Genomic DNA, 54,766 nt, shown 5'->3' with positions numbered 1-54,766 from the left:
GCCTTCGACGGCGATGACCACGTCCGAGGGCTCGACCCATTCGCCGGCCGCGTTCTTGTAGGCCTCGTGGGTGACCATGCCCTGGGTGAACAGGCCGGCGAACGGCTCCTCCACCGAGACCAGCCCCTCGTCCTTCAGGGCACGGGTGATGAAGCGGGCGTACAGCAGGTGCAGCACCGCGTGCTCGACGCCGCCGATATATTGGTCGACGGGCATCCAGTGATCGGCGGCGGCCTTGCTGATGGGCTCGGCGGCGGTCGGATCGGTGAAGCGGGCGAAGTACCACGAGCTGTCGACGAAGGTGTCCAGCGTGTCGGTCTCGCGCTCGGCCTTGCCGCCGCAGCTGGGGCAGGTGGTGTGGCGCCAGGTCGGATGGCGCAGCAGCGGGTTGCCCGGCTTGTCGAAGGCCACGTCGTCGGGCAGCACCACCGGCAGCTGGTCTTCCGGCACGCCGACCGGTCCGCAGGCGGAGCAGTGGATGACCGGGATCGGGCAGCCCCAATAGCGCTGGCGCGAAACGCCCCAGTCGCGCAGGCGATAGACGGTGGCGCCCTGGCCCTGGTCCATGGCCTCGATGCGGTTGACCGCCTCGGTCTTGGCGGCCTCGACGTCCAGGCCGTCCAGGAATTTGGAATTGAAGATCGCGCCGGGCCCGACGTAGGCCTCCTTGCCGACCTGGAAGCTCGCGGCGTCCTCGCCCGGCGGCAGCACCACGGGCAGCACCGGCAGGTCGTACTTGCGGGCGAAGTCCAGGTCGCGCTGATCATGGGCCGGGCAGGCGAAGATCGCGCCCGTGCCGTAGTCCATCAGGATGAAGTTGGCGATCCAGACCGGCAGGGTCTGGGTCGGGTCCAGCGGATGGACCACGCGCAGGCCGGTGTCGCGGCCCAGCTTTTCGGCGCCCTCGATGTCGGCTTCCGACGTGCCGCCCTTGCGGCATTCGGCGACGAAAGCGGCCACGGCTGGGTCGGCCGCCGCCAGCTGCTCGGCCAGCGGGTGTTCGGGGGCGATCCCGACGAAGCTGGCGCCGAACAGGGTGTCGGGGCGGGTGGTGTAGACCTCCAGGCCGTCAGCGTGGCCGGCGGGAGCCTTGCCGGCGAACTTGAAGGTGAACCGCAGGCCCTTGGACCGGCCGATCCAGTTCTCCTGCATGATCCGGACCTTTTCGGGCCAGCGGTCCAGGGTCTTCAGGCCGTCGATCAGCGCGTCGGCGTAGTCGGTGATGCGCAGGAACCACTGGGTCAGCTTGCGCTTCTCCACGGTCGCGCCCGAGCGCCAGCCCTTGCCGTCGATCACCTGCTCGTTGGCCAGGACGGTCATGTCGACCGGGTCCCAGTTGACCGAGGCCTCCTTGCGATAGACCAGGCCGCGCTTCAGCAGGCGCAGGAACCAGGCTTGCTGCTTGCCGTAATATTCCGGGTCGCAGGTGGCGAACTCGCGCGACCAGTCGACCGACAGGCCCAGGGCCTTCAGCTGCTCGCGCATGGCGGCGATATTGTCGTAGGTCCAGCCCTTGGGGTGGACGCCGCGTTCCATGGCGGCGTTCTCGGCCGGCATGCCGAAGGCGTCCCAACCCATCGGGTGCAGCACGTTGAAGCCCTGGGCGCGCTTGTAGCGGGCCACGACGTCGCCCATGGCGTAGTTGCGCACATGGCCCATGTGGATGCGCCCCGACGGGTAGGGGAACATCTCGAGCACGTAGTACTTCGGACGCGCGTCAGGCGTGACCGGCGTCAGGAAGGTGTTGGCGTTCGCCCAGGCGGCGCGCCACTTCGGCTCGGTGTCTTTGGGATTGTAGCGGGCCATGAAACCAGACTGTTCGTGCGGAGGACGACGCTTTTGGGCGCGCTCCGCGGAAGTCTTAAGCGGTTTCGCGGCCTCGGCGCGCTTCTAAAAGTGCGAACGGGAGCCTTTTGTCGCCAGGACAAAGGGCTCCCGCGAAGAACTGCGGCGAAAGCCTAGTTCTTGATGTTGGAAAGTCGAAGCTGACGGGCGCGGGTCAGGATGGCGTTTTCGACGTCGGTCGCCGTCTGTTCGGTGGCGGCGCTGTCGACCCAGCCGCCGCCGGCGTCCTTGACCTGCTTGAAGATCGTCACGTTCAGGCCGTCGGCGCGCAGACGGGTGTCCAGGATGTAGACCGTCGCCTTGAAGCGCTCGTCCGGCTTTTCCGGATTGGTGTACCAGTCGGTGACGATCACGCCGCCGTAGGGATCGGCCGAGGCCAGGGGCATGAAGGCCAGGGTGTCCAGGCTGGCGCGCCACAGGAAGCCGTTGACGCCGATCGCCCCGGCTTGCGGCGCGGCCTTGCCGCCGCCACGGCCCTTGAAGGGATTGAACCCCGGTTCATCGCTTTGGGTCGTGAACTGGCCGCCGCCCTTGTTGCCGCCACAGGCTGAAACCCCGGTCAGAACGGTCAACGCCAGAACGCCAGCGGCGACGCCGCGCAACACCGACCCACGCTCAAACGCCATAGTACCTCGCTCCAATGTATCACCCGGCGCTTTCGCGCGACCTGGCGCGCCCCCGCAGCCGGAAGCCGGTCTATAGCATGGTCGCGCTGGGTCAAAACAGGAATCGCGTGGCAGGACCGCCACAGGCGCCGCTTGAATCGACTCCCGCGACCCTGAGTCCAATCCAACTACGGTTGACCGCGTTGTACTAGGGTCTTTAATCGATGTTCAGGGAGCCCGCTCCTATATAGGGTTTGACTCTATCGAGGCCGGGTTGGGATTGGGTTCGAGTAATATGTTCGCCGCACGGTATTTCATGGCAGGGGCCGCCGCGCTGATCCTGATGGGATCGGCTTCGGCAACCTATGCCCAGAGCAAGCCGCGCACGGCCGCGCCCGACTTCGCCGTGAAGAGCGATTTCGGCAATCCGACCCCGATCGCCCCGTTCAACCCGACGCAAGGCCCGAAGAAGTCCCTGAAGTGGGACGACAAGAAGGGCAAGTGGGGCCTCAAGCTCGATCTCGAACAGCCCGTGGGCCGCGAGATGGAGGCCAAGGACGTGCAGGCCGGGGCCTATTACAGCGTCACCCCGTCGATCCGCGTCGGCGGCGCCGTGGCCCTGGGCGACCAGAACCCCGCTTTGGCGGCCCGCAGGAACGAGATCCAGGAGCCCGCGCCGCGGGTGAAGCTGGAAACCGCGTTCAAGTTCTAGACTTTCAGGCGCTCAGCGCCTCCACCGCCGCGATCCCGACAATTCCCGTGTCCAGCAGCAGCGTCGCCGTGTCCGCGCGCACGCCGCCCAGGGCATAGACCGGCGCTTCCACCGCCTCGACGATCTGTTTCAGGCCGTCCACGCCCAGCGGCGCGCCCGCCGAAGGGCTGCGGCTGGGGAAGACCGGCGACACCACCAGGGCGTCCGCGCCCGTCGCGGCGCCGGCCAGGGCCGCGGCCAGGTCATGGGCGGCCAAGGTGATCAGCCAGTCCGGATGCGCGACGCGCAGGTCCGGCGCCTGGGCGGCCAGCCGCTCGGGCAGATGAAGGCCGTCGGCCTCGATCTCCAACGCCAGCGCCGCGTCCGCGCCGACCAGGAGCGTCAGGCCGCGCCGCCGGGTGATCTGGCGCAGCCGCCGGCCTCGCGCCGCCGCGTCCGGCGCGCCGAACGCCCGGAACACCACGGCCGCGCCGATCGGCAGGCGCTCGGCGGCCCGTTCGGGATCCGGCGTCCGTTCCGGATCGGTGAAGAACAGCAGGTTTGGCAGCGGCTTTCCGCGCACCGGCCATGGGCGAAGGCGCGCGACCGTTCTAGACAGGGCTTCCATCTCGTCGGTTGCGCGTGTTGAGCCCATGTCAGACGTCTACTCCTCGGTCCTGTCCCGCATCCGCGCCGCCGCCCTGGCCGCCGGCCGTCCAGCCGACGCGGTCACCCTGGTGGCGGTGTCCAAGCTGCAGCCATGGGACCATATCGCGCCCATTTTCGACGCGGGCCAGCGGGTGTTCGGGGAAAATCGCGTCCAGGAGGCCATCGGCCGCTGGAGCGAGCGCCGGGCCGAGATCGAACTGCGCCTGATCGGACCCCTGCAGAGCAACAAGACCCGCGACGCGGTGGCCTTCTTCGACGTGATCGAAAGCCTCGACCGCGAGAAGCTGGCGCGGGTGCTGGCCGACGAGATCCAGGCCCAGGGCAAGGCGCCCCGGCTGTACATCCAGGTCAACACCGGCGAGGAGCCGCAGAAGGCCGGCGTCAGCCCCGGCGAGGCCGACGGCTTCGTCGCCCTGTGCCGGGGCCTGGACTTGCCCGTGGAGGGCCTGATGTGCATTCCGCCGGCCGATCTCGACCCCGCCCCGCATTTCCGCCTGCTGGGCCAGATCGCGGCCCGCAACGGGCTGGAGAAGCTGTCGATGGGCATGAGCGACGATTTCGAGACCGCCATCGCCTGCGGGGCGACCTCCGTGCGCGTGGGGTCGGCGCTGTTCGGTTCGCGGACCTAGGCCGACGCGATCTCGACCGCGTCGCCGGGCCTGGCGGCCGCCAGCAGGGCCTCGATATCCTCCCGCGCCAGGGCCACGCAGCCCTCGGTGCCGGGATAGCCGTCGCGCGCCAGGTGCAGGAAGATCGCCGAGCCCAGGCCCGGGGCCGGGGGATCGTCGTTGTGCCCCAGCACCACCACCAGGTCGTAGACGCGGTCGTCGCGCCACAAGCGCTCGGCGCTGGCCGGGTAGGGCAGTCTGACAGGCTTGTTGTAGGCCGGGTCGCCCGGGGCGTCGCACCAGCCGTCGTCCGCCGCGATCGGCCTGGCCTCCAGGGCGGTCTGCGGGCCGTCCGGATAGACGTCGGGGCGGTAGAGCACGTGGCGGATCGGCCAGACGCCCGTCGGACTGCGGTTGTCGCCCTCGCGCTTGTCGGCCGCGGCGATCACCCCGGCCTTGCCCAGCGCGGCCCGCGCGGTCTTTCCATCCCAGGCGATCTGGCCGTCCCAAGGGCTTGAACCGTCGGGACGGGCGCGAAAGATCGTCAAGACCGGGTCTCCAAGAGCGTTGCGCGGCAAGAGGTTGAGAACCGCCTTGGCGCCGGGGGCCGCAGCGGTGCATGTTCCCGCCCATGGCGCAACGCAAAACCCTTCTCCTGGTCGACGACGACGATGATCTGCGCGGAGCTCTGGCCGAGCAGCTCGCCCTCCACGAGGAGTTCGCGGTCGCCGAGGCTCCCACCGCCGGCGAAGGCGTGCGGATGGCCAAGGAGCTCAAGCCGGACCTGGTCCTGCTGGACGTCGACTTGCCCGACATGGACGGCCGCGAGGCCTGCCGCCTGATGCGCAAGAACGGCGTCACCGCGCCCGTCATCATGCTGACGGCGGCCGCCAGCGACAGCGACACCATCCTGGGCCTGGAATCGGGCGCCAACGACTATGTCACCAAGCCCTTCCGCTTCGGCGTCTTGCTGGCCCGCATCCGCGCTCAGCTGCGCAGCTACGAGGCCTCGGAAGACGCCCTGTTCCGCATCGGTCCCTACGAGTTCCGGCCCTCGGCCAAGCTGCTGATCGACGAGAAGCAGAAGAAGGTCCGGCTGACCGAGAAGGAAACCAACATCCTCAAGTACCTCTACCGCGCCGGCTCCAAGCCGGTGTCGCGCGAGGAGCTGCTGACCGAGGTCTGGGGCTACAACGCCGGGGTCACCACCCACACCCTGGAAACCCACGTCTATCGCCTGCGCCAGAAGATCGAACCGGATCCGGCCATGGCGCGGATCCTGATCACCGAGATGGGCGGCTATCGGCTGCAGCCGTAGAAGCCGGAGCCGTAAAAGGTTGTCATCCCGGACAAGCGCGCAGCGCGCCGATCCGGGACGACGCGTGAACGCATGCGCTTCCGGCGGTCCCGGGTCTTCGCTTCGCTACGCCCGGGATGACAGCGGATTTTGGACAAAGAAAAAGGCCCCAATCGCCGAAGCGGTTGGGGCCTTTGTCATTCAGCGATCAGCCTGCGATCAGGCGTTGCCGACCACCACGCCCTCGGCCTGGGCCTTGCGGGCGGCGTAGACGCCGGCGAAGTCGATCGGGTCGATCAGGAAGGGCGGGAAGCCGCCTTCGGAGGTGATGTCCGAGATCAGGCGGCGGGCGTAGGGGAACAGGAAGCGCGGGCACTCGATCAGCAGCACCGGCTCCAGCTGGTCTTCCGGCACGCCGGCGATGTGGAACAGGCCGCCGTACATCACCTCGACGTGGAACACCGGCTGTTCGTCGCGGGTGGCGCGAGCCGACAGCTTCAGGTCCACCTCGAACAGGCCGTCGGGACGGCCTCGGGCGTTCATCTCCACGCCCATGTCGATGGCGGGCGGAGCGCCGCCGGCGCGCAGGGAATCGGGGGCGTGCGGGCTCTCGAACGAGAAGTCGCGCACGAACTGGGCGATGATGCGGATGCCGCTTTCGGTGGCCGCGGAGTCGTCCTGAGCGGCGGGCGGAGCGGCGGTCGTGTCGGTCATGTGCGATAAATCCGTATTCGGCGTCGAAATTGGCCGCTAGGAGAGAGCCGGGCTGCTAACACGAGGGCGGCTGGCGCGCAACGTCAGGCGCCTGACGCGCGAGCCCGTTATCGCCTATATAAGCGTAAGGCGGCGCGTTGGCCGAACGAGCGGAAAATATCGTGTTTGAATGGATTATCCTCGCGGCCCTGGCCGCGGTCATTCTCTACCAGCTGTACGCCACCCTGGGTCGCCGGGTCGGGCGTCAGCCGGAGGACGCCCCCGCGGTGGTTCCCGCCAACGCCTCGACGCGTGATTTGAAGGCCCCCGAGACGCCGCCCGAAGCGCTGTCGGGGCTGGCCGCCCTGCGCGCCCGCCAGGCGGACTTCGACATCGGCCAATTCCTGAGCGGCGCGCGGCAGGCTTACGAGATGATCGTCAAGGCCTTCGCCGCCGGCGACCGCGAAACGCTCCGGCCGCTGCTGTCTTCGGACGTCATGGCCAATTTCGAAGCCGCCATCGCGGCCCGCGAGGCCCAGAACCGCGTCGAGAAGGCCGAATTCCTGGTCACGCCGCGCACCGACCTGGATTCGATCACGGTCGAGGGCGATGTCGCCAAGGCGGTGGTCCGCATCCTGGCCGAGATCCGCACCCGTTCGACCGGCGCCGAGGGCGAGGCGGTCGACGACCGTCGCACCGCCGATCTGTGGACCTTCCAGCGCGACCTGAAGAGCAAGAACCCCAATTGGACCCTGGTCCGCGTCGACGTCGCGGAGGCCTGATGCTTCGCCACGGGCTTGTCGCCGCCTTCGCCCTGCTGGCGCTGGCGGCCTGTACGACCGCGCCGCCGCCGCCGGTCGGCGCCGGCCCGATCCCGCCGCCGGTCGGGCCTCCCGTCACGCCGACGGGCCCGGGCGCGGTGTCGTTCAGCGACCTGGCCGGCTGGTCGCAGGAAGACCACCTCGGCGCCCTGGACGCTTTCCGGCAGGGCTGCGGCGTGGCCAAGGATCCGGCCCTGGCCGAGGTGTGCCGCAAGGCCCGCGCCGAGCGCCCGGGCAATGACGACGACGCCCGCCGCTTCATCGAAGCGAATTTTCGTCCCGAGCCCGTCCCGGGCCAGGGCCTGCTGACCGCCTATTTCGCGCCGGAATACGAGGCGCGGATGTCGCGCTCGGCCGAGTTCAGCGCCCCGATGCGCGGCAAGCCCGACGATCTCGTCACCCTGGACCTGGCTCAGTTCGACCCCGGCCTGGTCGGCAAGAAGGTCACCGGCGAGATCGAGGGCGGCCAGGTGCAGCCTTATCCGGACCGCGCGGCCATCGAGGCCACGCCGGAGACCCGCCCCCTGGCCTGGATGCGCCCGGAGGACCTGTTCTTCCTGCAGATCCAGGGCTCGGGCATTCTGGTGATGCCGGACGGTCGCCGGGTGCGCGCGGCGTTCGCGGCCCACAACGGCCGTCCGTTCGTCGGCATCGCCACGCCGATGCGCGAGAAGGGTTTGCTGCCCGACAACAACACCTCGGGCGACGCGATCCGCGGCTGGCTGGCCGACCATCGCGGTCCCGAAGCCGACGCGATCATGCAGCTCAACCCGCGCTACGTGTTCTTCCAGACCCTGCCCGACGACGGCAGGCAGGCGGTGGGCGCGGCGGGGATCCCGCTGCCGGCCGGCCGGGCCATCGCCGTGGACGCCAGCAAGCACGCCCTGGGCGAGCTCTATTGGCTGGACGCCGGCGCGCCGAAGCTGGCCGGGGCCTTCCCGACCTATCGCCGCCTGGCGGTGGCCCTGGACGTCGGCGGGGCGATCAAAGGCGACGTGCGGGCCGATCTCTACACCGGCACGGGCCCGGCGGCGGGGGCGGAGGCCGGGCGCGTGCGCCACGACCTGCGCCTCTATCGCCTCGTTCCCCGAGGCTGAGGCCGTGAAGCGCCCCCCGCGCCAGGAAGAACTGCGCCTGTGGGGCATGGTCACCGCCACGGTGAAGGCCAAGTCGAGCCAGAAGGCGGCCGGCTGGACGCCCAAGGCCGAAAAGTCGCTGATCCAGCCGACGACGCTGCAGCCGATGGCGCCGCTGCTGGTCGATCCCAAGACGATCAAGCCGGCGGGCGCCAGCCGCCAGCCGGGGCCGCTGGAGGGCATCGAGCCCAACCGCAAGCGCAAGATCGCCCGCGAGCACACCCCGCTGGACGCGCGGCTGGACCTGCACGGCCTGGACCAGGACCGCGCCCGTCCGGTGCTGGAGGCGTTCCTGCGCCGCGCCTGGGAGGACGGCCACCGCGCCGCCCTGGTGGTCACCGGCAAGGGCAAGCTGGGGGTCGGGGTTCTGAAGGCCCGCACGCCCGAATGGCTGGCCGGCCCGGCCCTGCGCGACATCGTGGCGGGGGTGTCGCCGGCGGATAAGCGCCACGGCGGGGACGGGGCGTTGTACGTGGCGCTGAAGCGTCGGCCGCCGAAGGTCTGACGGTTTAGGTCCTCCCCCTTTGGGGGAGGTGTCGGCGAAGCCGACGGAGGGGGGAGTGGTCCCACCTCAGCAATATCCCCCCACCGATCGCTGCGCGATCGCCTCCCCCACAGGGGGAGGGCCTAGGAGGGGCGCGAAGCCTTCTCAGCGATCCCCGAGGTCCCCTCACGCGCCGTGAGCTTCTCAGCCACCGCATCCAGCGACACGCCCGAAGCCGCCAGCAGCACCAGCCAGTGGTACAACAGGTCGGCGCTCTCGGCCGCCAGGGCGTCCGACCCCTGAGCCACGGCGGCGATCACCGTCTCGACGGCTTCCTCGCCCAGCTTCTTGGCGGCCAGGGTCGGATCGTTCAGCAGCTTGGCGGTGTAGGACGCGGTCGGATCGCCGCCCTTGCGGGTCTCGATCGTCGCGGCCAGGCGCTCCAGGACCTCGAACAGCTTGCTCACGCGGCCCCCTTCAGGTCGTCCAGGCGCACGGGGATGCCGGCGTCGGCCATGGCCCGCTTGGCCTCGCCGATGCTGATCTCGCCGAAGTGGAAGATCGAGGCGGCCAGCACGGCGGCGGCGTGGCCGTCGCGGGCGGCCTCGACCAGGTGATCGGTCGTGCCGGCCCCGCCCGAGGCGATCACCGGCACGGTGACCGCGCCGGTCACGGCCTTGAGCAGCGGGATGTCGTAGCCGATCTTGGCTCCGTCGCGGTCCATCGAGGTCAGCAGGATCTCGCCCGCGCCGCGCTCGACCACCTTGGCGGCCCAGTCGACCACGTCGATGCCGGTGTCCTTGCGGCCGCCATAGGTCCAGACGTTCCAGCCGGAGCCGTCCTCGCGCGCCTTGGCGTCGATGGCCACCACCACGCACTGGGCGCCGAACGCGTCGGCCCCGGCGGCCACCAGGTCGGGGTTCTCGACGGCGGCGGTGTTGACCGAGACCTTGTCGGCGCCGGCCAGCAGCAGGCGACGCATGTCGGCCACCTGGCGCACGCCGCCGCCGACCGAGACCGGCATGAAGCAGACCTCGGCGGTGCGGGAGATCACGTCCAGGATCAGGCCGCGGCCCTCGCTGGAGGCGGTGATGTCCAGGAACATCAGCTCGTCGGCGCCCGCCGCGTCATAGGCGCGGGCCTGCTCCACCGGGTCGCCGGCGTCGCGCAGGGCCACGAAATTGACCCCCTTGACCACCCGGCCGTCCTTGACGTCCAGGCAAGGAATGATCCGGGTCTTCAGCATCAGGCGGCCGCTATGGTCAGGGCTTCGGCCGGCCGGATCGTGCCGGCGTAGAGCGAGCGGCCCAGGATGGCGCCGGCGATCTCGACGCCCGCGCGGGCCTTCAACCGCTCGATGTCGGCCACCGAGGCCACGCCGCCCGAGGCGATCACCGGGATCGACACGGCGTCGGCCAGTTCGCCCACGCCCTCGACATTGACCCCGGTCAGGGCGCCGTCGCGGCTGATGTCGGTGACGATCAGGGCGGCCACGCCCGCGTCCTCGAAGCGTTTGCCCAGGGTGATGGCGTCGATGTCCGACAGGCCGGTCCAGCCGTCGACCGCCACCTTGCCGTCGCGCACGTCGACGGCCACGGCGATCTGCTCTGGCCACAGGCGGGCGGCCTTGCGGACCAGTTCGGGGTCATGGACGGCGACGGTGCCGAGGATCACGCGGCTGACGCCCGCCTCGATCCAGGCTTCGACGCCCTCCAGGGTGCGGATGCCGCCGCCCAGCTGCACCGGGATCGAGATGGCCTCCAGGATCGACTGCACGGCGGCGGTGTTGACCGACTTGCCCTGGATGGCGCCGTTCAGGTCGACCACGTGCAGCCACGAGAAGCCGTCGCGCACGAAGCGTTCGGCCTGGTCGGCGGGGCTGGTGTTGAAGACCGTGGCCTTTTCCATGTCGCCGTGCAGCAGGCGCACGCACTGGCCGTCCTTCAGGTCGATGGCGGGATAGAGGATCATGGGCGCCATTCCAGGAAGTTGGCGAGCAGGGCGAGCCCCGCGGCTTGGGATTTTTCGGGGTGGAACTGTACGCCCGCGACGTTGCCCTTGGCCACAGCGGCCGTGAACGGGCCGCCGTGGTCGGTGACGGCCAGCACGTCGGCCGGGTCGGTCGGCGTCAGGGCGAAGGAGTTGGCGTAGTACATGTGGGCGCCGCTTTCGACGCCCTTGAACAGGGCGTGGTCGCGCGTGAAGGTGATCGCGTTCCAGCCCATGTGCGGAATGGTCAGGGTCGGATCGTTCGGCTCCAGCTTCCTGACCTGGCCGCCGATCCAGTCGAGGCCCGGGGTGACGCCGAACTCCAGGCCTTCGGTCGCCAGCAGCTGGTGGCCGACGCAGATGCCCAGGAACGGCGCGCCCTTGCCGTGCACGGCCTCGTTCATGGCCTCGTAGACGCCCGAGGCGTCCAGGCCGGCGCGGCACGAGGCGAAGGCCCCCACGCCGGGCAGCACCACGCGGTCGGCGGCGGCCACGATCGCGGGGTCGGCGGTGACAACGATGTCAGCGTCGATCGCGTGGCGGCGGGCCGCCTCGCGCAGGGCCTTTTCGGCCGAGCGCAGGTTGCCCGACCCGTAATCGATCAGGGCGACGGTCTGCATGAAATCAGATTCCCTACAGCACGCCCTTGGTGGAGGGGGCATGGCCGCCGGTCTTGGGGTCGATCTCGACCGCCTGACGCAGCGCCCGGGCCAGGGCCTTGAACCCGCTCTCGGCGACGTGGTGGGTGTTGTCGCCGTAGAGGGTCTCCAGGTGCACGCACGCTCCGCAGTTCATGGCGAACGCGTGGTGGAACTCCTTGAAGAGCTCGGTGTCCATCTCGCCGACCTTGGGCCGCTTGAAATCGACCTTCCAGACCAGATAGGGGCGGTTGGACAGGTCGATGGCGCAGCGCGTCAGCGTCTCGTCCATCGGGATATAGGCGTGGCCGAAGCGCCGAACGCCCTTGAAGCCGTCCAGCGCCTTGTTGATCGCCAGGCCCAGCACGATGCCGGTGTCCTCGACCGTGTGGTGCATGTCGATGTGCAGGTCGCCCTTGGTCTCGACCTTCAGGTCGAAGCCGCCATGGCGCGCGAAGCTCTCCAGCATGTGGTCGTAGAACCCGATGCCGGTGGAGATCGTCGAGGCGCCGGTCCCGTCGAGATCGATCCAGACCCGGATCTGGGTCTCCTTCGTCTCGCGGACCACTTCAGCGGTGCGGGCCATCTGCGTCCTTACAGTCCGTTCTGACCTTAGAGGCCATTCTTTTGGGCCAGCTCCCGCAGGTTGACCTGCGGACGCGGACCATAGTGGTCAATCACCTCGGCGGCGGCCAGGGAGCCCAGCTTGCCGCAGATCGGCAGCGGACGACCCTGGGACAGACCGTAGAGGAAACCAGCGGCGTATTGGTCGCCCGCGCCGGTCGTGTCCACGACTTTTTCCACCGGATAGGCCGAGATTTCGTGAAGCTGCCCGTTCGAGGCCACGATCGAGCCCTTTTCGCTGCGGGTGACGGCGGCGATCTCGACCCGGCCGGCCAAGGCCTTCACGGCGGCGTCGAAATCGTCGGTTTCGAACAGCGAGCAGACTTCGCTCGCGTTGGCGAAGACGATGTCGCATTGGGTTTCGATGAAGCCCAGCAGGGCGCCGCGGTGGCGGTCGACCATGAAGCTGTCGCTCAGGGTCATCGAGATCTTGCGGCCCGCGCCGTGGCTCAGGGCGGCGGCCTTGGCGAAGGCGCGGCGGGCTTCGGGCGGATCGAACAGATAGCCCTCGAGATAGGAGAACTGCGCGGCCTCGATGATCGCCGGGTCGACGTCGGCCGGGTTCAGTTCGACGCAGGCGCCCAGATAGGTCGACATGGTCCGCTGGGCGTCGGCGGTGACGTTGATCAGGCTCTGCGCCGTGGCCGGACCCTCGGCGAGGGACGGGGTGGTGAAATCGCAGCCGATGGCCTTCATGTCGTGGCGGAACACGTTGCCCAGCTGGTCGTCGGCGACCTTGCCGATGAAGGCGACCTTGCCGCCGAAGCTGGCGACGCCGGCGGCGGTGTTGGCGGCCGAGCCGCCCGAGGCCTCGATGCCCGCGGCCATCACCTCGTACAGACTGGCGGCCCGCTCGGGGTCGATCAGCGCCATGGAGCCCTTCACCAGGCCCTCACGCTCCAGGAAGGCGTCGTCGCACTGGGCGATGACGTCGACGATGGCGTTGCCGATGGCGGCGACGTCGTAGAGGGCGGTCATGAAAGGCCTTTTGCGAAGGAGCGACGCGCGCGGAGTACCGGATCGGGGCCCGCAAGGCAACGCGAGCCTTGCCCCGGGGATCGCGGCGTTCTACCGGCAGAGGCATGACCGACGTCCTTATTCTCACCCCCGCCCCCGACGAACCCCGCTTCGCCAACAGCTGGTTCCCCCTGTTCGAGCGCCTGGCGGCGCCGTTGCGGGCCCGAGGGCTGACCGTCGAGGCCGGCAGCTGGGTCGACGCCGACACGGCCGGCGCCCGGGTGGTGCTGCCGCTGCTCAGCTGGGGCTATCATCTGCGGGCCGACGAATGGTTCGCGCGGCTCGACGCCCTGGAGGCGGCCGGCGCGCGCCTGGCCAATCCGGTCCCGGTGCTGCGCTGGAACACGACCAAGACCTATCTGGCCGACCTGGCCGCCAAGGGCGCGCCGGTCGTGCCGACCCACGCGGTCGATCGGCTGACCCTGGCGGCGCTGGACCATGCGCGAGACGTGTTCGGCGTCGATGTGCTGGTGACCAAGCCGCAGATCTCCGGCGGCTCGCAGGACACGGTGAAACTGCGCCACGCCGACGGCCTGGCCGGCTGCACCGCCGGTCCGGCCCTGATCCAGCCCTTCCTGCCCGCCGTGGGCGAGGAGGGCGAGCTGTCGCTGTTCTATTTCGACGGCGTCTTCAGCCACGCGGTGGCCAAGGTGGCCGTGGCCGGCGACTTCCGGGTCCAGCCGCAGTTCGGCGGCCAGGTCAGCGGCGTCGCGCCCGAGCCCGAGGCCCTGCACGCGGCCGAAATGGTGCTGAAGGCGGCCGGCGCGCCCCTGACCTACGCCCGGGTCGACCTGATCCGGGGCCTGGACGGCGCGCCGCAGCTGATGGAGCTGGAGGTCATCGAGCCGGATCTGTTCCTGGAGCACGTGCACGACGACGGCGCGGCGTTCGCTGACGCCGTCATGAGAGCGCTGTAGCTCTTCCACTTGCCCCCACCTGACCGCTTCGCGGTCTGTCCGCCCCATAGGGGGCGGAGGAGGCGGACGCCGCATCCTCTTCCCCCTCTGGGGGAAGACGGTCGCGAACTCTTCCCCCTCTGGGGGAAGACGGTCGCGAAGCGACCCGTAGGGGGCAGGTGTTCGCCGCCTAGGCGCCCAAGAACAGCTCCCGAGACGGACACAGATCCGCGATCCGGCAAATCTCGCACTTCGGCTTCCGCGCCACGCACACATAGCGGCCGTGCAGGATCAGCCAGTGGTGCGCCCGGGTCTTGTAGCGGTCGGGCGTCACGCGCATCAGGTCGTCCTCGACCGCGTCCGGCGTCTTGCCCGCCGACAGCTTCAGGCGGTGCGCCACGCGGAACACATGGGTGTCGACGGCGATGGCCGGTTCGATGTCCAGCTCGTTCAGCACCACGCTGGCGGTCTTGCGGCCCACGCCCGGCAGGCTTTCCAGCGCCTGGCGGTTCAGCGGCACTTCGCCGCCGTGGCGGTCGACCAGGAGCCTGGCGGCGGCGATGACGTTCTTGGCCTTGGTCCGGTAGAGGCCGATCGAGGCGATGTAGGGCGTCAGCCCCTCTTCCCCCAGCTCCAGCATCTTCGCGGCGCTGTCGGCGACCTGGAACAGCGGCCCGGTGGCCTTGTTGACCTGGACGTCGGTGGCCTGGGCCGACAGGGCCACGGCGGTCACCAGGGTGTAGGGGTTGGAATAGCGCAGCTCGGTCCTGGGATGGTCCTCCAGACTCTCGAACCGCGAGAACAGCACCTCGACCCGCTCGCGCTCGGCCGGCGAGACGCGCTTGGCGGCAGGGCGCTTCTTGGTGAGGGGCTTGCGAGCGGAGGAGGCCATGGACGGCGACCATGCCGTGATGCGCGCTTCTCGCCAAGGCGGGCGTGAGCGCCTAAATCAGCCTCATGGCCGCGCCGCTGTACATGGACGCCGTGATCAAGCCGAACCGCTCGATGACCCGGCGCGGCCTCTACGTCGTGCTGGGCGTGATGGTCGCCTTCAACCTGATGGTCGCGGTGTTCCTGCTGGTGGTCGGCGCGCCGCCGGTGCTGCCGTTCCTGGGGCTGGACGTCCTGGCCGTCGCCCTGGCGCTGCGCGCCAGCTTCCGGGCCGCCGAACGGGCCGAGCGGATCCAGGTCACCGCCGAGGCCGTGACGGTCAGCCGAGAGGACGAGAAGGGCGCGCGGGTGATCTGGACCTCGCCGACCGCCTTCACCCGAGTGGGGGTCGACCAGCCGGGCGAGCACGACGCCCGGGTGCGGCTGATGATGTCGCGCAAGCGCCTGACCCTGGGCCGGGCGCTGAGCCCGCCCGAACGGGTCGACTTCGCTCGGGCGCTGGAGCGGGCGATCCTTCGAGCCCGGTCCGAACGGCATGTCTGAGGGGCCGCCCTCGTCCCTCGACAGGCTCGGGATGAGGACGAATGATGCGGCGGTTCAATAGAACCTCATCCTGAGCCTGTCGAAGGACGAGGTTCGCGCGCCGGAACAAGCCGCAAGAACCGGGCGGACGAACATCGGTCGCCGCACTATCTTCCGTCCATGGCCCTCGACATCTCGCCCTCGCAAGCCTTCGCCCAACTGACCGAGCGATCGGCCGACTACGACCGCATGGCCAAGGCCCTGGCCTGGCTGGCCGACCGCTGGCAGGAGCGCCCGCCGCTGGACGAGGCCGCCAGGGCGGTCGGCCTGTCGCCGTTCCACTTCCAGCGGGTGTTCAGCCGCTGGGCCGGGGTCAGCCCCAAGACGTTCGTCGCCGCCATCGCCCACGCCGAGGCCCGCCGGTCACTGGAGGAGGGGGCCAGCGTGCTCGACGCGGCCTATGACGCCGGCCTGTCGGGCCCTTCGCGCCTGCATGACCTGTTCATCGCCCAGGAGGCGGTGACGCCCGGCGACGTGCGTCGGCGCGGCGAGGGGATCCAGCTGACCTGGGGCTGGGCGCCCACGCCCTATGGCAAGGGCCTGTTCGTCATGGCTCCGCGCGGGCTGGCGGGCCTGGCCTTCTCGGACGGCGACGACGAGGCGACCTTCGACGACATGCACCGAAGGTTTCCGGCCGCCGACTGGCGCCGCGACGACGAGGCGGCGGCCAAGACCGCGATCCACGCCTTCGCCGGCGGCGACCAGCCCCTGCCGGTGGTGCTGATCGGCTCGCCGTTCAACGTCCAGGTCTGGAAAGCCCTGCTGCGCATCCCGCCGGGCCGGACCAGAACCTATGGCGAGATCGCCGCCTTGGCGGGCAGTCCCAGGGCCTACCAGGCGACCGGCGGAGCGATCGGGGCCAATCCGATCTCGCTGCTGATCCCTTGCCACCGGGCCATCGCCAAGGACGGCCGGCTGACCGGCTATCACTGGGGCCTGGGCCGCAAGGCGGCGATGCTGGGCATGGAGGCGGTGGAGGCCGGCGCGCGGCTTTCGGCCTGACGCGCCAGGGCCTAGTCTGCGGAGCGACGGCCTTGGCGGCCGCCGCTTCGGGAGCCGCCCATGACCGCCTCGATCAAGGCTTCGGTGAAGGCCTATGAGGCCTGGCTGGCCGCCGCGCTCGGCGGCGACCTGGTCGAGGCCGACCTGGCCGAGAAGCACGACAAGATGCGCGAGGGCCCGTTCCCCTTCCTGCGGGCGACCTACTGGCGCTGGGCGGAGACCATTTTCGAAACCTGTCCGGATCTGGCGTCGGCCCCCGCCGTGCTGGCGATCGGCGACACCCACGTCGAGAACTTCGGCTGCTGGCGCGACGCCGAGGGACGCCTGGTCTGGGGCGCCAACGATTTCGACGACGCGGCGGCCATGCCCTATCCGCTGGACCTGGTGCGGCTGGCGGCCAGCGCCTTGTTGGCGCGGGAAGACCGGGACCCCGGCTCGGGGGAGATCTGCGCGGCGATCCTGGCCGGCTACGCCGCCGGCCTGGTCGATCCCCGGCCCTTCATCCTGGAGCGCGACCACAAGTGGCTTCGCAAGGCGGTGATGCTGCCCGAGACCGAGCGCGCCGCCTACTGGGCCAAGTTCGCCGCGCCCGCGCCGCGTCCGATCCCGCTACGCTATCGCGAGGCCCTGCGGGGCGCCTTGCCGGATCCGGCCGGGCCCTTCGAGACCTTCCCGCGCACGGCCGGGGTCGGCAGCCTGGGGCGGCCGCGTTTCGTCGCGCGGGCCGACTGGCGGGGCGGGCCGGTGCTGCGCGAGGTCAAGGCGGTGGTCGTCTCGGCCTGGGTGCTGCGGCACGGCGGCGATCCGGCGATCCGCGCGGGCGTGGTGGCCGGGGGCCGATTCCGGGCCGTCGATCCGCGACACCACGTCGCCGACGGCCTGGTGGTCCGCCGCCTGTCGCCCAACAGCCGCAAGATCGAAGCCAAGGGCTCGGCCGATGAACTGCTGTCGCCCGACATGCTGACCGCCATGAGCCGCGAGATCGCCGCCTGCCACGCCGGGGACCCAGGACGCGCGCCGGCGTTGCTGGCGCATTTGCGGGGCCTGCCGCCGGACTGGCTGCGCGTTCACGCCAAGGCCGCCGCGCGCCAAGTCGAGGCGGATCAGGCGGCCTTCACTTGAACCTTCTCCCTCTGGGAGAAGGTTTTTTCCAGTTTCACAGGATGAACCGGCTCAGATCCGCGTTGGCCGCCAGAGCGCCGATGCGTTCCTGCACATAGGCCGCGTCCACGGTCACCGTTTCGCCCGAGCGATCGGCCGCCGAGAAGCTGATTTCCTCGACCACCTTTTCCAGGATGGTCTGCAGGCGGCGGGCGCCGATGTTCTCGACCGAGGCGTTGACCGCCACGGCCGCGTCGGCGACGGCGTCGATGGCCTCGTCGCTGAACAGCAGGGTCACGCCCTCGGTCAGCATCAGGGCCTGGTGCTGGCGGATCAGGTTGGCTTCCGGCTCGGTCAGGATGCGGCGCAGGTCGTCGCGGGTCAGGCCCTTCAGCTCCACCCGGATCGGCAGGCGGCCCTGCAGCTCGGGCAGCAGGTCCGACGGCTTGGCCACGTGGAAGGCGCCCGAGGCGATGAACAGGATGTGGTCGGTCTTCACCGGACCGTACTTGGTCGAAACGGTCGTGCCCTCGATCAGCGGCAGCAGATCGCGCTGCACGCCTTCGCGGCTGACGTCGCCGCCGCCGCGCTGGCCGGAGGAGGCGACCTTGTCGATCTCGTCCAGGAAGACGATGCCGTGGTTCTCGGCCAGCTCCAGGGCCTCCTGGGTCAGGGCCTCCTGGTCCAGGAGCTTGTCGCTCTCCTCGGCGATCAGCGGGGCCCAGGCGCCGACGACGGTGGTCTTGTGGGTCTTGGTGCGCCCGCCGCCGAACGACTTCATCATTTCCGACAGGTTCAGCACCGAGGCGCCGGGCTGGCCGGGGATCTCGAACATGCCGCCGCCGGTGTCGGCCAGCTGCAGCTCGACCTCCTTGTCGTCCAGCTCGCCGGCCCGCAGCTTCTTGCGGAAGCTGTCGCGGGCCGCGCTGGCGGCGGGACCTGTCAGGGCGTCCAGGATGCGGTCCTCGGCGGCCGCCTCGGCCTTGGCGCGCACGCCGGCGCGGCGCTTGTCGCGGACCATGGCCAGGGCGCTCTCCACCAGGTCGCGGACGATCTGGTCCACGTCGCGGCCGACATAGCCGACCTCGGTGAACTTGGTGGCCTCCACCTTGAGAAAGGGCGCCTGGGCCAGGCGGGCCAGGCGGCGGGCGATCTCGGTCTTGCCCACGCCCGTGGGGCCGATCAGCAGGATGTTCTTGGGCGTGACCTCGTCGCGCAGGTCGGCCGGCACCCGGCGGCGGCGCCAGCGGTTGCGCAGGGCCACGGCGACGGCCTTCTTCGCGTCGGTGTGGCCGACGATGTAGCGGTCGAGTTCGGAGACGATTTCGCGGGGGGAGAATTCGGTCATTTGTCCGTGTTCAAGGTCTCGAAGATCAGGCGCCACCCTTCGGCGCGCCTTTGCCAGACATGCATATAGTGCGTGTTGACCGGGGTGTCAGACGGGCCGGACCAGGCGGCCGTTCCGTGGGTCCAGACGAAGTCGCCCGCCGCGGAGGCGCCGCCCCCGTCCATCCTGATCGTCATGCGAGGCGGGCGCCGGGCGATCCGGCCGTCGCGGTCCGAGGGTTTGAGGTCTTCGGTTCCGTTCGGACCCGTCAGCCAGGCGTCCGACGCCAGGACGGCGCGGTAGGCCTTGGGCGCGTCGTCGATCGCCGCCTTGGCCAGGCCGTTCTCGGCGGATCGGACCACCGCCAGGGCGTCGGCGGGCGATCTGGAGCCCCTTGTGGCCGTCGGGCCTTGGATCGCCGGAGTCGAGGCGTCGGGCGCGCGCGCCGCGTCGGCCTCGGCGCCGCCGTCGTAGATCCACTTCCACCGGCCGTCCGGACCCTTGCGCCAGATCGTGGCGTAGTAGCCGCCGCGCTGGCCGTTCACCGCCGAGGGGCCGACCGAAAGGCCGAGGTCCCCGGAACGGGCGATCACCACCTTCTGCGGCCACCATTCCAGCTTCGGCGTCTTGCTGGACGGGCGTTTTTCGTAGAGCGCCTTGGCGCTGACCGGTCCTGGCCGGAAGACGATGGCGTCGTCGGCCATGTGGGCCAGGAACGAGTCCCGGATGCCCAGGGCCAGGCCGTCGGCGGCGAAGGCGCGTTCGGCCTTCTCGATCTCGGCGGGCGAAGGTCCGGAGGACGAGGGCTGGGCCGCCGAGGTCGGCGTGGCGACCAGCAGGGCGCAGGCGATCAGGACGGTCTTGAGCATGTGGAGGCCTCCCGCGCCGAGCTAAGCGCCCCGCGAGGCCATTGGCTCGTGAATTCCGCGTAACGGCGGGAAATCAGACGGTTTCCACCGTCAGATTGCCGTTGGTGTAGACGCAGATCTCGGCGGCGATGACCATCGCCTTGCGGGCGATCTCCTCGGCGCTCAGGTCTTGGTCGATCAGGGCCTTGGCCGCCGCCAGCGCGTAGTTGCCGCCCGAGCCGATGGCCGCCACCGAGCCGCCGCCCTGGCTCTCGCCCGGCTCCAGCACGTCGCCCACGCCGGTGACCGTGTAGATCGCGGTCGCGTCCGCCACCAGCAGCATGGCCTCCAGCCGGCGCAGGTAGCGGTCGGTGCGCCAGTCCTTGGCCAGGTCGACGCAGGCCCGGGCCAGCTGGTCGGGATACTGCTCCAGCTTGGCTTCCAGCCGCTCGATCAGGGTGAAGGCGTCGGCCGTGGCCCCGGCGAAGCCGGCCACCACCTTGCCGCCGGCCAGTCGGCGCACCTTGCGGGCGTTGCCCTTGACGACGGTTGGGCCCATGGAGACCTGTCCGTCGCCGGCGATCACGGTCGATCCGTTCTTGCGCACCGCCAGAATGGTCGTGCCGTGCCAGTCCGGGAAGGAATTGGAGCTTTGCATGGCTTCGCATGTGGCGAGGCCAAGCCCGAGGGTCAAGCGCGATGAGCTTTTCCGACGCCGAGGTCGAACGTTACGCCCGCCATCTGGTGCTGCGCGAGATCGGCGGACCGGGCCAGCAGAAACTGAAGGCCGCGCGGGTGCTGGTGGTCGGGGCCGGGGGGCTGGGCGCCCCCGCCGCCCTCTATCTGGCCGCCGCCGGGGTGGGGACGCTGGGCCTGGTCGACGCCGACGCGGTTTCGCTGTCGAACCTGCAGCGCCAGGTGCTGTTCGCCACCGCCGACGCCGGCCGGCCCAAGGTCGAGGCGGCCGCCGAGCACCTGACCGCCCTGAACCCGCACCTCACGATCGAAACCATCCCGGTATGGCTGGGCGAGGCCAACGCCCGGGCGCTGATTTCCCGGTATGACCTGGTGCTGGACGGCACCGACGATTTCGCGACCCGCTTCGCGGTCAGCGACGCGTGCCTGGCCGAGGGCAAGACCCTGGTCAGCGGCGCCCTGGGCCGCTGGACCGGCCAGGTCGGGGTGTTCCTGGGCCGGCCCTGCTACCGCTGCCTTGTCCCCGAGATCCCGCCCGACGCCGAGACCTGCGCGATGGTCGGCGTGGTCGGAGCCCTGGCGGGGGTGATCGGTTCGATGATGGCCCTGGAGGCGGTCAAGGTGATCACCGGCGCCGGCCAGAGCCTGGCCGGCCGCCTGCTGATCTACGACGCCCTGGCGGCCGAGACGCGCACGGTCCGGATCGGGGCGGACCCGGCGTGTCCGAGCTGCGGCGGCTAGGCGAACGCCGTGCGGATGTGGTCCAGCACCCGGCGACTCATCGCCAGGTTGTTATCGTGCTCCCAGAACGGATGGCCTTCGGCGGGCGTCTCGACATAGTCGACCTTCTTGTGCGCGTTCTGCAGCGCGTCCCGCATGGTTCGCGACTGTTCGGCGGGAACGACGCCGTCCAGTTCGCCGTGCATCAGCAAGACCGGCGCCTTGATCTCGTCGGCGCGGGTGGCGGGCGACCCGGCCAGGAGCGCCGCCCGATCCTTGGACGCATCGCCGATGGTCTTGGTCCAGTAGATGAAGGTGAGAGAATCCCAGCCGTGGGCCTTGCGCTCGTAGGACAGCATCAGCGGCAGGTGGCTGACGCCGGCGATGGAAACCACGGCGCGATAGCGATCCGGCGTCTTCACCGCGCCCATGAGGGCGGCGTAGCCTCCATAACTGATGCCGCAGATCGCCAAGCGGCCTTCGTCGACGTCGCCGCCCTCGACCACCCTTTTCAGAGCGTCCTCGACATCGTTCTGCATCAGGTCGTTCCAATGCCGGTTGCCGGCCTCCGTGAACGCTCGGCCATAACCGCCCGAGCCCCGGAAGTTGACCTGCAGGACCATCCAGCCTTCCGCCGCCATCGCCTGGACCAGGGGGTCGTAGTCGAAGGTGTCGCGCAACTCGGGCCCGCCATGTGGCATGACGACCAAGGGGCGCTTTCCGGCCCCGTTCGTCGGGCGCGTTAGATAGGCGGTCAGGGGCAGGCCGTCCCGCGCCGTCAGGTTGATAATTTCCATGGGCGCCAGCTGCATCTGGCTCAGCTTGGCGTAGATCGCCCCGAGCGGCTGGAGTTTGGTGGCGGCGCGGTCGTAGAACCAGTACGAGCCGGCATGGCGCGGCCCGGAGACCCGCACCACGAAGCGCTGGTGATCCTCGCTGATGTCGATGATCGCCACGTTGCATTCGTTTTTGAAATACGAGCAGACGCCGCGGTAGTGCTTGCCCAACTCCGGATCCTTGAAGTCGTAGCTGAGCCTGTCTTGCCACCAAGTCGTCGCCAGTAGTCGCTGCTTGCGGTCGACAAGGCAGGAAGTCATGTCTCGATCAGGCCTGGAGGCGACATGATCGCCGACCTTTAGTGTGCGCACGTCGAAGGTGCGGATCGACTGCTTGTCTTCGCCGTCGAGGGTGGTGGCGACCAGCATCACGCCCGGATTCGGAGTCGGGCCGACGAAATCGATGCCGTCGAGCTTGGATGTTTCGTCGCGCCGGAACTTCTGGAAGAATTTCCACTCGGTTTCGCCTGGCCCGCGCGCGTAGATCGACACGGTCTCACCGGATGAATCCAGCCGCAGCACAGGAACGCCGGCTTGGGTGATCCAGCTGTCGGTGTTGACGCCGCCGGTTTCCAGCAGCGTCGAGACGCCGGTCCGGACATCGACCTTGTAGAGGCCCAATCGGTCCTCCTTGACGCTCCACGCTTCCATCAGGATGCAGTCCGCCTGGTCGGTGACGTAATCGACGACCGAGCCGAGGTTGCGGTTGCGCCGCAGGTTTGCGTCCTCGTTGCCGAACAGCAGGACCTGGTTCCCGCCGTCGCGATCCATCGCTAGGACCCGGCGGGTGTAGCGCTTGAGGATCGCGCCCTTCCAGACGATGCCGGTGTCGACCCCGCGCCGATCCTTATCCAGCAGGATCCAGACCAGCAGCCGATCCTTGTTGGCCCAGTCGACGCGCTCGACCTCGCAGTCCCCGATGGGCACGACCTTGGGCTGCGTCGAAAGGTCGGCGGCGTCGAAGAGCAGCACCAGGCCCATGCGTTGCTCGCCGTCGCGGCGTGCGGCCAGCACAGCGACCCTCTCGCCGTCGGGGGACAGCGCCGCGTCCCGGATGCCGGGGCGCGCCATAAGGTCTTCGAGGGTGGGTATCGCGGCCGCCTCGACCGCGCCGAAGCTGGCGACGGGCAAGGCGGCGACCGACGCGCCCAGCAGGACGGCGCGTCTGGACGGCGACAGTTCAGAGAGATTCATGCAACGCCCCCGGGCACTCAAGTCCCGGCGAACATCACGGGTTTCAGGCCAAGGTCAAGCTTGCCGGCCCGCCCCTACAGCATCGACGGGATCACCCGGTCCGGGGGCCTGTGGCCGTCCATGAAGGTCTTCACGTTGACGATGACCTTCTCGCCCATGTCGATGCGGCCCTCGACCGTGGCCGAGCCCATGTGGGGCAGGAGCACGACATTGGGCAGCTTCAGGAGCTTGGGGTTGATGGCCGGCTCGTGCTCGTAGACGTCCAGGCCGGCGCCGGCGATCTCGCCGCGGGCCAGCATGTTGGCCAGGGCCCCTTCGTCGATCACCTCGCCGCGGGCGGTGTTGACGATGATGCTCTGGGGCCGCAGCAGCTTGAGCCGGCGGGCCGACAGCAGGTGGTAGGTGGCCGGGGTGTGCGGGCAGTTGACCGAGATGATGTCCATCCGGGCCAGCATCTGGTCCAGGCTCTCCCAGTAGGTGACGCCCAGTTCCTCGGCGATGCGCGGGCTGACCGGCTTGCGGTTGTGATAGTGCACCTGCATGCCGAACGCCTTGGCGCGGCGAGCCACGGCCTGGCCGATGCGGCCCATGCCGATGATGCCCAGGCGCTTGCCCCACAGGCGGCGGCCCAGCATCCAGGTCGGCGACCAGCCGTGGAAGCCGCCGGCCTTGACCACCTCGGCGCCTTCGACGACCCGGCGCGAGGCGGCCATGATCAGCGTCATGGTCAGGTCGGCGGTGTCCTCGGTCAGCACGCCGGGGGTGTTGGTGACGATGATGCCCCGGGCGTTGGCCGTGGCGACGTCGATATTGTCCACGCCCGCCCCGAAATTGGCGATCAGCTTGAGCCGGTCGCCGGATCGCGACAGAAGGCGGCTGTCGATGCGGTCGGTGATGGTGGGGACCAGCACGTCGGCCGAATTCATCGCCTCGACCAGTTCATCGGCCGTCAAGGGTTTGTCGGTGACGTTCAGCTGGGTGTCGAACAGCTCGCACATCCGCGTCTCCACCGGATCGGGCAGTTTGCGGGTGACGATGACTTTGAGCTTGCGAGCTGACATGAGCGGTTCGAAAAGCCTTCCCTGACGGGTGTTTGAAATCTGTAGCAAAGGGGCCCCATGCGGCCAAGCAACATGCCGACGAATTGCAAACATCATTCGCTCGGCGCCCCGATCTTCGCACGGAAGGGAGCCGTCGCCGCCTTCGGATGGGTCGTTCTCGCGGCGGGCGCCGCCTGGGCCCAGGGCCCCAAGGTCACGCCGTCGGGCATGGAGGTGCCGCGCTATGTGTCGCTGAAGTACGGCGAGGTGAACGCGCGCGTCGGGCCGGACGAGGCCCACCGGCTGCTGTGGATCTACAAGGTCAAGGGCCTGCCGGTGCAGGTGGTGGCCGAAACCCGCGAATGGCGCAGGATCTGCGACCCCGAGGGGAATCTGGCCTGGGTGCACAAGCGCACGATCGACGGCCGCCGCACCGCCATGCGGGTTCAGGCCACGCCGCTGCCGCTGCGGGCCCAGCCCAAGGCCGGGGCCCGCGTCACCGCCTATCTGGCCGGCCGCGCCACGGCTAATCTCGATCGTTGCGAAAGGGGCTGGTGCAAGTTGAAGGCCGGCGGCGAATCAGGCTGGGCGCCGCAAGGCGAGGTCTGGGGCGCGGCGCCTCAGGTCCAGTGCAAGGACTAGGGCCAGGAACAGGGCGTTTTCGCCCCGTTGCAGCGGTTGGCGTTCACGGGCGTTACCGAAAGTAACATTGAGGCGCGGCCCACCGCCGTGCTAGGGCGAGGCCATGCAACAAAGTTCCTACACCTACGACGAGCTCCTGGCCTGCGGCCGAGGCGAACTGTTCGGCCCCGGCAACGCCCAGCTGCCGGCGCCGCCGATGCTGATGTTCGATCGCATCGTCCGCATCGAGTCCGAAGGCGGCAAGTACGGCAAGGGCTATGTCGAGGCCGAGTTCGACATCAATCCGGACCTTTGGTTCTTCGCCTGCCACTTCATCGGCGACCCCGTCATGCCCGGCTGCCTGGGCCTGGACGCCCTGTGGCAGCTGGTCGGTTTCTTCTTGGGCTGGTCGGGCGGTCCCGGCCGCGGCCGCGCCCTGGGCGTGGGCGAAGTGAAATTCACCGGTCAGGTCACCCCTGACATCAAGAAGGTCGTCTACAAGATCGACCTGAAGCGCGTCATCATGCGCAAGCTGGTGATGGGCATTGGCGACGGCGTTCTGGAGGCCGACGGCAAGGTCATCTACGAAACCAAGGACCTGAAGGTCGGCCTGTTCACCGCCGAGCAGATGGCGTCTTGATCCCGCCGCAGGGTCGACCGCTCTAAGAGTCGACCCCTTCTGGATCAGGGGAAGAAAAAGAGGATTGTTCATGCGTCGCGTCGTCGTCACCGGACTGGGAATCGTCTCGTCCATCGGCAACAACGCCAATGAGGTGCTCACCTCACTGCGTGAAGCCAAGTCCGGCGTGGTCTCCGCGCCGGAATATGCGGAACTGGGTTTCCGCTGCCAGGTTCACGCCACGGTCAAGCTCGACTCGTGGGAAGCCCTGGTCGATCGTCGCGCGGCGCGCTTTCTCGCGCCCGGCACGGCCTACGCCCACATCGCCATGGAACAGGCGATCGCGGATTCCGGCTTGGAAGAGTCCGAGATCTCCAACGAGCGCACCGGCCTGATCGTCGGTTCGGGCGGCCCGTCCACGCGGGTGATCATCGAGGCGGCGGCCATCACTCGGGAAAAGGGCCCCAAGCGGATCGGTCCGTTCGCGGTGCCCAAGGCCATGAGCTCGGGCCCGTCGGCCGTGCTGTCGACCTGGTTCAAGATCCGCGGGATCAACTACTCGATCAGCTCGGCCTGCGCGACCAGCGCCCACTGCATCGGCGCGGCGGCCGAACAGATCCAGATGGGCAAGCAGGACATCGTCTTCGCCGGCGGCTGCGAAGAGCTGGACTGGAGCCTGTCCAACCTGTTCGACGCCATGGGCGCGATGAGCAGCAACTTCAACGATCGCCCGGCCGTGGCCAGCCGCGCCTACGACAAGGACCGCGACGGCTTCGTGATCGCCGGCGGCGCCGGCGTCGTGGTGCTCGAGGAATACGAGCACGCCAAGGCGCGCGGGGCCAAGATCTACGGCGAACTGGTCGGCTACGCGGCCAATTCGGACGGCTACGACATGGTCGCCCCGTCCGGCGAGGGCGCGGCGCGCTGCATGAAGATCGCCATGGCCGAGGCCGGCGGCCGGACCATCGACTATCTGAACCCGCACGGCACCTCCACGCCGGTCGGCGACAGCAAGGAGATGGGCGCTGTCCGCGACGTGTTCGGCGACAAGGCCCCGCTGATCTCCTCGACCAAGTCGCTGACCGGCCACAGCCTGGGCGCGGCCGGGGCGCAGGAGGCGATCTATTCGATCCTGATGCTCGACAACGGCTTCGCCGCCAAGAGCGCCAACATCGAAAACCTCGATCCCGAATTCGCCGACCTGCCGATCCTGCTGGAGCGCTCGGACAAGCCGCTGACCACGGTGATGTCCAACAGCTTCGGTTTCGGCGGCACCAACGGCACGCTGATCTTCACCAAGGCGGACTAGCTGGCGGGGCGGGCGGCTCGCGACATGGCCGCGCGCCAGCGCTGTCGCCGGGCTTCGTGGACGCCCCCCGCGCCCTGGGCGACCTTCCGCCCGCCGGCTTCGACGTCGATCCTGTCTGAAGGGTTCCGCCGGAGTCTTCCTCCTGCTAGCTAGCGCTCAAGGATTCCAGGAGAGCCAAGCCATGGCCGACGAATACGCATTCCCCAAGGGCGAGCTGATGCGAGGCAAGAAAGGCCTCGTCATGGGCGTGGCCAATCACAACTCCATCGCCTGGGGCATCGCCTCGCAGCTCGCCGCCCAGGGCGCCGAGATGATCTTCACCTACCAGGGCGAGGCTCTCGAGCGCCGCGTGCGGCCGCTGGCCGAGAGCATCGGCGTCACCACCCTGGTCCCGGCCGACGTCACCGACGACGCCTCGATGGACGCGGCCTTCGCCGCCATCGAAGCCAAGTTCGGCACGATCGACTTCGTCGTCCACTCGGTGGCCTTCGCCAACAAGGACGAGCTGAAGGGCTCGTTCGTCGACAACACCACCCGTGACGGCTTCCTGCTGGCCATGAACATCTCGGCCTTCAGCTTCGTCGACGTCGCCAAGCGCGCGGCCAAGCTGATGCCGAACGGCGGCTCGCTGATCACCATGACCTATTTGGGGTCGGAGCGGACCATCCCGAACTACAACACCATGGGCGTGGCCAAGGCCGCCCTGGAGGCGGCGACCCGCTACATCGCCCGGGACCTGGGCCCCAAGGGCATCCGCTGCAACGCCATCTCGGCCGGCGCCATGCGCACCCTGGCCCTGGCCGGCATCGCCGGCGGCCGCGGCATGATCGCCCAGGGCCGGGCGTTCAGCGCCATGAAGGAGGACACCTCGATGGAAGGCGTCGCCGGCGCGGCCCTGTGGCTGGTCTCGGACCTGGGTCGCTCGACCACCGGCGAGGTGGTCCACGTCGACGCGGGCTTCCACATGATGGGCATGCCCGACGAGGTCGAAGCCTAGGACCCTGGCTGAAAGCGACAGATGAAGGGCCTCGCCGCGTGGCGGGGCCCTTTTTCTATGGGGCGTAGGCCCGCATGAAGCGTTCGGCGGCCTCGCGCGCCAGGTTGTCGAACTCGGCCGGCGTCTTGTCGGCCGGCAGGCGGAGCAGGGCCCGCAACTGGCCGTGGCCCATGACCATGCCCGAGAAGAACTCGGCCGCCTGATCGAAGTTCTCGACCTTCAGGCGGCCGATCTTCGTCTCCATCTCCAGGAAGGCGGCCAGTTGGCGGCGCGCCTGTCGCGGGCCGGCCTCGAACACCTCCTGGGCCACGTCGGGCATCTCGCCCGCGCCCTGGATGATCACCCGCATCACCGAATGGCCCTTGGCGGTGGTCACGGTCTCCAGCATCGAGCGGGCATAGGCCTCCAGGGCCTCGCGCGGATTGTCGATCGCGCCCGGATCGCGCAGCGGGGCGGTGATCGCCGCCACGCGCCGCGCCATCAGCGCCCGGACCAGCTCGGCCTTGGAGCCGTAGTGATTGTAGACCGTCTGCTTGGAGACGCCCGCGCGCTTGGCGATGGCCTCCATCGGCGCGCCCAGGCCGCGCTGGCCGATCACCTCGACGGCGGCGTCGAGGATGGCCTCGGTCTTGGCGATGTCGATCTGGCCCGCGACTCTAGGCATGTCAGTGCGCGTCCGAAGGGGGAGGAGGGGCGTTCCTGGCCGGCTTGGCCAGCAGCGAGATGACGGCGGCGATGAAGCAGCCGTAAGCCAGCAGGGTGAAGCTGTCGCCGAAGGCCAGCACCGTGGCCTGCTGCTGCAGCATGCCGCCGATGGCCTTGCGGGCGGCGCCCCCGGGGTCGGAAACGCCCAGCTGGGCCATCCGGGTCGCCAGGCCCTGCATCATGCCGGCGATCCGGGCGTCGCCCTGGCTGAGCTCGTCCGACAGGCCCATATAGTACAGCGCCGTCTGGTTGGTGATCGTGGTGGCCAGCAGGGCCAGGCCGATCGCCCCGCCGGTGTTGCGCGCCAGGTTCACCAGGCCCGAGGCGTTCTTGACCATGTGCGGCGGCAGGGTGCTCATCGTCACCTGCTGGGTGGCGATCATGGCGATCATCACGCCCACGCCCCGGCAGGCCTGGACCCCGGCGAACTCCCAGAAGCCCCAGTCCTTGGTCACGCCGTGGGCCATGTACATGCCGAAGCCCGCCAGCATGAAGCCGATGAACATCGGCACGCGCGGGTCCATCTGGCGCACCAGCCGGCCGGCGATCGGTCCGGTGGCGAACATCGACAGGCCCGAGACCACCATGGTGGTGCCGACCTCGGAGGCCGAATAGTGCCGCACCCGGCCCAGGAACTGCGGCAGCAGGAAGGTGCCGCCGAACAGGCTGGCCCCCGACACGGCGGTCATGGCCACGCCGATGCTGAAGTTGCGGTTGGCGAAGGCCCGCAGCTCGACGATCGGGTTGCGATAGCTCAGCGACCGCCAGACGAAGACCACGCCGGTGACCGCGGCGACGACGGCCAGGGCCAGGATGCCGCTGTCCTCGAACCAGCCGTCCTTGGAGCCTTCTTCCAGCACGAACTGCATGCTCATCAGGAAGACGGCCATGACCGCCAGGCCGAACCAGTCGAAGCCCTTGGCCAGGCTGGGATCGCCCTTGTCGAACTGGCCCCAGCGGGCGACGCCGAACAGCACGACGAGGCCGGTCGGCACGTTGATGAAGAACAGCCAGCGCCAGCTGAGCCACTCGGTCAGGTGGCCGCCCAGGGTGGGGCCGACCGTCGGCGCCAGGGTGACGATCAGGCCCATGATCACGCTGGCCGTCACGCGCCGTTCGGGCGGGAAGGCGGTGAAAGCCACGGCGAACACCGTCGGGATCATCGCCCCGCCGATGAAGCCCTGCAGGGCCCGGGTGATGATCATCATGTCGATCGACGAGCTGAGGCCCGTCAGCACGCTCATGACGATGAAGCCGGTGCACGACATCAGATAGACGCGCTGCGTCCCCCACAGCCGCGACAGATATCCCGACAGCGGGATCATCACGACCTCGGGGATCAGGTAGGCGGTCTGGATCCAGCTGACCTGGTCGGCGCTGGCGCCCACCCCGGCCTGGATCTGCGGCAGCGAGGCCGCGACGATCTGGATGTCGAGAATGGCCATGAACTGGCCGATGACCATGGCCCCGAAACCGAGGAACAGCTTGCCCCAGTCGACCTCCGGCGCCGCCGCCGGCTTGCCGGCGGACTGAGGCGGGGCGGAGGGCGCTGAGTTGGCGGGGAGGGCGGCGTCGGTCATGACGGGGATCCGGACCGGGGCGCCTTAGCGCGCCTGGCCTCCCGCCTGACTTTTCTGGGCGTACTGGCCGGCGTCGGGCAGGCCGGCCTGGGCGAAGCTCGGGCCCGAGCGGTCGCGCACGTCGACCTTGACGTCGACCGACAGGCCGGGACGCAGGGCCGAGCCCAGCGCCGATTTCTCGACGACGATCTTCACCGGCAGCCGCTGGGTGATCTTGGTGAAGTTGCCCACGGCGTTCTCGACCGGGATCAGGGCGAACTCCTGGCCGGTGGCCGGGGCGAAGCTGTCCAGCTTGCCGTGAATCACCGACTTGCCGAAGGCGTCGGCCTTGATCTCGACCGGCTGGCCCACCCGCAGGCGGCTGACCTGGGTCTCCTTGAAATTGGCGACGATGTAGCCCTGGCCGACCGGCACGATCGACATCAGGGCCACGCCCGGCTGGACCAGCTGGCCAGGACGCACGGCGCGGGCCCCGACCACGCCGGCGGCGGGCGCGCGGATCACGGTGCGGTCCAGGTCGATGCGGGCCTGTTCGACCGCGGCGCGGGCGGCGGCGGCCTGGGCCACGGTCTGGGCGCGGGCCGAGCCCAGGGACTGAGCGGTGCGGCGTTCGGCTTCCAGGGCGGCCTGGGCGCTTTGGACGGCGGCGGCCGACTGGGCGGCGCCGGCCTGGGTGGTCTGGACCTTCTGGGCCGAGACCCAGCCCTGCTTGGCCAGGGCGTCGTAGCGGATCAGGTCGGCCTTGGCGCGGCCCTGGTCGGCCTGGGCGCTGGCGACGCCGGCGGCCCGCTGGGCGATCATCGCCTGTTCGAGGGCGGCCTTGTCGTCGACGCCCTTGATGGCGGCTTCCAGGGCCTGGGCGTTGGCGATGGCCTGGTCCAGCTTGGCCTGCAGCGGCGCGGGATCGATGCGGGCGACGACCTGGCCGGCCTCGACCCGCTGGTTGTCGGCCACCAGCACCTCGGCGACATAGCCGGAGACCTGCGGGCTGACCTGCACGGTGTCGGCCTGGACGAAGGCGTTGTCGGTGGTTTCGTAGCGCTGCTTGTCGACGAACCACAGGCCGCCGCCGACGACCAGCGCCGTGGCGGCCACGCCGCCGACGATCAGGGGAACAAGCTTCTTCGACGCGGCGGCCATGGACTTAGAATCCTGAAACAATCCAGTGACCCGGGCGATATATCGGACCGTCGTCCCGGACAAGGGGATAAATGGACGCAACCGTCCAAAAATCAACCGGGACCGCGGCAAAAGATCGGCGCCGTCCGCCCCGCGCGCCCGGACATTGCTTGAGCGTGTTGTTCCCGGGGTTTCTCGTGGAGGGCGAATCACCCCTTAATCTTTTCGCGCCGGCGCAACCGGGGGAGCCGCGCGCGCGTATTTCCAGGTGCGGGCTGTTCGCTCCGCGCCGTCGCCCAGGAAGCGCCCATGAACGCCCCGATGAACGCCCGTAGCGGCCCGCTCTCGATGTTCCGCCCCGTCCTGTGGCTGGCGGCCGCCGCCTTCGCGGCCGGCTTCGGCGGCTATCTGATGATGTCGCCGGCCCTGCACGCGGGATGACGCGCGGCGGCTGGTCGCCGCCGCCCCTCACGCCTCGGGCCGGATCTCAGCGTCCGCCGGTCGAGCCGAAACCGCCCGCGCCGCGCGCCGTCTCGTCCAGGCTGGTCGTCAGGCCCCAAGAGGCCTGGACCACCGGCGCGATCACCAGCTGGGCGATGCGGTCGCCCCGGCGGATCGTGAAATCCTCCTCGCCCAGATTGATCAGGATCACCTTCACCTCGCCGCGATAGTCGCTGTCGATGGTGCCGGGGGTGTTCAGGCAGGTGACGCCGGCCTTGGCGGCCAGGCCCGAGCGCGGCCGCACCTGGGCCTCGAAGCCCAGCGGCACGGCGAAGGCCAGGCCGGTGGGGACCATGAAGCGCGAGCCCGGCTTCAGCACCAGGGGCGCGTCCTCGGCCACCGCCGCCCGCAGGTCCATGCCGGCCGCGCCGTTGGTTTCGTAGGCGGGCAGGGGCAGGCCCTCGGCATGGGCCAGTTGGACGACGGGGATGTGCGGGGTGGTCATGAAAGGCTCTCGGCTATGCGTTGGGCGAGGTCGTGGGCCACGGAGTCCTTGGCGGCCCGCGTCCAGCGTTCGGTCTTGTCCTTGGAGATCAGCAGGACGGCGTTCTCGTCGCCGCCCATCACGCCGGGCTCGGTGACGTCGTTGGCGATGATCCAGTCGCAGCCCTTGCGCGCCAGCTTGGCGCGGGCATGGGCCTCGACGTCGTTGGTTTCGGCCGCGAAGCCGATCACCAGTTTCGGCCGCTTCGGCCCGGAGGCCGACAGCGTGGCCAGGATGTCCGGGTTCTCGACGAAGGTCAGGGCCGGCGGGCCGCCCTTGTCCTTCTTCAGCTTGACGCCGAACACCTCGTCGATGCGCCAGTCGGCGACGGCGGCCACGAACACGCCGACGTCGGCGGGCAGGGCGGCCTGGCAGGCGGCCAGCATGTCGCGGGCGGTCTCGACGTCGACGCGGTCGACGCCCGGCGGGGTCGGCAGGGACACGGGACCGCTGACCAGGGTCACCCGCGCGCCCAGCCTGGCCAGGGCGCCGGCGATCGCGTAGCCCTGCCGGCCGCTGGAGCGGTTGGTGATGCCGCGCACCGGGTCGATCGGCTCGAAGGTCGGGCCGGCGGTGACCAGGGCGTGCTTCCCGGCCAGCGGGCCCCCTTTTTGGGAACGGGCGGCGGGACCTTCCAAAGCGGCCATGATCGCCTCGAAGATCACCGGCGGCTCGGCCAGGCGGCCCGGGCCGAACTCGCCGCAGGCCATGGCGCCCTCGTCGGGGCCGACGAACAGCACGCCGTCGGCCTTCAGGGTCGCCAGGTTGCGCTGGGTCGCCGGGTGCAGCCACATCCGCACGTTCATGGCCGGGGCCATCAACACCGGCTTGTCGGTGGCCAGCAAGGTGGTGGACGCCAGGTCGCCGGCCAGGCCGTTGGCCGCCTTGGCGATCAGGTCGGCGGTCGCCGGGGCCACCACCACCAGGTCGGCCGAGCGCGACAGTTCGATATGGCCCATCTCGGCCTCGTCGGTCAGCGAGAACAGGTCGCTATAGACCTTGTCTTCCGAGAGGGCGGCAAGCGAGAGGGCGGTGACGAACTCGGCGCCCGACTTGGTCAGGATCGGCCGCACGCCGACACCGGCCTTGCGCAGCAGCCGCGTCAGCTCCAGCGCCTTGTAGGCGGCGATGCCGCCGCCGACGATCAGAAGAACTCGGCCAAGGGGAGTGGAGTCGGTCATGTGTCGGCCTCCGGCGCGTCTCGCCCCCGAGGGGGCGTCATCAGGCGCATAGAGCGACGCGACGTCCAGCGTAAGCCCCCTCGCGCAAAAACCTTAACAGGGACTCGACATGCGTTCCGTCTTCGTTCTTAATCGTCAAAGTAGAGGAAAAGCTCGGAGATCGATCATGACGGTACGGCGTGCGTCCTGGCTTTCCGCCCTGGCGGTTGTCGGCCTGACCCTGAGCGTCGCGGCCTGCGACGGCGGGGCCTCCGCGGTGAAGGCGCCCAAGGCGGGCGATGTCGCCTCGGCGGTCCAGCCGGCTTCGGACCGCGAGGCCCAATCCTTCAATGGGGGGGGCTTATGACAGCGCGCCGGCGTCCCGGCCCGATCCGCGCGACGCGCCGGTCCGCAAGGTGGCGGGCAAGCCGATGTGGGCGGCCAACCGCACGCGGACGGCCGAGGAGAACGCCCAGCGGGGTTTCGAGCGCTATGGCGCGGATTTCGCCGCCGCCGACGTCGACGACTATGTCCGCAAGACCCACGCCTTCGTCGGTCATCCGCCGGCTGGAGCGGAGACCCTGACGCGCGCCAACGGCGACACCCTGATCTACGACCCCAGGGACAACGTCTTCGCGGTGGTCACCAAGGCGGGCGCGCCGCGCACGATGTTCAAGCCCGACGACGGCGCGGCCTATTGGGCGACCCAGAAGGCGGGCCAGGGCCGACGGACCACCGCGTCTCGAGATCGGACGCCCGGCGCCGGCGACAGCTAGATCATCGTTCGAGCGCGCCTTGGGGGAGGCGCCGAAGGCAAGACGAACGGCCCCACCGCGTCTTTCCTTCGTTTCCCGGTTGGCCTGGCGGGCGACCGGGACCCTGGGGCGGCGACCACGCCGCCCCAGGGCGAGCTTGGTAAAGGTCTGAGCACCTCACCGAAACCCTCTCCCATGGGGAGAGGGAGGGGCCCGCGCGAAGCGTGGGAGGGTGAGGGGGTAAAATGTCCGACGGCGCGCCGGCAGGGCGCTCGCGAGCGTGCGGCGTAAGCCTAGGGCAAGAGTGTGAACCCCGCCCCTAGACCAGCCACGCCCCCGCGGCGAAGGCCAAGGCCGCCACCGCCGCGCCGGCCAGGAACCACAGCAGCGGCTGGGCGGGCCGCCGCTCGACGACGGCGACCGGGACGGGCGGCGCCTCGGCCAGTCGGGCCAGGGCGCGGATCGCCCGCACGGCCTCGTCGGTGAACTCGCGGACCTTGGCGGCCGGCGACAGTTCGCGGGCGATCCAGCGGCGCACCACCGGATCGGCGGCGGCCCACAGGTCGTGGGTCGGGTCGATGCGGCGGGCCACGCCCTCGACCGTGACCATGGTTTTCTGCAGCAGCACCAGTTCCGGCCGCAGGGCCATGTCGAACAGGGCGGTGATCTCGAACAGCTGGGCCAGCAGCCGGCCCATCGAGACGTCGCTGGCGTCGCGGCCGAACACCGGCTCGCCCACCGCCCGCAGGGCCTGGGCGAAGGCGTCGCGGTCCTGGTGGGCGGGCACGTAGCCGGCGTCGAAATGGACCGCCGCCACGCGCGGATAGTCGCGATTGAGGAAGCCGTACAGGATCTCGGCCAGGTACTTGCGCTCGGCCGGACCCAGGCGGCCCAGGATGCCGTAGTCGACCGCGACGATCGAGGCCCCCCCTCCCTGAATTGGGGCGCCGACGAACAGATTGCCCTCGTGCAGGTCGGCGTGGAACAGGCCGTGGTCCAGGGCCTGGGCCAGGAAGCCGCGGGTCACCGCCTCGGCCAGGGCCTTGCGGTCCAGGCCCGGCTGTTCGAGGGCGGCCGGGTCCGACAGGGCCAGGCCCGACGCCCAAGTCAGGGTCAGGAACCGCTTGCCGACCCCGTCCCACACCACGTCGGGCGCGCGCATATAGGGGTCGAGCTTCATGGCCTCGCCCAGTTCGGCGCAGCCGGCGGCCTCGAACCGCAGGTCCAGCTCCAGGTCCAACGCCCGGATCACCACCTCGACGAACTGGCGCGGCCGCAGGCGGCGGGCGGCGGGAACAAGCCGCTCGGCCAGGTCGGCGGCCAGGCGCAGGGCGGCGCTGTCGCGCGTCACCTGCCGCTCGATGCCCGGCCGCAGGACCTTCACGGCCACGCGGGTCCCGTCCAGCAAGGTCGCCGAATGGGCCTGGGCCAAGGACGCCGCGGCGATCGAGGCCTCGAAGCTGGCGTAGAGCGTGTCCAGCGGCCGGCCCAGGCCGCGCGCGACCTCGGCCTTGGCGACCTCCAGCGGGAAGGCCGGCAGGCGATCCTTCAGGTGCGACAGGTCCTCGGCGAACTGGGTCCCGAAGATGTCGGCCCGGGTCGACAGGAACTGGCCCATCTTGATGGCCGCCGGACCCTCGCGCTCCAGCACCCGCGCCAGGCGCTCGCCCGGCCGGCCCTGGCGCGCGGCCCCGCCGGCGAACAGCCGCAAGGCGCGCCCCGCCCACAGCGCCGAAGGCGGCAGGACGGGCTCGACCTCGCGTGGGATCAGCGCGTCGGCCCGGACCAGGGCCCAGCCGGCGGCGATCAGGCGCGGGAACGCGGCGATCCGGCTCATGCGGCGAGGATCTCGATCGACGGACGGCGGGCGGCTGGGAAAAAGCTCATGTCCCGGCCTGAAAGCCCGCTCCGCGCGCTCCGGTCAAGGCCGCTTTCACCGGCGACCGGCCGCGCGCCGCGAAAAGCGGTGCGCGAAAGCCTTCCCGGGAGGAAGGGAGTCCGTCCTTCGGCCCGTTGCGAGCCCTGGCCGCGTGGTGTTATTTCGGAGACGGCGCGCGGGTGCGATCGGGGGCGGAAGATGCGAGATGCACGGTCGCCGGGCGCGCCAGCGCCCGAGAGGGGAGCGTTGCTGGTCCGTGTGCTTCTCGGCTCGCTGTTCATCGCCCATCTCTATTGGAAGGTCGTGATCTTTCCGGGCGGGGTGGAGGCTTGGTGGGGAAACCTGCTCAGGGCCGGATATCCGGCCTTTGTGCCCGCCTACGTCCTTTCGGCGGAGCTCGCGGGCGCCCTGCTTCTGATCCCGGGCGTGCTGACCCGATACGTCGCGCTCTACGCCATGCCGATGATGTTAGGAGCGGCCCACTTCTGGATGGCGCGCAAGGGCTTCTTTTTCACCAAGGCCGGAGCTGAACTGCCGCTGGTTTGGTTGGCGCTCCTTGGCGTTCAGGTCGTCGCGGGGGATGGGCCCCTGGCCGCGGTCCGCTCGCCGGATCCGCGGCGGGCCCTCGCCTTGCTACGGCGTCGCGGCGAATCCGCCGCCTAGGCTCGATCCCAGCTACGAAACCGCCCATCGCGCTGCACTACGGCGCCGGCGTCGTGAAATTCGGCGGCGTCGGGATCAGGGCGCTCTGAAGCGCGCCCGCCCGAACCCCTACAGCGCCCAGCCCTGGTGCATCGCCGCGACGCCGCCGGTGAAGTTGGTGATCGTCACCCGCTTGAAGCCGGCGTTCTCCATCATCCCCGCGAAGGTCTTCTGGTCGGGGAAGCGGCGGATGCTCTCGACCAGGTACTGATAGGCGTCGCGATCCTTGGCCAGCCACTCGCCGAACTGCGGGATCAGCTTGAAGGAGTAGGCGTCATAGGCCTTGGCCAGGGCCTCGGTCACCGGCTTGGAGAACTCCAGGCAGATGAACCGGCCGCCGGGCTTCAGCACCCGCCGCGCCTCGCGCAGGGCCGCGTCGATGTCGGTGACGTTGCGGATGCCGAACGAGATCACATAGGCGTCGGCATAGGCGTCGGGCAGCGGCAAGCGTTGAGCGTCGCCGACCGTCCAGGTGATCTCGGGCGCGCCGCCCTTCTCGATCCCCGCGCCGATCATCTCGGCGTTGTAGTCGATGATGTTGATCAGGGCGTCGGGACCGCCGCGCCGCTCCTGGGCCGCCCGGGTCATCTTGGCGAAGCGGCGGGCCATGTCGCCGGTGCCGCCGGCGCAGTCGATGATGATCTCGCCCGGCTGCGGGTTCAGGCGCGCGGCGACCGCGTCCTTCCAGAGCCGGTGCACCCCGCCGCTCATCACGTCGTTCATCAGGTCGTAGTTCTTGGCGACCCGGTCGAACACGCCGCGCACCAGGCCGGCCTTGGCCGAGGCGTCGACGTCCTTGAATCCGAAGGTGGCGGAGGCCTTGGTCATGTCATTGCTCGAATTTGGCGCTCGAAATCGTCCGGGGCCAGCCCGCGGTGGTTGGGCTCTTATAACCGCCCGCGCTTGTCCGTCACCGGTTTTGCGCAGGCCGCCCTAGGAACCGCGCGCGCGATGACCGATATCTGGCCCCTCACGCCCTAGTCGAGGTTCCCCTTGCCCGAACTGCCCGAAGTCGAGACCGTGCGCCGCGGCCTGGAGCCGGTGCTGAGCGGCGCGCGCCTGGCCCGCGTGCGCGCCAACCGTCCCGACCTGCGCTTTCCCCTGCCCGACGGCTTCGTCCAGCGGCTGACCGGGGCCAGGATTCTGGCGCTGGACCGCCGGGCCAAATACCTGCTGGCCCCGCTGGATCGTGGCGACACCCTGGTGATGCATCTGGGCATGACCGGGCGTTTCGAGATCGCCGCCCCGGAAGGTTCGATCCGCCCCGGCGACTTCGCCCGCGAGGTCACGCCCGACGACAAGCACGCCCATGTGATCTTCGAGACCGAGGCGGGCGCGGTGGTCACCTATCATGACCCCCGCCGCTTCGGCTTCATGGACCTGATCGCCACCGACCGCGTCGACCGCCACCCCTGGTTCGCGACCATGGGCCCCGAGCCCTTGGGCGAGGGCTTCGACGCCAAGACCCTGGTCGCCGCCTTCAACGGCCGCAAGCAGGGCCCCAAGACCTTGCTGCTGGACCAGAAGACCGTCGCCGGCCTGGGCAATATCTATGTGTGCGAGGCCCTGCACCGGGCCCATATCTCGCCGTTCAAACCGGCGGGGATGATCGCCGGCAAGCGGCTGGGGCCGCTGACCACGGCGATCAAGGACGTGCTGGCCGAGGCCGTCGAGGTGGGCGGCTCGTCCCTGAAGGACTTCGCGGCGGCCGACGGGGCCCTGGGCTATTTCCAGCACCGCTTCCGGGTCTACGACCGCGAGGGCCAGCCCTGCCCCACGCCCGGCTGCAAGGGCGTGATCGCCCGCGAGGTCCAGGCGGGACGGTCGACGTTCTTCTGCCCGGTGTGCCAGGTGTAGGGCGCCGTCGACGCCCCGCGGCCTGTCTCTAACACTGGTCATCCTCGGAACAAGTCCGAGGATGACGGACGGAGAAGCGGTTGAAAGACCGCCCGCGGCGGCGAGGCCGCGCCTTGAAACCTTGGCTGCCAGCGTGCTCTGGGGTTTGACCGAGTCAAGGACCGCCTCTGGCGGCCGCGTCGCGGCGGCGCGACGCGCCGTCCTTGACTCGGTCAGACCCCAGAGCTCCGATCCACCAAGGCTTTAAGGCGTGGCCGCATCCGGGGCGGATGGGGGCTTGCGCCTAGCGGACGTTTCAGATGTCCGAGATGGGTGGATGTCGGACCTTGAGAACCCTCTCTCTTTGAGAGAGGGAGGGGCCCGCCGCGAAGCGGTGGGAGGGTGAGAGGTTTCATCGCTGACCGGAAAACCCCAACCCGTTCAACTGCGCCCTCAAGATTTCGGAGAAAGCCCACCAGGGCCGCCGCTGGGGATCGAGCAGCTGCCCGAAGACCAACTGAACAACTGCGCTTCATTCGGTGAGAATGTAACCTCTCACCCTCCCATGGCTTCGCCATGGGCCCCTCCCTCTCTCTAAGAGAGAGGGTTTTGGTGGGCGCGACCCAATGTCCGCAACGGGTCGAAAGCCGACCTCCGCCAACCCGACGATCATCCACTGCGAGACCCAGGGACTCCCCAACGCCGCCGCGCCCTCTATAAAGGCGGCGCTCAACAGGAGACCCGTCGATGGCCGCGTACCAGACCCTGATCGTCGAGACCCCGGAGGCCGCGCCCGGCGTGGCCCTGATCCGCCTGAACCGGCCCGAGGCCCTGAACGCGCTGAACACCGCCCTGCTGGCCGAGCTGGCCCAGGCCCTGGCGGCGGCCCAGGCCGACGACGCGGTCGGCTGCATCGTCATCACCGGCTCGGCCAAGGCCTTCGCGGCCGGGGCCGACATCAAGGAGATGTCGGACAAGTCCTACGCCCAGATGTTCAAGGACGACTTCTTCGCCGCCGGGGCCCGGGCCATCGAGGGCACCCGCAAGCCGATCATCGCCGCGGTGGCCGGCTACGCCCTGGGCGGCGGCTGCGAGCTGGCGATGATGTGCGACTTCATCCTGGCCGCCGACACGGCCAAGTTCGGCCAGCCCGAGATCAATCTCGGCGTCGCCCCCGGCATCGGCGGCACCCAGCGCCTGACGCGCCTGGTCGGCAAGTCCAAGGCCATGGACATGATCCTGACCGGCCGGATGATGGACGCCCAGGAGGCCGAGCGGTCCGGGCTGGTGTCGCGGATCTTCCCGGCCGACAGCCTGGTCGACCAGGCCCTGGCCGTGGCCGCCAAGATCGCCGCCCAGTCGCCGCTGGCCACGGCGATGAACAAGGAGCTGGTCAACGCCGCCTATGAGACCACGCTGAGCACGGGCGTGCAGCTGGAACGGCGCCTGTTCCACTCGCTGTTCGCCTTCGACGACCAGAAGGAAGGCATGGCCGCCTTCGTCGAGAAGCGCAAACCGGCGTTCAAGGGGTCGTGAACGTCCGTTTGACAAGGACGTGAGATGGCAGGCGAGATTCTGGCCCGTCTGTGGATTGACCCCGGGCGGCCGTTCCCGTATATCCGCGCGCTCTTGATTTCTCCTGCTTCGCGGCCGCCCGCGCGGCTGTCCGTTTGAAGGTCCGAACTAATGGCCAATAATCCCGGCGCCAAGAAAGCGATCCGCAAGATCGCTCGCCGCACCGAAGTGAACACCGCTCGCCGCTCGCGCGTGCGCACCTTCCTGCGCAAGTTTGAAGACGCCCTGGCCGCCGGCGACGCCGCCGTCGCCAAGGCCGCTTTCATCGAAGCGCAATCGGAACTGATGCGCGCCGTCTCCAAGGGCGTCGTCCACCCCAACACCGGCTCGCGCAAGGTTTCGCGCCTGGCGGCTCGCCTGAAGAAGCTTGATCAGGCCGCTGCCTAATCCAGATTCTCGCCGAACGCTGTTCGGTTAGCGAAATCAAAGACTTAGGAAAGCCGATCGAGGAAACTCGGTCGGCTTTTTCTATTGCCCTTTTTCAAACTGAAGATTGTCCACGGGACATTCCGCTGGGTGAACGCGGGGCTCCGAAATAGCATTCCCTTGGCGGGCGAGGACGTCTGTCGAGTCAACAGAAATATCCGCCGACGGACGCAAGTTTTCCGTTTGACCGGCGGAGGCCGCTGGCTAGTTTAAGCGTCTCAACGCTCTTCCAGTCCATGGAGATCACTGGCGGCGGCCGAACCCTTGCGTTCGCCGATCAACCCCCTGTGTCTGCTGGGCAACGAGGCTTGAGGCACGGTCGTACGCCATGGGGGGCGGCGATCGGGGACATACGACATATACCGAGGCGGTGACCGATGACGATCAAGGGCGGGGTAGTGAGCCAAGAGTTTTCGGCTGCGTTTTCGACGGTCGCCTGCGAACCCGCGGGCGTCGTCTGGGGCAAGGTGTGTCTGGTCTTGAAACGCGAGTTGGGCGACGCGGCTTTCGGCTCGTGGATCGCGCCCGCCGCGCTGCGTGAAGGCCAGGCTGGTGATGTGGTGGTGGTGACGCCGACCGGGATCGCGCGCGACTGGATTCGCCGCAGCGCCTGGCGCCGGGTCAGCGAGCTGTGGGCCGCCAACGATCCCACCTCGCGCCGGTTGGATCTCAAGTCGCGTCTGGAATTCGAGGCCGCCCACGGCGCTTCGGGCGGCTCCGCCGCGGCCGGCTACGAAGCCAAGGCCGAGCCGATCGAGATCGTGCTGCCGGTGTCCAGCGACAGTCCCGCCCTGGCCCCGACCAACGGCGCCAAGCCTTCTCCCGTCCAAGGTTTGCAGGAACGCTTCACGTTCGACACCTTCGTGCCGGGTCCGGCCAACGAATTCGCCCACGCCGTGGCGCGCCGCGTGGCCAGCTGGGCCGACGGCCACTTCAATCCGGTGCTGTTCCACGGCCCCTACGGCTTCGGCAAGACCCACCTGCTCAACGCCCTGGCCTGGGAGGCCATGCGCCAGGCCCCGACCAAGCGGGTGGTCTATCTGACCGCCGAGCGCTTCCTGTCGACCTTCGTGCGGGCGGTGATGGATCGCCAGACCGCGGCCTTCAAGGAAGAGCTGCGCGGCGCCGACCTGCTGATCATCGACGACGTGCACTTCATCGCCGGCAAGCAGTCGAGCCAGGAAGAGCTGTTCCACACCCTGACCGCCCTGGTCGAGGACGGCCGCCGGGTGGTGTTCTCCTCGGACCGCGCCCCGGCGGCGATGACCGAGATGGACGCCCGCCTGCGGTCGCACCTGTCGGCGGGCCTGGTCTGCGGCCTGGAGCCGGCCGACCGCGCCCTGCGCCTGGGCATCCTGGACCGCAAGCTGCAGGCGCTGTCGCGCCAGCACGGCTTCGAGCCGACGATGCGCCCCGAGGTGCTGAACTTCCTGGCCGACCGCTTCACCGACAGCGTCCGCGAGCTGGAAGGCGCGCTCAACACCCTGTCGGCCCGGGCCGGCGAAGGCGTCTCGCGCCTGACCCTGGACGAGGTCCAGGCGATCCTGCGTCCGCACCTGCGGGCCGGCGAGAAGCGCATCACCATCGACGACATCCAGAAGGCCACGTCCGAGCACTACGGCATGAAGCAGGTCGACCTGCTCAGCGAGCGCCGCAACCGCGCCATCGCCCGTCCGCGTCAGGCGGCCATGTGGCTGGCCAAGCAGCTGACCACCCGTTCGCTGCCCGACATCGGCCGGCGGTTCGGCGGCCGCGACCACACCACGGTCCTGCACGCCGTGCGCCGCATCGAGGCGCTGCGCGCCGAGGACCCGGTGCTGAGCCAGGACCTGGAGACCATCACCCGCAAGCTGCGCGGGTAAGGGTTTCGAGGTTCGAGACGATCAAGGGCCGTCCCGATGGGGCGGCCCTTTTTCGTTAGGCCCTCCCCCTGTGGGGGAGGTGTCGGCGAGGTCGACGGTGGGGGGAGTCGTCGGAAGACGACCGCGCTCAAGATCGAGCGGCCCAATACTCCCCCCACCGGCCTTCGGCCGCCTCCCCCACAGGGGGAGGACCTTAGGCCACGGACGCCCTTCTCAGCGTGATGTTGATCCGCCCTCCTCCCGGCACCAGCCCGGACGAGCCCGGCAGGATCCGGTCCACCCCGTGGAACGCCAGCCGCGCCGGCCCCGACAGGCGGCAGACGTCGCCGGACGACAGCTTCAGCGAGCGGGTCGGGTCCTTGCGGGAGGTCCCGCCGATCCGGAAGACCGCGGTGTCGCCCAGCGAGACCGACAGCACCGGAAAGCGCGGATCGGCCTCGTCGCGGTCCTGGTGCAGGCCCATGCGGGCGTCGCCGCGATAGAGATTGATCAGGGCGGCGTCCGGCGGCGTCTCCGGATCGCCCAGGTCCGCCCAGAGATCGAGCAGGGCCTGGGGCATGTCCGGCCAGGGCGCGCCGGTGCCCGGATGGCGGTCGGCATAGCGATAGCCGGTCTTGTCGCTGGTCCAGCCCAGCGGGCCGAAGCTGGTCATGGCCACGCTCATCGCCTTGCCGTAGGCGGTCTCGTAATTCGCCGGCGGCGCGGTCTCGAACGCGGCCAGGGTCAGGCGCGTCAAATCGTTCTGGGCCTTGAGGTCCAGCAATCCGGGCCATAGGTCGAAACCCGGCAGAACACTGATCGGTTTAATCATTACGGAGATTTAATGCGCCAGATGCGCCAGGACAGTGTTGGTTTGCGCTCGTCGGGCCCGCGGGCCGAATAAATTTTGCAAATCCAGGGCCGTTCATGCGTCGACTCCTCTCTTCCGCGGCTGCCGCCGTGCTCGTTTTCGCCGCCGGATCCGCCCTGGCCGCGCCCGCCGCGCCCAAGCCCGCCGCGATCACCGCCGCCAACGTCACGACCCAGCTGCCGCGCGGCGTGGTTCCGACCCACTATGATCTGGCCTTCACGCCCGACGCCGACAAGCTGACCTTCACCGCCTCGGTGAAGATCGCCGTCGAGGTCGCCGCCCCGACCAACACCATCACCCTGCAGGCCGCCGACCTGACCTTCGCCAAGGCCGAGATGGCCGGCGTGGGGGCGGCCAAGGTCACCGTCGACGCCGAGGCCCAGACCGCCACCTTCACCTTCGACAAGCCGGTCGCCAAGGGCGCCCACGTGCTGTCGATCGACTACAGCGGCAAGATCTACAAGCAGGCCGCCGGTCTGTTCGCGCTGGACTACGACACCGACCAGGGCAAGAAGCGCGCGCTCTACACCCAGTTCGAGAATTCCGACGCCCGCCGCTTCATCCCCTCGTGGGACGAGCCGTTCTTCAAGGCCACCTACGACGTCCAGGTCACCGTTCCGACCGGCCAGATGGCCATCGGCAACATGCCGGTCGCCAAGACCGAGGACCTGGGCGGCGGCAAGTCGAAGGTGACCTTCGCCACCTCGCCGAAGATGTCGACCTATCTGCTGTTCTTCGGCGTCGGCGAGTTCGACCGCGCCACCGCCAAGGTCGGCGGCGTCGAGATGGGCGTGATCACCAAGAAGGGCGACCTGGCCAAGGCCGACTTCGCCCTGAAGTCCTCCGGTCCGATCCTGGAGTGGTACAACGACTACTTCGGCGCCCCCTACCCGCTGCCGAAGCTGGATCACATCGCCGCCCCGGGCCAGAGCCAGTTCTTCAGCGCCATGGAGAACTGGGGCGCGATCTTCTACTTCGAGTACGCCCTGCTGGATGATCCGGCGATCTCGACCCAGGCCGACCGCCAGAACATCTACACCACCGTGGCCCACGAAATGGCCCACCAGTGGTTCGGCGACCTGGTCACCATGTCGTGGTGGGACGATCTGTGGCTCAACGAAGGGTTCGCGTCCTGGATGGAGGGCCGGGCCACCGAGCACTTCCACCCCGAGTGGAACACCCAGCTGAGCGCGATCGGCGGCCGCGAATACGCCATGGGCCTGGACTCGCTGTCGACCACCCATCCGGTCGTCCAGCACGTCGAGACCGTCGACCAGGCCAGCCAGGCCTTCGACGCCATCACCTACCAGAAGGGCGAGGCGGTCATCCGCATGCTCGAGGCCTATGTCGGGCCCGACGCCTGGCGTGACGGGGTGCGCCGCTACATCAAGGCCAACGCCCACGGCAACACCCAGACCGACGACCTTTGGCGGGAAGTCGAGGCCGCCGCCGGCAAGCCGATCACCGCCATCGCCCACGACTTCACCCTGCAGCCGGGCATCCCGCTGATCACGGTCGAGACCGGCGCCTGCGCGGCCGGCAAGACCCCGGTCACCCTGACCCAGGGCGAATACAGCCGCGACAAGCCGACCAAGACCCCCCTGGCCTGGCGCGTGCCGGTCTCGGCCCAGGTCGCCGGCTCCAGCAGCGTCGCCAAGACCCTGGTCGAGGGCGGCAAGGGCGCGCTGAGCGTCGATGGCTGCGGTCCGGTGATCGTCAACGCCGGCCAGGCCGGCTATTTCCGCACCCTCTACACGCCCAAGGCGTTCGCCGGCGTCTCGGCCAGCTTCGCCAAGCTGCCGGCCATCGACCAGCTGGGCGTGATCTCCGACGCCTGGGCCCTGGGCCTGAACGGCCAGCAGGCGGTCACCGACGGCCTGGACCTGGCCATGGCCACCCCCGCCGACGCCGATCCGCAGGTCTGGGGCAAGGTCGCGGGCGTGCTGACCGGCGTCAACAGCATGTACGAAAGCGCGCCGGCCGACCGCGCCGCCTTCCGCAAGCTGGCGATCGCCCGCCTGTCGCCGGCGTTCGCGAAGATCGGCTGGACGGCCAAGCCGGGCGAGGCCGGTCCGGTCGCCACCCTGCGCTCGACCCTGATCATCTCGCTGGGCGCCCTGGGCGATCCGGCGGTGGTCGCCGAGGCCAAGCGCCGCTACGCCGCCGACAAGACCGACCCGACCGCCGTGCCCGGCCCGCTGCGCAAGGCCATCCTGGCCACCGTGGCCCGCAACGCCGACGCCGCGACCTGGGACATGCTGCATGAGCAGGCCAAGGCCGAGAAGACCCCGCTGATCCGCGACCAGATCTACACCCAGCTGGCCTCGGCCGAGAACGACGCCCTGGCCGCCAAGGCCCTGGCGCTGGCCCTGACCGACGAGCCGGGCGAGACCCTGTCGGCCAACATGATCTCGCGGGTCGCGATCCTGCATCCCGACATGGCCTTCGATTTCGCCGTCGCCCACAAGGACGCGGTGAACGCCAAGGTCGACGCGGCCTCCGCCACCAAGTTCATTCCCGGGCTGGCGAGGAATTCGGCCGATCCGGCGATGATCGACAAGGTCACCGCCTACGCCGCCGCCAACCTCCCGGCCGGTTCGCGCGGCGAGGCCGAAAAGTCGGTGGCCTCGATCACCGACCGCATCAAGACCCGCAAGACGGCTCTGCCGCCGATCACCGCCTGGGTCGCCAAGCAGGGCTGAGGCCCGGAAAACGCCGGGGCGAAGCCTGCCCCGAATCCGCTCGAAAAGCGGATTCAACGAACGCCAGGTGAGGCTTTCGGGCCGCTTCCGGCGTCTATCTGACGAAGGGGCCGCGCTTTTTCGAGCGCGGTCTATTTCGTCGCACGTGACGATTCCCCTTCATTCCATGCGGGATTGGGCTTGCAGGCTGGCGCCTATCCCCCATATCGGGCATCGAAGCGGGGTTGACGGGCTCGTCAACTTCGATTGAACGAACGCTTTCCGCTTGAACATCGTTTGAGCGGCGAGATTTTGGATAAACCGTTAGAACGCGACCAGACGGGGACGGCTTGAGAAAAACCGGGGCGCTTGCCTTAAGGCCCTTGTCACCGCCGTCCGCCATTCAGGAGCTGCAGGTCAAATGAGCAAGATTATCGGTATCGACCTTGGCACCACGAATTCGTGCGTGGCCATCATGGACGGCAAGACCCCGAAGGTGATCGAGAACGCCGAGGGCGCTCGCACCACCCCGTCGGTGGTCGCCTTTCTCGAGGACGGCGAGCGCCTTGTCGGCCAACCCGCCAAGCGCCAGGCGGTCACCAACCCGACCAACACCCTTTTCGCGATCAAGCGTCTGATCGGCCGTAACTTCGCCGATCCGGTCGTGGCCAAGGACAAGGCCATGGTCCCCTACGAGATCGTCAAGGGTCCGACCGGCGACGCCTGGGTCAAGGCCCACGGCAAGGACTACAGCCCGCAGGAAGTGTCCGCCTTCATCCTGCAGAAGATGAAGGAAGCGGCCGAAACCCACCTGGGCGAGACCGTCACCAAGGCCGTGATCACCGTTCCGGCCTATTTCAACGACGCCCAGCGTCAGGCCACCAAGGACGCCGGCAAGATCGCCGGCCTCGAGGTCCTGCGCATCATCAACGAGCCGACCGCGGCCGCCCTGGCCTACGGCCTGGAAAAGAACGAAGGCAAGAAGATCGCCGTCTACGACCTCGGCGGCGGCACCTTCGACGTCTCGGTCCTGGAGATCGGCGACGGCGTCTTCGAGGTGAAGTCGACCAACGGCGACACCTTCCTGGGCGGCGAGGACTTCGACCTGCGGATCGTCGACTACCTGGCCGACGAGTTCAAGAAGGAGCAGGGCGTCGACCTGCGCAAGGACAAGCTGGCCCTGCAGCGTCTGCGCGAAGAGGCCGAAAAGGCCAAGAAGGAGCTGTCCAGCACGGCTCAGTACGAAGTGAACCTGCCCTTCATCTCGATGAACGCGTCGGGCCCGCTGCACCTGAACATCAAGCTGTCGCGCTCCAAGCTCGAAGCCCTGGTGGAAGACCTGATCGCCCGCACCATCGGTCCGTGCGAACAGGCCCTCAAGGACGCCGGCCTGAAGAAGAGCGACATCGACGAAGTGATCCTGGTCGGCGGCATGAGCCGCATGCCCAAGGTCCAGCAAGCCGTGCAGGACTTCTTCGGCCGCGAGCCCCACAAGGGCGTGAACCCCGATGAAGTCGTCGCCCTGGGCGCCGCCGTCCAGGCCGGCGTCCTGCAAGGCGACGTCAAGGACGTGCTGCTGCTGGACGTGACCCCGCTGACCCTAGGGATTGAAACTCTGGGCGGCGTGTTCACCCCGCTGATCGAGCGCAACACCACCATCCCGACCAAGCGCTCGCAGACCTTCTCGACCGCCGACGACAACCAGTCGGCCGTGACGATCCGCGCCTTCCAGGGCGAGCGTCCGATGGCCGTCGACAACAAGTTCCTGGGTCAGTTCGACCTGCAGGGCATTCCGCCGGCGCCGCGCGGCGTGCCGCAGATCGAGGTCACCTTCGACATCGACGCCAACGGCATCGTCAACGTCCACGCCAAGGACAAGGCGACCAACAAGGAGCACTCGATCCGCATCCAGGCCAACGGCGGCCTCTCGGACGCGGACATCGAGCGCATGGTCAAGGAAGCCGAGGCCAACAAGGCGTCGGACGAGAAGAAGAAGGCGCTGGTCGAGGCCAAGAACCAGGGCGAGGCGATCATCCACTCGACCGAAAAGGCCCTGGCCGAGCACGGCGACAAGGTCGGCGCGGCCGAGAAGACCGCGATCGAGACCGGCCTGACCGATCTGAAGTCGGCGCTGGAAGGCGAGGACGTCGAGGCCATCCAGGCCAAGACCCAAGCCCTGATCCAGGCGTCGATGAAGCTCGGCGAAGCGATGTACAGCGCTCAGCAGGGCGCTGAAGGCGGCGACGAAGCCGCCGCCGATGACGGCGTCGTCGACGCCGAATTCGAGGAAGTCGACGACTCCAAGCCGTCGGCGTGACCATGGGTCGCGGGGCGAAGCTCTTAACCGCGGTTTCGCCCGCCCTACCTTTGGGGAACAAGGCTCCCGTCCGCCGCTTGCGGCCGGGCGGGAGCGCTCCCACCTCTCTTTTCATCATGGCTAGTGATCGACCCTGACGATGCGCGACTATTACGAAGTCCTGGGCGTGGCCCGTGGCTGCGATGACGCCGCCCTCAAGGCCGCCTTCCGCAAGATGGCGATGGAGCATCATCCGGACCGCAACGGCGGCTGCGAGAACGCTTCCTCGCGGTTCAAGGAAATCAACGAAGCCTATTCGGTGCTGTCCGACGCCCAGAAGCGCGCGGCCTACGACCGCTTCGGCCATGCCGGGGTGAACGGCGCGCAGGGCGGACCGGGCGGCTTCGGCGGCGCCGACGCCAGCGACATCTTCAACGACGTCTTTGGCGACGTGTTCGGCGAGATGTTCGGCGGCGGCCGTCGCCAGTCGAACGGTCCCCAGCGCGGCCAGGACCTGCGCTACGACCTGGAGATCACCCTGGAGCAGGCCTATGCCGGCGCCGAGGTCGAGATCAAGGTTCCCGCCGCCATCACCTGCGAGGTCTGCGACGGCTCGGGCGCCAAGCCCGGCACCAGCCCGACGGTCTGCGGCACCTGCGGCGGCGCCGGCCGCGTGCGGGCCACCCAAGGCTTCTTCGCGGTCGAACGCGCCTGCCCCCGCTGCAGCGGCTCGGGCCGCCTGGTGCTGGACCCCTGCACCAGCTGCCACGGCCATGGCCAGGTGCGCCGCGAGCGCGTGCTGTCGGTGCGCGTCCCCGCCGGCGTCGATGACGGCGCCCGCATCCGCCTGGCCGGCGAAGGCGACGCCGGAGCCCGCGGCGGCCCGCGCGGCGACCTCTACCTCTTCCTGTCGGTGATCCCGCACGAGCTGTTCGAGCGCGACGGGCTGGACCTGCTGTGCACCGTGCCGGTGCCGATGACCGTGGCCGCCCTGGGCGGCGAGATCGACGCCCCCTGCCTGCTGGGCGGCGAGGCCTGCGACGGCAACTGCAAGATCGCGGTCAAGGTCCCGGAAGGCTCGCAGACCGGCAAGACCGTCCGTCTGAAGGGCCGCGGCATGCCGTCCCTGCGCAGCCGCCAGCGCGGCGACCTGGTGGTCGAGCTGTTCGTCGAAACCCCGACCCACCTCTCGACGCGGCAAAAGGAGCTCCTGACCGAGCTGGCCGGGCTGTGCGGCGAGAAACAGAACCCCAAGTCCGCCAACTTCGTCGGCAAGGCCAAGCGCTTCTGGGAAGAAGTGACCGGCAGCTAGAAGGCGTTCCGCATCGCGATACGAGAGGGGCCCGGAGCGCAAGCGCCGGGCCCTTCGTCGTTTTCGGCCAATTTCACTGTCATCCCGGACAAGCGCGCAGCGCGCCGATCCGGGACCGCCGGAAGCGCCTGCGCTCAGGCGTCGGTCCCGGGTCTTCGCTGCGCGCTGCGCCCGGGATGACAACCCCATTTGAATCCGTCGAGTGGAGTGAATTATTTGCAGATTTTGCAAGTTATTCCCGCTGCGGCGCGGCAGATGCCCCTTAACGCGACGCGCGACGCTCTGTACCTTCCGGCGCGATGAACGCCCCCGCCTCCCCCGCCGTCCAGACCTATGACGCCACCGGCGCGACCCCGGTGATGCAGCAGTTCTTCGAGATGAAGGCGCGGCACCCCGACGCCCTGATCTTTTTCCGGATGGGCGACTTCTACGAGCTGTTCTTCGACGACGCCTACAAGGCCGCCGCCGCCCTGGGCATCAGCCAGACCTTCCGGGGCACGCACAACGGCCAGCCGATCCCGATGGCCGGCGTCCCCCAGCACGCGGCCGAGGCCTATCTGTCCAAGCTGATCCGCATGGGCTTCAAGGTCGCCGTCTGCGAGCAGATGGAAGACCCGGCCGAGGCCAAGAAGCGCGGCTCCAAGTCGGTGGTCCGCCGCGACATCGTCCGGGTGGTCACGCCCGGCACCCTGACCGAGGACGGCTTGCTGGACGCCCGGGGCGCCAACCGCCTGGCCGCCGTGGCCGTGCGGGCCGGCCAGGCGGCCGTGGCGGCCGTGGAGCTGTCCACCGGCGAGGTCGAGTGCTTCCTGGTCGCCAAGGACGCCGTGGCGGCGATCCTGGCGGCCCTGGCGCCCTCCGAGACCCTGGTCGCCGACCGCCTGCTGTCGGACGACCAGCTGTCCCAGACCCTGAAGATCTGCGGCGGGCTGATCCAGCCCATGCCCTCGGCCCTGTCCGAGCCCCAGGCCTCGGAGACCCGCGTCAAGCGGCTGTACGGCGTCGACACCCTGGACGGGTTCGGCGGCCTGTCGCCGGCCGAGATCGGGGCCCTGGGCCTGATCGCCGCCCATCTGGAGATGACTCAGGCCGGCAAGCTGCCGGCCCTGCGGGCTCCGCGCCGCGCCGCCGAGGCCGACGTGATGGCCATCGACCCGGCCACCCGCTCCAGCCTGGAGATCGACCGCACCCAAGGCGGTGATCGAAGCGGCTCGCTGCTGGCCTGCATCGACCGCACCGTGACCGCCGGCGGCGCCCGGATGCTGGCCTCGCGCCTGGCCCGCCCGCTGCTTGACCCCCACGCCATCGACGCCCGCCTGGACGCGGTGGCGTGGTTCGTCGACCACCGGAGCTTGCGCGAACGCCTGCGCGAGGTGCTCAAGGGCGCCGGCGACATGGCCCGCGCGCTGTCGCGCCTGGCCCTGGGCCGGGGCGGTCCCCGCGACCTGGGCTGCCTCAAGGACGGCCTGAAGACCGGCGAGAAGCTGGCCGGCATGGTCGGCGGCTCGGGCGATCCGCTGTCGCCCCCCCCCGCCGAGCTGGAAGCGGCGCTGAAGGCCCTGACCCCGTCGCTGCGCGAGGGCCTGTCGCGTCTGCTGGATCGACTGGAGACGGGGCTGGGTCCCGACCTGCCGGCCCTGGCGCGCGACGGCGGCTTCGTGGCCGCCGGCGTCCGCCCCGAGCTGGACCAGGCCCGCGCCCTGCGCGACGACAGCCGCCGGGTGGTGGCCGCCCTCGAGACCCGTCTGTGCCAAGAAAGCGGCGTGCCGCTGAAGATCCGCCACAACGGCGTGCTGGGCTATTTCGTCGAGGCCACGGCCGGCAAGGCCGACCCGCTGTTCCAGCCGCCGCTGAACGCGACCTTCATCCACCGCCAGACCCTGGCCAACCAGGTGCGGTTCACCACCGTCGAGCTGGCCGACCTGGACGCCCGCATCGCCCAGGCGGCCGAGCGGGCCCTGGCCATGGAGGTCGCGGCCTTCGAGGACTGGCGCGCCGAAGCCGTCGCCCTGGCCGAGCCGATCCAGCTGGCCGCCGAGGCCCTGGCCAAGCTGGACGTCGCCGCCGCCCTGGCCGAGTGGGCCGAGGACGCCGGCGCCGTGCGCCCGACCGTCGACAGGTCCCTGGCCTTCGACGCCCGCGCCGCCCGCCACCCGGTGGTCGAGGCCGCCGTCAAGCGGGCCGGCGACCCCTATACCCCCAACGACTGCCGCCTGGACGCGGCCGGCGAGGCCGGGGCGCGGCTGTCGATCGTCACCGGCCCCAACATGGCCGGTAAATCGACCTTCCTGCGCCAGAACGCCCTGCTGGCCATCCTGGCGCAGTCCGGCTGCTACGTGCCGGCCAAGAGCCTGCGTCTGGGCGTCGTCGACCGCCTGTTCAGCCGCGTCGGGGCCGGCGACGACCTGGCCCGGGGCCGCTCGACCTTCATGATGGAGATGGTCGAGACCGCCGCCATCCTGACCCAGGCCAGCCCGCGCAGCCTGGTGATCCTGGACGAGATCGGCCGGGGCACGGCCACCTATGACGGCCTGGCCATCGCCTGGGCCTGCGCCGAGGCCCTGCACGACGTCAACCGCTGCCGGGCCCTGTTCGCCACCCACTATCACGAGCTGGCCACGCTGGAGACGCGGCTGGCCCATGTCTCCAACCTGTCCCTGCGCGCCAAGGAGTGGAACGGCGACCTGGTGTTCCTGCACGAGGCGGCCCCGGGCCCGGCCGACCGCTCCTACGGGGTGCAGGTGGCCAAGCTGGCCGGCGTGCCGCCCCAGGTCGTGGCCCGCGCCAAGGAGGTGCTGGACCGCCTGGAGAGCAAGACCGAATCGCCGGCCAAGCTGGACGAGCTGCCGCTGTTCGCGGCCAGCGCCCCCTTCAACCCGGCCGGGGCGCCCGTTATGGCGGCGCCGAGCCGCACCGACGCGGCGCTGGAGGACCTGGATGTCGACGGCATGAGCCCGCGCGAGGCCCTTGAAGCGCTTTACAGACTTAAGGCTCTGCTCAAGGCCTGAGGTCCTATAGTGGAAGCGTGATGTTTCGCCGCGGCCGGTCGGGCTTCCAGCGAACGCGCCCTGGGAACACCATATAATCGCCATGCCCCGTCGCCTTCGCCCCACGCCCCTGGAACACGTCGTCGACGGCCACGCCCTGCGGGCGCGCCTGTCGGCCGCCGCCCTCGACCTGATCGGCGACGAGGCCGGCCAGCGCGCCCGCGCCATCGAGATCCTGAAGCAGGCGCTGTTTCGCGGCCGGATGATCGCCAAGGAGCGGCTCGAGAACGGGGCCGGCGGCCTGGAGACGGCGCGGCTGCTCAGCGGGGTCACCGACGAGGTGATCACCGCCCTCTACGACTTCACCACCGTCCACGTGTTCCGGGCCCGCAACCCGACCGAGGGCGAGCGCCTGTGCCTGCTGGCCGTCGGCGGCTACGGCCGGCGCACCCTGGCGCCGTTCTCGGACATCGATCTGCTGTTCCTGCGGCCCTACAAGCAGACGCCGCACGCCGAGAGCGTGATCGAGTTCATGCTGTATGCGCTGTGGGACCTGGGCTTCAAGGTCGGCCACGCCTCGCGGACCATCGAGGAGTGCGTGCGGCTCTCCAAGGAAGACTACACGATCCGCACCTCGATCCTGGAGGCCCGCCGCCTGACCGGCGACGAGCGCCTGGGCGAGGAGCTGAAGAAGCGGTTCCGCGACGACGTCATGAAGGGCACCGGCGCGGCCTTCGTCGCCGCCAAGCTCAAGGAGCGCGACGATCGCCAGGCCCGGGCCGGGGCCAGCCGCTACATGGTCGAGCCCAACGTCAAGGAGGGCAAGGGCGGCCTGCGCGACCTGCACACCCTGATGTGGATCGCCGAATATCTGCACCCGGTCGATCGGCCCGAGGACGTCTTCCTGCTGGAGGTGTTCGACCGCCGCGAGGCGAAGGGCTTCATCCGCGCCTTCGATTTCCTGCACGCCGTGCGCGCCCACCTGCACTTCGCCACCGGCCGCCCCGAGGAGCGCCTGACCTTCGACCTGCAGCCCGAGATCGCCCGCCGCATGGGCTATGGCGACCGCGGCGACGCTCCGGCCGTCGAGCGCTTCATGCGCCGCTACTTCCTGGTGGCCAAGGAGGTCGGGGCCCTGACCCGCGCCTTCTCGGCCAAGCTGGAGGCCGAGCACTTCAAGCACGAGCCCAAGGGCATCTCGCGCTTCCTGCCCGGCGGCGGCCGGCCCAAGCGCAAGGCCCTGGACGTGGCCGGGTTCTACGAGGACGGCGGCCGGCTGAACATCGACGGCCCGGACGTGTTCGAGCGCGACCCGGTCAACCTGATCCGCCTGTTCAAGACCGCCGACGAGCGGGATCTCGACCTGCATCCCGACGCCTTCACGACGGTGACCCGCACCCTGAACCTGATCACCTCGAAGGTCCGCCGCGACCCGCGGGCGACCGAGGCGTTCCTGCAGCTGCTGGCCTACGGCAAGCGCAGCTACCGCACCCTGACCCTGATGAACGACGCGGGGGTGCTGGGCCGCTTCATCCCCGAGTTCGGGCGCGTCGTCGCCCAGATGCAGTTCAACATGTACCACTCCTACACGGTGGACGAGCACACCCTGCGGGCCGTGGGCGTCATCGGCGACATGGCCGCCGGCCGGCTGGTCGAGGACCACCCGCTGGCGGTCTCCATCATGCCGCTGATCGAGGACCGCGAGGCCCTGTTCCTGGCCATGCTGCTGCACGACACCGGCAAGGGCGGGGTCGGCGGCCAGGAGAAGGCCGGGGCCCGCAGCGCCCGCAGCGCCTGCGAGCGGCTGGGCGTCGACCGTGTCAAGGTCGAGCTGGTCGCCTGGCTGGTCGAGAACCATCTGGTGATGAGCGACTTCGCCCAGAAGCGCGACGTGGCCGATCCGGGCACGGTGGCCGCCTTCGCCCGCATCGTCGAGAACCCCGAGCGCCTGCGCCTGCTGCTGGTGATCACCGTGGCCGACATCCGGGCCGTCGGCCCCGGCGTCTGGAACGGCTGGAAGGGCCAGCTGCTGCGCGAGCTCTACAACGCCACCGAGGCGGTGTTCCGGGGCGGGCGCGGCAGCGACGCCGCCGCCAGCGTCCAGCGCCACCAGGAGGCCGCCGCCGAGGCCGCGCGCGAGGCCCTGGTCGCGGCCGACCCCGCCGCCAAGGGCTGGGCCCAGGCGATGGAGGCCGCCTATTTCGGGGCCTTCTCGCAGGACGACCTGAAGGCCCACGCCGAGCTGGCCCGCCGCGCGGCG

Annotated in this window: 52 protein-coding genes and 1 pseudogene (2 of these 53 only partly in view); 28 read left to right on the top strand and 25 right to left on the bottom strand. The window is 69.5% G+C overall.

Annotation, left to right across the window (positions count from 1 at the left end):
* Window positions 1-1,806, bottom strand: the 5' portion of a protein-coding gene (gene leuS, locus ASD38_RS00985; RefSeq protein ID WP_056456828.1) for a leucine--tRNA ligase. 780 nt of this gene lie to the left of the window's left edge; the window shows 1,806 of its 2,586 coding nt (coding positions 1-1,806); the start codon lies at window positions 1,804-1,806; the stop codon falls past the left edge of the window.
* A 152-nt stretch (window positions 1,807-1,958) separates the two neighbouring features.
* The gene (locus ASD38_RS00980) at window positions 1,959-2,486 is read right to left on the bottom strand and encodes a DUF3576 domain-containing protein (RefSeq protein ID WP_156390516.1); all 528 of its coding nucleotides are present in this window, start codon (window positions 2,484-2,486) and stop codon (window positions 1,959-1,961) included.
* A 280-nt stretch (window positions 2,487-2,766) separates the two neighbouring features.
* Here ASD38_RS00980 and ASD38_RS00975 point away from each other — a divergent pair, with 280 nt between their 5' ends.
* Window positions 2,767-3,162, top strand: a complete 396-nt coding sequence (locus ASD38_RS00975; protein ID WP_235523737.1) for an NtrZ family periplasmic regulatory protein — start codon at window positions 2,767-2,769, stop codon at window positions 3,160-3,162.
* A 4-nt stretch (window positions 3,163-3,166) separates the two neighbouring features.
* Here ASD38_RS00975 and ASD38_RS00970 read toward each other — a convergent pair whose 3' ends face one another.
* A complete protein-coding gene (locus ASD38_RS00970) occupies window positions 3,167-3,796 on the bottom strand; it encodes a thiamine phosphate synthase (RefSeq protein WP_082554612.1) in 630 nt (209 codons plus the stop codon).
* On the opposite strand from ASD38_RS00970, the gene ASD38_RS00965 reads away from it, so the two are divergent.
* On the top strand, window positions 3,795-4,439 hold the full coding sequence (locus ASD38_RS00965; RefSeq protein WP_056436900.1) for a YggS family pyridoxal phosphate-dependent enzyme: 645 nt from the start codon (window positions 3,795-3,797) through the stop codon (window positions 4,437-4,439). The two genes, ASD38_RS00970 and ASD38_RS00965, sit on opposite strands and share 2 nt — an antisense overlap.
* Here ASD38_RS00965 and ASD38_RS00960 read toward each other — a convergent pair.
* Complete coding sequence (locus ASD38_RS00960; RefSeq protein ID WP_056436903.1) at window positions 4,436-4,966, bottom strand: L,D-transpeptidase family protein; 531 nt, start codon at window positions 4,964-4,966, stop codon at window positions 4,436-4,438. The genes ASD38_RS00965 and ASD38_RS00960 overlap by 4 nt on opposite strands.
* A gap of 83 nt (window positions 4,967-5,049) precedes the next feature.
* Between ASD38_RS00960 and ASD38_RS00955 the strand changes: the two genes are divergently transcribed.
* On the top strand, window positions 5,050-5,736 hold the full coding sequence (locus ASD38_RS00955; protein ID WP_056437107.1) for a response regulator transcription factor: 687 nt from the start codon (window positions 5,050-5,052) through the stop codon (window positions 5,734-5,736).
* Window positions 5,737-5,934: 198 nt separating this feature from the next.
* Here ASD38_RS00955 and secB read toward each other — a convergent pair whose 3' ends face one another.
* Window positions 5,935-6,429: a protein-export chaperone SecB gene (secB, locus tag ASD38_RS00950; RefSeq protein ID WP_056436906.1), complete on the bottom strand. Its 495-nt coding sequence runs from the start codon at window positions 6,427-6,429 to the stop codon at window positions 5,935-5,937.
* Between the two features lie 161 nt (window positions 6,430-6,590).
* Between secB and timA the strand changes: the two genes are divergently transcribed.
* The 3 genes from timA to ASD38_RS00935 are packed head-to-tail and all read left to right on the top strand — an operon-like array spanning window position 6,591 to window position 8,870.
* Window positions 6,591-7,190, top strand: a complete 600-nt coding sequence (timA, locus tag ASD38_RS00945) for a TIM44-related membrane protein TimA (protein WP_056456822.1) — start codon at window positions 6,591-6,593, stop codon at window positions 7,188-7,190.
* A complete protein-coding gene (gene mltA, locus ASD38_RS00940) occupies window positions 7,190-8,326 on the top strand; it encodes a murein transglycosylase A (protein ID WP_056456819.1) in 1,137 nt (378 codons plus the stop codon). Before timA ends, mltA begins: the two co-directional genes overlap by 1 nt.
* A gap of 4 nt (window positions 8,327-8,330) precedes the next feature.
* On the top strand, window positions 8,331-8,870 hold the full coding sequence (locus ASD38_RS00935; protein WP_082560637.1) for a Smr/MutS family protein: 540 nt from the start codon (window positions 8,331-8,333) through the stop codon (window positions 8,868-8,870).
* Between the two features lie 122 nt (window positions 8,871-8,992).
* Here the strand turns inward: ASD38_RS00935 and ASD38_RS00930 are convergent, their stop codons facing one another.
* From ASD38_RS00930 to ASD38_RS00905, 6 genes are read right to left on the bottom strand one after another with little or no spacing between them, the layout of a single operon-like run.
* Window positions 8,993-9,316 (bottom strand): phosphoribosyl-ATP diphosphatase, encoded by a 324-nt coding sequence (locus tag ASD38_RS00930; RefSeq protein WP_056456817.1) that lies wholly within the window; start codon window positions 9,314-9,316, stop codon window positions 8,993-8,995.
* Complete coding sequence (gene hisF / locus ASD38_RS00925; protein WP_056436914.1) at window positions 9,313-10,095, bottom strand: imidazole glycerol phosphate synthase subunit HisF; 783 nt, start codon at window positions 10,093-10,095, stop codon at window positions 9,313-9,315. The genes ASD38_RS00930 and hisF overlap by 4 nt, the downstream gene beginning before the upstream one ends.
* Window positions 10,095-10,829, bottom strand: a complete 735-nt coding sequence (gene hisA, locus ASD38_RS00920) for a 1-(5-phosphoribosyl)-5-[(5-phosphoribosylamino)methylideneamino]imidazole-4-carboxamide isomerase (RefSeq protein ID WP_162250202.1) — start codon at window positions 10,827-10,829, stop codon at window positions 10,095-10,097. Before hisA ends, hisF begins: the two co-directional genes overlap by 1 nt.
* The gene (gene hisH / locus ASD38_RS00915; RefSeq protein ID WP_056456814.1) at window positions 10,817-11,458 is read right to left on the bottom strand and encodes an imidazole glycerol phosphate synthase subunit HisH; all 642 of its coding nucleotides are present in this window, start codon (window positions 11,456-11,458) and stop codon (window positions 10,817-10,819) included. The genes hisA and hisH overlap by 13 nt, the downstream gene beginning before the upstream one ends.
* Window positions 11,459-11,471: 13 nt before the next feature.
* Entirely contained in the window at window positions 11,472-12,062 is a 591-nt protein-coding gene (gene hisB / locus ASD38_RS00910) for an imidazoleglycerol-phosphate dehydratase HisB (protein WP_056436920.1), read from the bottom strand.
* A gap of 26 nt (window positions 12,063-12,088) precedes the next feature.
* Window positions 12,089-13,078 carry an adenosine kinase gene (locus ASD38_RS00905; RefSeq protein WP_056456811.1) on the bottom strand — a complete coding sequence of 330 codons (990 nt, stop codon included), beginning with the start codon at window positions 13,076-13,078 and terminating at the stop codon, window positions 12,089-12,091.
* 104 nt (window positions 13,079-13,182) lie between these two features.
* Here ASD38_RS00905 and ASD38_RS00900 point away from each other — a divergent pair, with 104 nt between their 5' ends.
* The gene (locus ASD38_RS00900; RefSeq protein ID WP_156390515.1) at window positions 13,183-14,034 is read left to right on the top strand and encodes an ATP-grasp domain-containing protein; all 852 of its coding nucleotides are present in this window, start codon (window positions 13,183-13,185) and stop codon (window positions 14,032-14,034) included.
* A gap of 169 nt (window positions 14,035-14,203) precedes the next feature.
* On the opposite strand, the gene nth is transcribed toward ASD38_RS00900, so the two are convergent.
* Window positions 14,204-14,905, bottom strand: a complete 702-nt coding sequence (gene nth / locus ASD38_RS00895) for an endonuclease III (RefSeq protein WP_056456808.1) — start codon at window positions 14,903-14,905, stop codon at window positions 14,204-14,206.
* Between the two features lie 65 nt (window positions 14,906-14,970).
* Between nth and ASD38_RS00890 the strand changes: the two genes are divergently transcribed.
* The 3 genes from ASD38_RS00890 (at window position 14,971) to ASD38_RS00880 (ending at window position 17,610) form a co-directional block, all read left to right on the top strand.
* Complete coding sequence (locus tag ASD38_RS00890) at window positions 14,971-15,447, top strand: DUF2244 domain-containing protein (RefSeq protein ID WP_056436931.1); 477 nt, start codon at window positions 14,971-14,973, stop codon at window positions 15,445-15,447.
* Window positions 15,448-15,606: 159 nt separating this feature from the next.
* The gene (locus ASD38_RS00885) at window positions 15,607-16,488 is read left to right on the top strand and encodes a methylated-DNA--[protein]-cysteine S-methyltransferase (RefSeq protein WP_056436933.1); all 882 of its coding nucleotides are present in this window, start codon (window positions 15,607-15,609) and stop codon (window positions 16,486-16,488) included.
* A gap of 60 nt (window positions 16,489-16,548) precedes the next feature.
* On the top strand, window positions 16,549-17,610 hold the full coding sequence (locus tag ASD38_RS00880) for a DUF2252 family protein (RefSeq protein ID WP_056456805.1): 1,062 nt from the start codon (window positions 16,549-16,551) through the stop codon (window positions 17,608-17,610).
* A gap of 34 nt (window positions 17,611-17,644) precedes the next feature.
* Here ASD38_RS00880 and hslU read toward each other — a convergent pair whose 3' ends face one another.
* The 3 genes from hslU to hslV all read right to left on the bottom strand — a co-directional run bounded on the left by hslU (window position 17,645) and on the right by hslV (window position 20,458).
* Complete coding sequence (gene hslU, locus ASD38_RS00875) at window positions 17,645-18,937, bottom strand: ATP-dependent protease ATPase subunit HslU (protein WP_056436938.1); 1,293 nt, start codon at window positions 18,935-18,937, stop codon at window positions 17,645-17,647.
* Window positions 18,934-19,785 carry a nuclear transport factor 2 family protein gene (locus ASD38_RS00870; RefSeq protein ID WP_056456802.1) on the bottom strand — a complete coding sequence of 284 codons (852 nt, stop codon included), beginning with the start codon at window positions 19,783-19,785 and terminating at the stop codon, window positions 18,934-18,936. Before ASD38_RS00870 ends, hslU begins: the two co-directional genes overlap by 4 nt.
* Window positions 19,786-19,858: 73 nt before the next feature.
* A complete protein-coding gene (gene hslV / locus ASD38_RS00865; protein WP_162252114.1) occupies window positions 19,859-20,458 on the bottom strand; it encodes an ATP-dependent protease subunit HslV in 600 nt (199 codons plus the stop codon).
* A gap of 5 nt (window positions 20,459-20,463) precedes the next feature.
* Here hslV and ASD38_RS00860 point away from each other — a divergent pair, with 5 nt between their 5' ends.
* Window positions 20,464-21,201 (top strand): HesA/MoeB/ThiF family protein, encoded by a 738-nt coding sequence (locus tag ASD38_RS00860; RefSeq protein WP_056456796.1) that lies wholly within the window; start codon window positions 20,464-20,466, stop codon window positions 21,199-21,201.
* On the opposite strand, the gene ASD38_RS00855 is transcribed toward ASD38_RS00860, so the two are convergent.
* Together ASD38_RS00855 and ASD38_RS00850 are read right to left on the bottom strand one after the other, a co-directional pair.
* On the bottom strand, window positions 21,198-23,210 hold the full coding sequence (locus ASD38_RS00855) for an alpha/beta hydrolase family protein (protein ID WP_056456794.1): 2,013 nt from the start codon (window positions 23,208-23,210) through the stop codon (window positions 21,198-21,200). The two genes, ASD38_RS00860 and ASD38_RS00855, sit on opposite strands and share 4 nt — an antisense overlap.
* 74 nt (window positions 23,211-23,284) lie before the next feature.
* Window positions 23,285-24,271, bottom strand: coding sequence for a 2-hydroxyacid dehydrogenase (locus ASD38_RS00850; RefSeq protein WP_056436953.1), 987 nt, complete (start codon window positions 24,269-24,271; stop codon window positions 23,285-23,287).
* A gap of 57 nt (window positions 24,272-24,328) precedes the next feature.
* On the opposite strand from ASD38_RS00850, the gene ASD38_RS00845 reads away from it, so the two are divergent.
* The 4 genes from ASD38_RS00845 (at window position 24,329) to ASD38_RS00830 (ending at window position 27,796) form a co-directional block, all read left to right on the top strand.
* The gene (locus ASD38_RS00845; protein WP_235523736.1) at window positions 24,329-24,892 is read left to right on the top strand and encodes an SH3 domain-containing protein; all 564 of its coding nucleotides are present in this window, start codon (window positions 24,329-24,331) and stop codon (window positions 24,890-24,892) included.
* A gap of 103 nt (window positions 24,893-24,995) precedes the next feature.
* Complete coding sequence (gene fabA, locus ASD38_RS00840; protein ID WP_056436956.1) at window positions 24,996-25,511, top strand: 3-hydroxyacyl-[acyl-carrier-protein] dehydratase FabA; 516 nt, start codon at window positions 24,996-24,998, stop codon at window positions 25,509-25,511.
* 70 nt (window positions 25,512-25,581) lie between these two features.
* A complete protein-coding gene (fabB, locus tag ASD38_RS00835; protein WP_056437122.1) occupies window positions 25,582-26,799 on the top strand; it encodes a beta-ketoacyl-ACP synthase I in 1,218 nt (405 codons plus the stop codon).
* 181 nt (window positions 26,800-26,980) lie between these two features.
* On the top strand, window positions 26,981-27,796 hold the full coding sequence (locus ASD38_RS00830; protein ID WP_056436959.1) for an enoyl-ACP reductase FabI: 816 nt from the start codon (window positions 26,981-26,983) through the stop codon (window positions 27,794-27,796).
* A 55-nt stretch (window positions 27,797-27,851) separates the two neighbouring features.
* Here the strand turns inward: ASD38_RS00830 and ASD38_RS00825 are convergent, their stop codons facing one another.
* The 3 genes from ASD38_RS00825 to ASD38_RS00815 are packed head-to-tail and all read right to left on the bottom strand — an operon-like array spanning window position 27,852 to window position 31,221.
* Window positions 27,852-28,460, bottom strand: coding sequence for a TetR/AcrR family transcriptional regulator (locus ASD38_RS00825; RefSeq protein ID WP_056456791.1), 609 nt, complete (start codon window positions 28,458-28,460; stop codon window positions 27,852-27,854).
* Between the two features lies 1 nt (window position 28,461).
* On the bottom strand, window positions 28,462-30,081 hold the full coding sequence (locus tag ASD38_RS00820; protein ID WP_056456788.1) for a DHA2 family efflux MFS transporter permease subunit: 1,620 nt from the start codon (window positions 30,079-30,081) through the stop codon (window positions 28,462-28,464).
* Between the two features lie 24 nt (window positions 30,082-30,105).
* Window positions 30,106-31,221, bottom strand: a complete 1,116-nt coding sequence (locus ASD38_RS00815) for an HlyD family secretion protein (protein WP_056436966.1) — start codon at window positions 31,219-31,221, stop codon at window positions 30,106-30,108.
* 288 nt (window positions 31,222-31,509) lie between these two features.
* Here ASD38_RS00815 and ASD38_RS24395 point away from each other — a divergent pair, with 288 nt between their 5' ends.
* Entirely contained in the window at window positions 31,510-31,641 is a 132-nt protein-coding gene (locus ASD38_RS24395) for a hypothetical protein (RefSeq protein ID WP_235523735.1), read from the top strand.
* 46 nt (window positions 31,642-31,687) lie between these two features.
* On the opposite strand, the gene dut is transcribed toward ASD38_RS24395, so the two are convergent.
* Both dut and coaBC read right to left on the bottom strand, forming a co-directional pair.
* Window positions 31,688-32,146, bottom strand: a complete 459-nt coding sequence (gene dut / locus ASD38_RS00810; RefSeq protein ID WP_056436971.1) for a dUTP diphosphatase — start codon at window positions 32,144-32,146, stop codon at window positions 31,688-31,690.
* Window positions 32,143-33,366: a bifunctional phosphopantothenoylcysteine decarboxylase/phosphopantothenate--cysteine ligase CoaBC gene (gene coaBC / locus ASD38_RS00805; protein ID WP_056436972.1), complete on the bottom strand. Its 1,224-nt coding sequence runs from the start codon at window positions 33,364-33,366 to the stop codon at window positions 32,143-32,145. Before coaBC ends, dut begins: the two co-directional genes overlap by 4 nt.
* 166 nt (window positions 33,367-33,532) lie before the next feature.
* Here coaBC and ASD38_RS25020 point away from each other — a divergent pair, with 166 nt between their 5' ends.
* Together ASD38_RS25020 and ASD38_RS00800 are read left to right on the top strand one after the other, a co-directional pair.
* Window positions 33,533-33,712 carry a hypothetical protein gene (locus ASD38_RS25020; protein ID WP_442857007.1) on the top strand — a complete coding sequence of 60 codons (180 nt, stop codon included), beginning with the start codon at window positions 33,533-33,535 and terminating at the stop codon, window positions 33,710-33,712.
* A complete protein-coding gene (locus tag ASD38_RS00800; protein WP_442857006.1) occupies window positions 33,696-34,121 on the top strand; it encodes a hypothetical protein in 426 nt (141 codons plus the stop codon). Before ASD38_RS25020 ends, ASD38_RS00800 begins: the two co-directional genes overlap by 17 nt.
* Before the next feature lie 298 nt (window positions 34,122-34,419).
* On the opposite strand, the gene ubiB is transcribed toward ASD38_RS00800, so the two are convergent.
* Window positions 34,420-35,937 carry a 2-polyprenylphenol 6-hydroxylase gene (gene ubiB, locus ASD38_RS00795; protein ID WP_056436974.1) on the bottom strand — a complete coding sequence of 506 codons (1,518 nt, stop codon included), beginning with the start codon at window positions 35,935-35,937 and terminating at the stop codon, window positions 34,420-34,422.
* Between the two features lie 288 nt (window positions 35,938-36,225).
* On the opposite strand from ubiB, the gene ASD38_RS00790 reads away from it, so the two are divergent.
* Entirely contained in the window at window positions 36,226-36,642 is a 417-nt protein-coding gene (locus ASD38_RS00790) for a DoxX family protein (protein WP_200945985.1), read from the top strand.
* A 108-nt stretch (window positions 36,643-36,750) separates the two neighbouring features.
* On the opposite strand, the gene ASD38_RS00785 is transcribed toward ASD38_RS00790, so the two are convergent.
* Window positions 36,751-37,509, bottom strand: coding sequence for a class I SAM-dependent methyltransferase (locus ASD38_RS00785; RefSeq protein WP_056436977.1), 759 nt, complete (start codon window positions 37,507-37,509; stop codon window positions 36,751-36,753).
* Window positions 37,510-37,674: 165 nt separating this feature from the next.
* Here ASD38_RS00785 and mutM point away from each other — a divergent pair, with 165 nt between their 5' ends.
* The 4 genes from mutM (at window position 37,675) to dnaA (ending at window position 42,380) form a co-directional block, all read left to right on the top strand.
* Window positions 37,675-38,538, top strand: a complete 864-nt coding sequence (gene mutM / locus ASD38_RS00780; RefSeq protein WP_056436978.1) for a bifunctional DNA-formamidopyrimidine glycosylase/DNA-(apurinic or apyrimidinic site) lyase — start codon at window positions 37,675-37,677, stop codon at window positions 38,536-38,538.
* 726 nt (window positions 38,539-39,264) lie between these two features.
* Complete coding sequence (locus ASD38_RS00775; RefSeq protein ID WP_056436983.1) at window positions 39,265-40,053, top strand: enoyl-CoA hydratase; 789 nt, start codon at window positions 39,265-39,267, stop codon at window positions 40,051-40,053.
* Between the two features lie 150 nt (window positions 40,054-40,203).
* Entirely contained in the window at window positions 40,204-40,479 is a 276-nt protein-coding gene (rpsT, locus tag ASD38_RS00770) for a 30S ribosomal protein S20 (RefSeq protein ID WP_007664810.1), read from the top strand.
* Between the two features lie 416 nt (window positions 40,480-40,895).
* Window positions 40,896-42,380 (top strand): chromosomal replication initiator protein DnaA, encoded by a 1,485-nt coding sequence (gene dnaA / locus ASD38_RS00765; RefSeq protein ID WP_056436984.1) that lies wholly within the window; start codon window positions 40,896-40,898, stop codon window positions 42,378-42,380.
* Window positions 42,381-42,573: 193 nt separating this feature from the next.
* On the opposite strand, the gene ASD38_RS00760 is transcribed toward dnaA, so the two are convergent.
* The gene (locus tag ASD38_RS00760) at window positions 42,574-43,191 is read right to left on the bottom strand and encodes an alpha-ketoglutarate-dependent dioxygenase AlkB (RefSeq protein ID WP_056436985.1); all 618 of its coding nucleotides are present in this window, start codon (window positions 43,189-43,191) and stop codon (window positions 42,574-42,576) included.
* A 128-nt stretch (window positions 43,192-43,319) separates the two neighbouring features.
* Between ASD38_RS00760 and ASD38_RS00755 the strand changes: the two genes are divergently transcribed.
* From ASD38_RS00755 to ASD38_RS00735, 5 genes and pseudogenes are all read left to right on the top strand, one after another.
* Entirely contained in the window at window positions 43,320-45,932 is a 2,613-nt protein-coding gene (locus ASD38_RS00755; RefSeq protein ID WP_235523734.1) for a M1 family metallopeptidase, read from the top strand.
* A 397-nt stretch (window positions 45,933-46,329) separates the two neighbouring features.
* Window positions 46,330-48,228: pseudogene (dnaK, locus tag ASD38_RS00750) on the top strand (molecular chaperone DnaK); the annotation flags it as partial.
* Window positions 48,229-48,367: 139 nt separating this feature from the next.
* Window positions 48,368-49,519 (top strand): molecular chaperone DnaJ, encoded by a 1,152-nt coding sequence (dnaJ, locus tag ASD38_RS00745; RefSeq protein WP_056436988.1) that lies wholly within the window; start codon window positions 48,368-48,370, stop codon window positions 49,517-49,519.
* A 299-nt stretch (window positions 49,520-49,818) separates the two neighbouring features.
* Entirely contained in the window at window positions 49,819-52,527 is a 2,709-nt protein-coding gene (mutS, locus tag ASD38_RS00740; RefSeq protein ID WP_056456785.1) for a DNA mismatch repair protein MutS, read from the top strand.
* 82 nt (window positions 52,528-52,609) lie between these two features.
* Window positions 52,610-54,766, top strand: the 5' portion of a protein-coding gene (locus ASD38_RS00735; RefSeq protein WP_056436994.1) for a [protein-PII] uridylyltransferase. Its footprint extends 669 nt past the window's final position; only the first 2,157 of its 2,826 coding nucleotides appear in the window; its start codon is at window positions 52,610-52,612; its stop codon lies off the right edge, out of view.

The sequence above is a fragment of the Caulobacter sp. Root487D2Y genome (assembly GCF_001427165.1).
In the GTDB taxonomy this organism is placed as follows: domain Bacteria; phylum Pseudomonadota; class Alphaproteobacteria; order Caulobacterales; family Caulobacteraceae; genus Caulobacter.
The sequence above is the reverse complement of the archived record's forward strand: the minus strand, read 5'-3'. Positions and strand labels throughout refer to the sequence as shown.

Excerpts from the sequence above, each read along its gene's own strand:
- dnaJ (WP_056436988.1), top strand. The coding sequence starts at position 48,368 with ATGCGCGACTATTACGAAGTCCTGGGCGTGGCCCGTGGCTGCGATGAC.
- ASD38_RS00860 (WP_056456796.1), top strand. The coding sequence starts at position 20,464 with ATGAGCTTTTCCGACGCCGAGGTCGAACGTTACGCCCGCCATCTGGTG.
- ASD38_RS00970 (WP_082554612.1), bottom strand. The coding sequence starts at position 3,796 with ATGGGCTCAACACGCGCAACCGACGAGATGGAAGCCCTGTCTAGAACG.
- rpsT (WP_007664810.1), top strand. The coding sequence starts at position 40,204 with ATGGCCAATAATCCCGGCGCCAAGAAAGCGATCCGCAAGATCGCTCGC.
- ASD38_RS00855 (WP_056456794.1), bottom strand. The coding sequence starts at position 23,210 with ATGAATCTCTCTGAACTGTCGCCGTCCAGACGCGCCGTCCTGCTGGGC.
- ASD38_RS00820 (WP_056456788.1), bottom strand. The coding sequence starts at position 30,081 with ATGACCGACGCCGCCCTCCCCGCCAACTCAGCGCCCTCCGCCCCGCCT.
- dut (WP_056436971.1), bottom strand. The coding sequence starts at position 32,146 with ATGACCACCCCGCACATCCCCGTCGTCCAACTGGCCCATGCCGAGGGC.
- hisB (WP_056436920.1), bottom strand. The coding sequence starts at position 12,062 with ATGGCCCGCACCGCTGAAGTGGTCCGCGAGACGAAGGAGACCCAGATC.
- fabA (WP_056436956.1), top strand. The coding sequence starts at position 24,996 with ATGCAACAAAGTTCCTACACCTACGACGAGCTCCTGGCCTGCGGCCGA.
- ASD38_RS00830 (WP_056436959.1), top strand. The coding sequence starts at position 26,981 with ATGGCCGACGAATACGCATTCCCCAAGGGCGAGCTGATGCGAGGCAAG.
- ASD38_RS00870 (WP_056456802.1), bottom strand. The coding sequence starts at position 19,785 with ATGCTCAAGACCGTCCTGATCGCCTGCGCCCTGCTGGTCGCCACGCCG.
- ubiB (WP_056436974.1), bottom strand. The coding sequence starts at position 35,937 with ATGAGCCGGATCGCCGCGTTCCCGCGCCTGATCGCCGCCGGCTGGGCC.
- ASD38_RS00890 (WP_056436931.1), top strand. The coding sequence starts at position 14,971 with ATGGCCGCGCCGCTGTACATGGACGCCGTGATCAAGCCGAACCGCTCG.
- ASD38_RS24395 (WP_235523735.1), top strand. The coding sequence starts at position 31,510 with ATGAACGCCCCGATGAACGCCCGTAGCGGCCCGCTCTCGATGTTCCGC.
- hisF (WP_056436914.1), bottom strand. The coding sequence starts at position 10,095 with ATGCTGAAGACCCGGATCATTCCTTGCCTGGACGTCAAGGACGGCCGG.
- ASD38_RS00815 (WP_056436966.1), bottom strand. The coding sequence starts at position 31,221 with ATGGCCGCCGCGTCGAAGAAGCTTGTTCCCCTGATCGTCGGCGGCGTG.
- ASD38_RS00785 (WP_056436977.1), bottom strand. The coding sequence starts at position 37,509 with ATGACCAAGGCCTCCGCCACCTTCGGATTCAAGGACGTCGACGCCTCG.
- ASD38_RS00845 (WP_235523736.1), top strand. The coding sequence starts at position 24,329 with ATGCGGCCAAGCAACATGCCGACGAATTGCAAACATCATTCGCTCGGC.
- ASD38_RS00955 (WP_056437107.1), top strand. The coding sequence starts at position 5,050 with ATGGCGCAACGCAAAACCCTTCTCCTGGTCGACGACGACGATGATCTG.
- ASD38_RS00775 (WP_056436983.1), top strand. The coding sequence starts at position 39,265 with ATGGCCGCGTACCAGACCCTGATCGTCGAGACCCCGGAGGCCGCGCCC.
- dnaA (WP_056436984.1), top strand. The coding sequence starts at position 40,896 with ATGACGATCAAGGGCGGGGTAGTGAGCCAAGAGTTTTCGGCTGCGTTT.
- secB (WP_056436906.1), bottom strand. The coding sequence starts at position 6,429 with ATGACCGACACGACCGCCGCTCCGCCCGCCGCTCAGGACGACTCCGCG.
- ASD38_RS00965 (WP_056436900.1), top strand. The coding sequence starts at position 3,795 with ATGTCAGACGTCTACTCCTCGGTCCTGTCCCGCATCCGCGCCGCCGCC.
- hisH (WP_056456814.1), bottom strand. The coding sequence starts at position 11,458 with ATGCAGACCGTCGCCCTGATCGATTACGGGTCGGGCAACCTGCGCTCG.
- hisA (WP_162250202.1), bottom strand. The coding sequence starts at position 10,829 with ATGGCGCCCATGATCCTCTATCCCGCCATCGACCTGAAGGACGGCCAG.
- ASD38_RS00880 (WP_056456805.1), top strand. The coding sequence starts at position 16,549 with ATGACCGCCTCGATCAAGGCTTCGGTGAAGGCCTATGAGGCCTGGCTG.
- ASD38_RS00905 (WP_056456811.1), bottom strand. The coding sequence starts at position 13,078 with ATGACCGCCCTCTACGACGTCGCCGCCATCGGCAACGCCATCGTCGAC.
- ASD38_RS00760 (WP_056436985.1), bottom strand. The coding sequence starts at position 43,191 with ATGATTAAACCGATCAGTGTTCTGCCGGGTTTCGACCTATGGCCCGGA.
- ASD38_RS00800 (WP_442857006.1), top strand. The coding sequence starts at position 33,696 with ATGGGGGGGGCTTATGACAGCGCGCCGGCGTCCCGGCCCGATCCGCGC.
- ASD38_RS25020 (WP_442857007.1), top strand. The coding sequence starts at position 33,533 with ATGACGGTACGGCGTGCGTCCTGGCTTTCCGCCCTGGCGGTTGTCGGC.
- ASD38_RS00975 (WP_235523737.1), top strand. The coding sequence starts at position 2,767 with ATGGCAGGGGCCGCCGCGCTGATCCTGATGGGATCGGCTTCGGCAACC.
- coaBC (WP_056436972.1), bottom strand. The coding sequence starts at position 33,366 with ATGACCGACTCCACTCCCCTTGGCCGAGTTCTTCTGATCGTCGGCGGC.
- ASD38_RS00885 (WP_056436933.1), top strand. The coding sequence starts at position 15,607 with ATGGCCCTCGACATCTCGCCCTCGCAAGCCTTCGCCCAACTGACCGAG.
- mltA (WP_056456819.1), top strand. The coding sequence starts at position 7,190 with ATGCTTCGCCACGGGCTTGTCGCCGCCTTCGCCCTGCTGGCGCTGGCG.
- hslU (WP_056436938.1), bottom strand. The coding sequence starts at position 18,937 with ATGACCGAATTCTCCCCCCGCGAAATCGTCTCCGAACTCGACCGCTAC.
- ASD38_RS00900 (WP_156390515.1), top strand. The coding sequence starts at position 13,183 with ATGACCGACGTCCTTATTCTCACCCCCGCCCCCGACGAACCCCGCTTC.
- ASD38_RS00825 (WP_056456791.1), bottom strand. The coding sequence starts at position 28,460 with ATGCCTAGAGTCGCGGGCCAGATCGACATCGCCAAGACCGAGGCCATC.
- mutS (WP_056456785.1), top strand. The coding sequence starts at position 49,819 with ATGAACGCCCCCGCCTCCCCCGCCGTCCAGACCTATGACGCCACCGGC.
- nth (WP_056456808.1), bottom strand. The coding sequence starts at position 14,905 with ATGGCCTCCTCCGCTCGCAAGCCCCTCACCAAGAAGCGCCCTGCCGCC.
- ASD38_RS00850 (WP_056436953.1), bottom strand. The coding sequence starts at position 24,271 with ATGTCAGCTCGCAAGCTCAAAGTCATCGTCACCCGCAAACTGCCCGAT.
- fabB (WP_056437122.1), top strand. The coding sequence starts at position 25,582 with ATGCGTCGCGTCGTCGTCACCGGACTGGGAATCGTCTCGTCCATCGGC.